53 protein-coding genes and 3 pseudogenes are annotated in these 56,305 nt (G+C 64.4%); 34 read left to right on the forward strand and 22 right to left on the reverse strand.

Annotated elements, in window-relative coordinates; genetic code table 11:
* Window positions 1-453: 453 nt before the first annotated feature.
* The 6 genes from G7026_RS12390 (at window position 454) to G7026_RS12415 (ending at window position 4,591) form a co-directional block, all read left to right on the forward strand.
* Window positions 454-1,200, forward strand: coding sequence for a substrate-binding periplasmic protein (locus G7026_RS12390; protein ID WP_181071228.1), 747 nt, complete (start codon window positions 454-456; stop codon window positions 1,198-1,200).
* Window positions 1,201-1,382: 182 nt separating this feature from the next.
* On the forward strand, window positions 1,383-2,018 hold the full coding sequence (locus G7026_RS12395) for a hypothetical protein (protein WP_181071229.1): 636 nt from the start codon (window positions 1,383-1,385) through the stop codon (window positions 2,016-2,018).
* 331 nt (window positions 2,019-2,349) lie between these two features.
* Window positions 2,350-2,769, forward strand: a complete 420-nt coding sequence (locus tag G7026_RS12400) for a BRO-N domain-containing protein (RefSeq protein ID WP_138486845.1) — start codon at window positions 2,350-2,352, stop codon at window positions 2,767-2,769.
* 156 nt (window positions 2,770-2,925) lie between these two features.
* Window positions 2,926-3,129 carry a hypothetical protein gene (locus G7026_RS12405; RefSeq protein WP_181071230.1) on the forward strand — a complete coding sequence of 68 codons (204 nt, stop codon included), beginning with the start codon at window positions 2,926-2,928 and terminating at the stop codon, window positions 3,127-3,129.
* 184 nt (window positions 3,130-3,313) lie between these two features.
* Complete coding sequence (locus G7026_RS12410) at window positions 3,314-3,736, forward strand: DUF2141 domain-containing protein (protein ID WP_181071231.1); 423 nt, start codon at window positions 3,314-3,316, stop codon at window positions 3,734-3,736.
* 159 nt (window positions 3,737-3,895) lie between these two features.
* Window positions 3,896-4,591, forward strand: a complete 696-nt coding sequence (locus G7026_RS12415; protein WP_181071232.1) for a GNAT family N-acetyltransferase — start codon at window positions 3,896-3,898, stop codon at window positions 4,589-4,591.
* Between the two features lie 43 nt (window positions 4,592-4,634).
* Here the strand turns inward: G7026_RS12415 and G7026_RS12420 are convergent, their stop codons facing one another.
* Window positions 4,635-5,378 (reverse strand): class I SAM-dependent DNA methyltransferase, encoded by a 744-nt coding sequence (locus G7026_RS12420; protein ID WP_181071233.1) that lies wholly within the window; start codon window positions 5,376-5,378, stop codon window positions 4,635-4,637.
* Between the two features lie 188 nt (window positions 5,379-5,566).
* On the opposite strand from G7026_RS12420, the gene G7026_RS12425 reads away from it, so the two are divergent.
* On the forward strand, window positions 5,567-6,034 hold the full coding sequence (locus tag G7026_RS12425) for an RNA methyltransferase (protein ID WP_181071234.1): 468 nt from the start codon (window positions 5,567-5,569) through the stop codon (window positions 6,032-6,034).
* Between the two features lie 66 nt (window positions 6,035-6,100).
* Here the strand turns inward: G7026_RS12425 and G7026_RS12430 are convergent, their stop codons facing one another.
* Together G7026_RS12430 and G7026_RS12435 are read right to left on the reverse strand one after the other, a co-directional pair.
* Window positions 6,101-6,715, reverse strand: coding sequence for a DJ-1/PfpI family protein (locus G7026_RS12430; RefSeq protein WP_181071235.1), 615 nt, complete (start codon window positions 6,713-6,715; stop codon window positions 6,101-6,103).
* 177 nt (window positions 6,716-6,892) lie between these two features.
* Window positions 6,893-7,639 (reverse strand): GntR family transcriptional regulator, encoded by a 747-nt coding sequence (locus tag G7026_RS12435; RefSeq protein ID WP_181071236.1) that lies wholly within the window; start codon window positions 7,637-7,639, stop codon window positions 6,893-6,895.
* A 206-nt stretch (window positions 7,640-7,845) separates the two neighbouring features.
* On the opposite strand from G7026_RS12435, the gene G7026_RS12440 reads away from it, so the two are divergent.
* The 3 genes from G7026_RS12440 to G7026_RS12450 all read left to right on the forward strand — a co-directional run bounded on the left by G7026_RS12440 (window position 7,846) and on the right by G7026_RS12450 (window position 12,059).
* A complete protein-coding gene (locus G7026_RS12440; protein ID WP_181071237.1) occupies window positions 7,846-8,679 on the forward strand; it encodes an amidohydrolase family protein in 834 nt (277 codons plus the stop codon).
* A gap of 31 nt (window positions 8,680-8,710) precedes the next feature.
* Window positions 8,711-10,012 (forward strand): SLC13 family permease, encoded by a 1,302-nt coding sequence (locus tag G7026_RS12445; protein WP_181071238.1) that lies wholly within the window; start codon window positions 8,711-8,713, stop codon window positions 10,010-10,012.
* 124 nt (window positions 10,013-10,136) lie between these two features.
* Window positions 10,137-12,059 carry a methyl-accepting chemotaxis protein gene (locus G7026_RS12450; protein ID WP_181071239.1) on the forward strand — a complete coding sequence of 641 codons (1,923 nt, stop codon included), beginning with the start codon at window positions 10,137-10,139 and terminating at the stop codon, window positions 12,057-12,059.
* Window positions 12,060-12,238: 179 nt separating this feature from the next.
* Here the strand turns inward: G7026_RS12450 and G7026_RS12455 are convergent, their stop codons facing one another.
* Window positions 12,239-12,568, reverse strand: a complete 330-nt coding sequence (locus G7026_RS12455; protein ID WP_375138204.1) for a winged helix-turn-helix transcriptional regulator — start codon at window positions 12,566-12,568, stop codon at window positions 12,239-12,241.
* A gap of 143 nt (window positions 12,569-12,711) precedes the next feature.
* On the opposite strand from G7026_RS12455, the gene G7026_RS12460 reads away from it, so the two are divergent.
* A complete protein-coding gene (locus tag G7026_RS12460; RefSeq protein ID WP_181071241.1) occupies window positions 12,712-13,773 on the forward strand; it encodes an SDR family oxidoreductase in 1,062 nt (353 codons plus the stop codon).
* Window positions 13,774-13,818: 45 nt separating this feature from the next.
* On the opposite strand, the gene G7026_RS12465 is transcribed toward G7026_RS12460, so the two are convergent.
* The gene (locus tag G7026_RS12465; RefSeq protein WP_181071242.1) at window positions 13,819-14,238 is read right to left on the reverse strand and encodes a transcriptional regulator; all 420 of its coding nucleotides are present in this window, start codon (window positions 14,236-14,238) and stop codon (window positions 13,819-13,821) included.
* 223 nt (window positions 14,239-14,461) lie between these two features.
* On the opposite strand from G7026_RS12465, the gene G7026_RS12470 reads away from it, so the two are divergent.
* Both G7026_RS12470 and G7026_RS12475 read left to right on the forward strand, forming a co-directional pair.
* Window positions 14,462-14,887, forward strand: coding sequence for a hypothetical protein (locus tag G7026_RS12470; protein ID WP_181071243.1), 426 nt, complete (start codon window positions 14,462-14,464; stop codon window positions 14,885-14,887).
* A 208-nt stretch (window positions 14,888-15,095) separates the two neighbouring features.
* Window positions 15,096-15,413, forward strand: a complete 318-nt coding sequence (locus G7026_RS12475) for a YceK/YidQ family lipoprotein (RefSeq protein WP_181071244.1) — start codon at window positions 15,096-15,098, stop codon at window positions 15,411-15,413.
* A gap of 127 nt (window positions 15,414-15,540) precedes the next feature.
* Here the strand turns inward: G7026_RS12475 and G7026_RS12480 are convergent, their stop codons facing one another.
* The 3 genes from G7026_RS12480 to G7026_RS12490 form a co-directional block, all read right to left on the reverse strand.
* On the reverse strand, window positions 15,541-16,314 hold the full coding sequence (locus G7026_RS12480; RefSeq protein WP_181071245.1) for a type IV pili methyl-accepting chemotaxis transducer N-terminal domain-containing protein: 774 nt from the start codon (window positions 16,312-16,314) through the stop codon (window positions 15,541-15,543).
* 199 nt (window positions 16,315-16,513) lie between these two features.
* The gene (locus G7026_RS12485; protein WP_181071246.1) at window positions 16,514-17,401 is read right to left on the reverse strand and encodes an NAD(P)/FAD-dependent oxidoreductase; all 888 of its coding nucleotides are present in this window, start codon (window positions 17,399-17,401) and stop codon (window positions 16,514-16,516) included.
* A gap of 91 nt (window positions 17,402-17,492) precedes the next feature.
* Complete coding sequence (locus G7026_RS12490; RefSeq protein ID WP_181071247.1) at window positions 17,493-17,951, reverse strand: Rrf2 family transcriptional regulator; 459 nt, start codon at window positions 17,949-17,951, stop codon at window positions 17,493-17,495.
* A 589-nt stretch (window positions 17,952-18,540) separates the two neighbouring features.
* Here G7026_RS12490 and G7026_RS12495 point away from each other — a divergent pair.
* The 3 genes and pseudogenes from G7026_RS12495 to G7026_RS12500 all read left to right on the forward strand — a co-directional run bounded on the left by G7026_RS12495 (window position 18,541) and on the right by G7026_RS12500 (window position 20,840).
* Window positions 18,541-19,632, forward strand: coding sequence for an SMP-30/gluconolactonase/LRE family protein (locus tag G7026_RS12495; RefSeq protein ID WP_181071248.1), 1,092 nt, complete (start codon window positions 18,541-18,543; stop codon window positions 19,630-19,632).
* A gap of 129 nt (window positions 19,633-19,761) precedes the next feature.
* Window positions 19,762-19,878: pseudogene (locus G7026_RS22630) on the forward strand (IS110 family transposase); the annotation flags it as partial.
* A gap of 182 nt (window positions 19,879-20,060) precedes the next feature.
* Complete coding sequence (locus G7026_RS12500; RefSeq protein WP_181071249.1) at window positions 20,061-20,840, forward strand: transporter substrate-binding domain-containing protein; 780 nt, start codon at window positions 20,061-20,063, stop codon at window positions 20,838-20,840.
* A 6-nt stretch (window positions 20,841-20,846) separates the two neighbouring features.
* On the opposite strand, the pseudogene G7026_RS22785 reads toward G7026_RS12500, so the two are convergent.
* Both G7026_RS22785 and G7026_RS12505 read right to left on the reverse strand, forming a co-directional pair.
* A pseudogene (locus G7026_RS22785) lies at window positions 20,847-20,979 on the reverse strand (CAP domain-containing protein); the annotation flags it as partial.
* Window positions 20,980-21,002: 23 nt separating this feature from the next.
* Window positions 21,003-21,419 carry a MerR family transcriptional regulator gene (locus tag G7026_RS12505; protein WP_181071250.1) on the reverse strand — a complete coding sequence of 139 codons (417 nt, stop codon included), beginning with the start codon at window positions 21,417-21,419 and terminating at the stop codon, window positions 21,003-21,005.
* A 64-nt stretch (window positions 21,420-21,483) separates the two neighbouring features.
* Here G7026_RS12505 and G7026_RS12510 point away from each other — a divergent pair, with 64 nt between their 5' ends.
* Complete coding sequence (locus tag G7026_RS12510) at window positions 21,484-22,116, forward strand: cation transporter (protein WP_181071251.1); 633 nt, start codon at window positions 21,484-21,486, stop codon at window positions 22,114-22,116.
* A 73-nt stretch (window positions 22,117-22,189) separates the two neighbouring features.
* Here G7026_RS12510 and G7026_RS12515 read toward each other — a convergent pair whose 3' ends face one another.
* Entirely contained in the window at window positions 22,190-23,026 is an 837-nt protein-coding gene (locus tag G7026_RS12515) for a CAP domain-containing protein (protein WP_181071252.1), read from the reverse strand.
* Window positions 23,027-23,439: 413 nt separating this feature from the next.
* Here G7026_RS12515 and G7026_RS12520 point away from each other — a divergent pair, with 413 nt between their 5' ends.
* Window positions 23,440-25,521 carry a TonB-dependent receptor domain-containing protein gene (locus G7026_RS12520; RefSeq protein ID WP_181071253.1) on the forward strand — a complete coding sequence of 694 codons (2,082 nt, stop codon included), beginning with the start codon at window positions 23,440-23,442 and terminating at the stop codon, window positions 25,519-25,521.
* A 158-nt stretch (window positions 25,522-25,679) separates the two neighbouring features.
* Here G7026_RS12520 and G7026_RS12525 read toward each other — a convergent pair.
* Window positions 25,680-25,802 (reverse strand): annotated as a pseudogene (locus G7026_RS12525) (ISL3 family transposase); the annotation flags it as partial.
* 563 nt (window positions 25,803-26,365) lie between these two features.
* Window positions 26,366-28,492 carry a TonB-dependent siderophore receptor gene (locus G7026_RS12530; protein WP_181071254.1) on the reverse strand — a complete coding sequence of 709 codons (2,127 nt, stop codon included), beginning with the start codon at window positions 28,490-28,492 and terminating at the stop codon, window positions 26,366-26,368.
* Window positions 28,493-28,914: 422 nt separating this feature from the next.
* On the opposite strand from G7026_RS12530, the gene G7026_RS12535 reads away from it, so the two are divergent.
* Complete coding sequence (locus G7026_RS12535; RefSeq protein ID WP_181071255.1) at window positions 28,915-30,915, forward strand: peptidase U32 family protein; 2,001 nt, start codon at window positions 28,915-28,917, stop codon at window positions 30,913-30,915.
* Between the two features lie 69 nt (window positions 30,916-30,984).
* Here the strand turns inward: G7026_RS12535 and G7026_RS12540 are convergent, their stop codons facing one another.
* From G7026_RS12540 to G7026_RS12570, 7 genes are all read right to left on the reverse strand, one after another.
* Complete coding sequence (locus G7026_RS12540) at window positions 30,985-31,146, reverse strand: hypothetical protein (protein ID WP_181071256.1); 162 nt, start codon at window positions 31,144-31,146, stop codon at window positions 30,985-30,987.
* 3 nt (window positions 31,147-31,149) lie between these two features.
* Window positions 31,150-31,305, reverse strand: coding sequence for a hypothetical protein (locus G7026_RS12545; protein ID WP_181071257.1), 156 nt, complete (start codon window positions 31,303-31,305; stop codon window positions 31,150-31,152).
* A gap of 268 nt (window positions 31,306-31,573) precedes the next feature.
* Window positions 31,574-31,786, reverse strand: a complete 213-nt coding sequence (locus G7026_RS12550) for a hypothetical protein (RefSeq protein WP_181071258.1) — start codon at window positions 31,784-31,786, stop codon at window positions 31,574-31,576.
* Window positions 31,783-32,514, reverse strand: coding sequence for a DUF6683 family protein (locus G7026_RS12555; RefSeq protein ID WP_181071259.1), 732 nt, complete (start codon window positions 32,512-32,514; stop codon window positions 31,783-31,785). Before G7026_RS12555 ends, G7026_RS12550 begins: the two co-directional genes overlap by 4 nt.
* A gap of 264 nt (window positions 32,515-32,778) precedes the next feature.
* Window positions 32,779-33,969: a sugar transporter gene (locus G7026_RS12560; protein WP_181071260.1), complete on the reverse strand. Its 1,191-nt coding sequence runs from the start codon at window positions 33,967-33,969 to the stop codon at window positions 32,779-32,781.
* A gap of 440 nt (window positions 33,970-34,409) precedes the next feature.
* Window positions 34,410-35,156 carry a DUF72 domain-containing protein gene (locus tag G7026_RS12565; protein WP_181071261.1) on the reverse strand — a complete coding sequence of 249 codons (747 nt, stop codon included), beginning with the start codon at window positions 35,154-35,156 and terminating at the stop codon, window positions 34,410-34,412.
* A gap of 5 nt (window positions 35,157-35,161) precedes the next feature.
* Window positions 35,162-35,938 carry a hypothetical protein gene (locus G7026_RS12570; protein WP_181071262.1) on the reverse strand — a complete coding sequence of 259 codons (777 nt, stop codon included), beginning with the start codon at window positions 35,936-35,938 and terminating at the stop codon, window positions 35,162-35,164.
* Window positions 35,939-36,212: 274 nt separating this feature from the next.
* On the opposite strand from G7026_RS12570, the gene G7026_RS12575 reads away from it, so the two are divergent.
* From G7026_RS12575 to G7026_RS12605, 7 genes are all read left to right on the forward strand, one after another.
* Window positions 36,213-37,553 carry an arylsulfotransferase family protein gene (locus G7026_RS12575; protein ID WP_181071263.1) on the forward strand — a complete coding sequence of 447 codons (1,341 nt, stop codon included), beginning with the start codon at window positions 36,213-36,215 and terminating at the stop codon, window positions 37,551-37,553.
* Between the two features lie 5 nt (window positions 37,554-37,558).
* Window positions 37,559-37,909 (forward strand): hypothetical protein, encoded by a 351-nt coding sequence (locus tag G7026_RS12580; protein WP_219858420.1) that lies wholly within the window; start codon window positions 37,559-37,561, stop codon window positions 37,907-37,909.
* Window positions 37,910-37,990: 81 nt separating this feature from the next.
* Window positions 37,991-38,707, forward strand: a complete 717-nt coding sequence (locus tag G7026_RS12585) for a hypothetical protein (protein ID WP_181071264.1) — start codon at window positions 37,991-37,993, stop codon at window positions 38,705-38,707.
* On the forward strand, window positions 38,704-39,858 hold the full coding sequence (locus G7026_RS12590) for a sulfotransferase family protein (protein WP_219858421.1): 1,155 nt from the start codon (window positions 38,704-38,706) through the stop codon (window positions 39,856-39,858). Before G7026_RS12585 ends, G7026_RS12590 begins: the two co-directional genes overlap by 4 nt.
* Window positions 39,859-39,881: 23 nt before the next feature.
* Entirely contained in the window at window positions 39,882-41,585 is a 1,704-nt protein-coding gene (gene cysC / locus G7026_RS12595) for an adenylyl-sulfate kinase (RefSeq protein ID WP_181071265.1), read from the forward strand.
* A gap of 143 nt (window positions 41,586-41,728) precedes the next feature.
* On the forward strand, window positions 41,729-44,158 hold the full coding sequence (locus G7026_RS12600; protein WP_181071266.1) for a helicase-related protein: 2,430 nt from the start codon (window positions 41,729-41,731) through the stop codon (window positions 44,156-44,158).
* Between the two features lie 151 nt (window positions 44,159-44,309).
* Entirely contained in the window at window positions 44,310-44,906 is a 597-nt protein-coding gene (locus G7026_RS12605) for a hypothetical protein (RefSeq protein WP_181071267.1), read from the forward strand.
* Window positions 44,907-44,949: 43 nt separating this feature from the next.
* Here G7026_RS12605 and G7026_RS12610 read toward each other — a convergent pair whose 3' ends face one another.
* Window positions 44,950-45,393, reverse strand: coding sequence for a hypothetical protein (locus G7026_RS12610; RefSeq protein WP_181071268.1), 444 nt, complete (start codon window positions 45,391-45,393; stop codon window positions 44,950-44,952).
* Window positions 45,394-45,663: 270 nt separating this feature from the next.
* On the opposite strand from G7026_RS12610, the gene G7026_RS12615 reads away from it, so the two are divergent.
* The 8 genes from G7026_RS12615 (at window position 45,664) to glpD (ending at window position 55,434) form a co-directional block, all read left to right on the forward strand.
* Window positions 45,664-46,134: a MarR family winged helix-turn-helix transcriptional regulator gene (locus G7026_RS12615; RefSeq protein WP_181071269.1), complete on the forward strand. Its 471-nt coding sequence runs from the start codon at window positions 45,664-45,666 to the stop codon at window positions 46,132-46,134.
* Window positions 46,127-47,593: an efflux transporter outer membrane subunit gene (locus G7026_RS12620; RefSeq protein WP_181071270.1), complete on the forward strand. Its 1,467-nt coding sequence runs from the start codon at window positions 46,127-46,129 to the stop codon at window positions 47,591-47,593. The genes G7026_RS12615 and G7026_RS12620 overlap by 8 nt, the downstream gene beginning before the upstream one ends.
* 9 nt (window positions 47,594-47,602) lie before the next feature.
* Window positions 47,603-48,805 (forward strand): efflux RND transporter periplasmic adaptor subunit, encoded by a 1,203-nt coding sequence (locus G7026_RS12625; RefSeq protein WP_181071271.1) that lies wholly within the window; start codon window positions 47,603-47,605, stop codon window positions 48,803-48,805.
* 14 nt (window positions 48,806-48,819) lie between these two features.
* Window positions 48,820-50,349 (forward strand): DHA2 family efflux MFS transporter permease subunit, encoded by a 1,530-nt coding sequence (locus G7026_RS12630; RefSeq protein WP_181071272.1) that lies wholly within the window; start codon window positions 48,820-48,822, stop codon window positions 50,347-50,349.
* Window positions 50,350-50,430: 81 nt separating this feature from the next.
* Entirely contained in the window at window positions 50,431-50,712 is a 282-nt protein-coding gene (locus tag G7026_RS12635; protein WP_181071273.1) for a peptidylprolyl isomerase, read from the forward strand.
* A 375-nt stretch (window positions 50,713-51,087) separates the two neighbouring features.
* Window positions 51,088-52,596, forward strand: coding sequence for a glycerol kinase GlpK (glpK, locus tag G7026_RS12640; protein ID WP_181071274.1), 1,509 nt, complete (start codon window positions 51,088-51,090; stop codon window positions 52,594-52,596).
* A gap of 354 nt (window positions 52,597-52,950) precedes the next feature.
* On the forward strand, window positions 52,951-53,709 hold the full coding sequence (locus G7026_RS12645) for a DeoR family transcriptional regulator (protein ID WP_181071275.1): 759 nt from the start codon (window positions 52,951-52,953) through the stop codon (window positions 53,707-53,709).
* Between the two features lie 195 nt (window positions 53,710-53,904).
* Window positions 53,905-55,434 carry a glycerol-3-phosphate dehydrogenase gene (glpD, locus tag G7026_RS12650; RefSeq protein ID WP_258190264.1) on the forward strand — a complete coding sequence of 510 codons (1,530 nt, stop codon included), beginning with the start codon at window positions 53,905-53,907 and terminating at the stop codon, window positions 55,432-55,434.
* An 8-nt stretch (window positions 55,435-55,442) separates the two neighbouring features.
* Here the strand turns inward: glpD and G7026_RS12655 are convergent, their stop codons facing one another.
* Complete coding sequence (locus tag G7026_RS12655) at window positions 55,443-56,303, reverse strand: CAP domain-containing protein (RefSeq protein WP_181071277.1); 861 nt, start codon at window positions 56,301-56,303, stop codon at window positions 55,443-55,445.
* Window positions 56,304-56,305: the final 2 nt, after the last annotated feature.

The raw sequence follows: 56,305 nt of genomic DNA on the forward strand, positions 1-56,305 counted from the left end.
CGGACGGCCTCTCGCTTAAACTCGGGGCTGTAGCACTGGTAAGTACGTTTGTCTGTCATGGGGACACCTTCCTCTCTGACGGTATAGTCACATTCGAGGTGTCCGTAAAATCAGGGTCAGTTCAGATTTATTTTTCCGGCTGCCAGCTCGCCGGCTAGCGTCCCCCGCCACGCCTTCATCGGCTCCACCGACAGGTTTCGCCTTGCACGGCGCAGCTGCTGTCCAGTCGCGTTTGCTGGACAATGCGCGCCCAACTGGAACCACACCTCGGACGACAAGCAGGTTCTGCTGCGGCCCCTGCTGCGCGGCCTCCATGATCGCTTCAACGAGCCAGACACGGCGTGAATAAGGTGGCGCGGAATCCATTCGGTCAGCATCAACCTCACGTTTCCACCTTGAAAGGCGAACCCATGGCGTTCGCGCAACGAAAATGAAGACCACAGGGAATAGTCCATGCTCAACAAGATCATCACCCATGCAATGCTCTCGCTGCTGCCGTTGATCGCCGTCACAGCCCAGGCGGCCGATGTCGTTCAGGTCCTGACACAGAATTATCCGCCCTTCAGCATGTCAGCCAATGACAAGAACTTCGAGCGCGAAGACGGCATTGAGGGGATCGACAAGGAAGTAGTGGTCGAGATGTTCAAGCGCGCCGAGGTGCCGTACCAGATGACGCTGCGGTTCCCTTGGAGTCGCTTGCAGGAAATGGCCGAACAGCAGTCCGGCTTTGCCGTGTATTCGCTCAGCCGCACGGCACAACGCGAGTCGCGCTACAAGTGGGTCGGGCCATTGAGTGAGATACAGTTGGTGCTACTGAAGAAGCCCGGCAACCCGATCGTGCTGCACAGTCTCGACGACGCCCGCAAGTACAGCATTGGTTCGGTCGATGGCACCAGCGTAAGCCAGTATCTGGCGAAGCGAAACTTCGACGTGAAGAACGTCTTGAGCGGCGCTCCCACCAAACTGCAGGCAGGTGAGTTTGACCTGTGGGCGACCACCAATCCGGCTGGCCAATACGAGTCCAGCAAGGCTGGTGTCGGCAGACTGGAAGTGGCCTTTTCCATAAGTAGCACGCAACTCTATCTGGCGATGAACAAGGAAACGCCGGATGAAGTCGTGCAGAAGCTGCAAAGCACGCTGGATCAGATGCGCAAGGAGGGCTTCATCGATCAGGTGACGGCCCGCTACCTGAACGACTGATCAAGGTTTGATCGTTCCCACGTTCCGCTCATCAACGCCACCTGGGCGCTCCAGCGTCCAGGTGGCGGCAGTTGCAGTGGACAGGGCCTGCCGTTAACTCTCAAGAACAGGTAACGCCCCTAGTCCGCATCACCGCCGCCAGCGGCACTCTTCATTGGCACCACTCGAGAAAAGGAATTTCCATGCCCGGCATCAGCCATGTCGCCCGTACGTTTCAGATGTTCCTGGCCGACCTGCAGACGCGCCGAGCGCAGGTACTGCCTGAGCTCTCCCAACTGCGCAACGGATTCGAGGGTTGGCTGAAGATCGAACTGTATCTCTGGCTTATCGAACGCCACGGACTGCGGGCCGGGGTTGACGTCGGGGTCGAGTACAAGGTCTGGCTCGATCAGCGGCGCGGCCAGATGGACCGGGAGACGAAGCAGTGCGACCTGTGGGCACGCGATGCCGACGCGCATGACTACTACCACTACATCGAACTGAAAGTCCCGTTCGCCAACTACAACCAGGGCAAGCTGTTCCTCAGCGCTTCGGATGACTTCTGGTACATGTCGCGACTCCTGGCGGGCGACCAGTCTGCCTCGACGGGAAGCGCCATCCTGCTGGGGGCAGGCTTCGACGAACAGCCCTGGCGGCAGGCCATCAACGAGGCGGTCGAGTACGCCGGCAACGACCCGGACCAAGTCCAGCTCGCGATCGGAACGCTCATGCTAGACACGGCGCCGCCGCTGCAATGGGCGGTGATGACCAGGGTTTACCCGACCCGCAGCGCCGTCATAGTGCCGACCTTCGAGGCAGCACCGCTTTCGGTCGACTGAAGCAACGAGGTAGCGAGGCCTGCAAAGGCTTCGCCGCTGTCGCCTGCGCACGGCTACCCCTTTGCCGCACCGCCTTGACCCCTTCCCCGTTACCTCCTACCCTCCGCGTTCGGCGCCTAAGAAACGCCTCACACAGCGGCTAGCCCGCTTCCGACATTGCGGCTTTTTTGCGCCTACGGCCCGCCCGTGCGCGCAAGAAAAACACCTCTGCGACGTCGGGAGTGGGCTAATACAAGACCCGAAAGGGGAATATGTCCGGCCCTCTGTGTGGGGTTTCTTAGCTCCCGGCACCCAGCCCTAAGAAAGCTGATTTCACACAGAGGTAAAGGACATGCCAACTCCCCATCACCCTCGCTTCGAGGGAATGCGTCTTTCCGTTCACCATGAACATGACGGCCGGCTCTGGTTCGACGGCAACGAAATCGCCCGTCTGCTGGATTATTCCGACGGCGCGCTTGCGATCCACCAGTACTGCCGGGTCGAAGGCCTGAGCTTCGGCGAAGGCGACCACCCCGAACCTCGGCTGGATCTGGAAAACGTCTATCGCCTGGCCTTCGCCAGCCGCTCGGCCTACGCGCCGCGCTTTAGCGCCTGGCTCACCCACCGCCTTTTGCCCCAGCTCTGCAATCCGAAATCGAGCTGCGTGCACCTCTTCGGCCGCCAACTGCAAATCCTGGACTGGCAGGACGACTGGTGGATACGAATGCGGGATGTCGTCGAGGCCTTCGACATAGGCCGGACGGTGAGATGACGCCTTTGGCCGCCCTTGCGGGCGGCGCAACAGGGCAAACCGGAACCTGGCGCGTTTGATAGAGATGGGCTTTTCGCAGGCTCCTGCTTGGGACCGCCCTGAACACGTCGCGCGCCCCTTCACCGAGCCGTGAACAGGCGCTGATCGGTCGCCGCCATGAACGGCTATCTTGTCAGCACGCTTAGCGGGGCCTTGCTCTTCTCGAAGTTCCACGTCCGCAAAGGCGTACTCGATGCCGATGATGTCAGCAACTTCCCCACCTCACTGCGACGCCTTATGACGCTGTGCACCATGCTGGCATTTGTCGGCATGGCCTGGATGTCTCTGGCCGTTGGCCTACTCAAGCTCACTGAAGGCTGAACACATCGTTCCCACGCTACCGTGGGAACCGCGCCTGGGACGCATCGCGCTTTTCCTCGCCTCCCCCGCCCCCCCGTGGACAACGCTTCGCTCGCTCCCTGAAGATGTCAGCCATCGACCTCCGCACGCCGGCATTGCGGACTATCCGCCCGGCGACTCGCTATCCCGAATTCGAGAGCACGATATGAAAGCACTTCCCACCCTGGGGCTCGCCCTTGCCCTCGCAGCACCCACGGTTTACGCGCAGGAGCTTAAGGTCACGCTCAGCGGACTTCAGCATGACAACGGCCAGGTGGCCGTGGCGGTGTATGCCGACCCGAAAACCTTCCGCAAGGAGAATCAGGCCTTCGCCGCGCAGAAGGCCAAGGCCGAGAAGGGAGCGGTGTCGCTGGTGTTCAGCGACGTGCCGCCCGGGCGCTATGCGGTGCTGGCCTACCATGACGAGAACGACAACGGCGAGCTGGATCGGCGCTTCGGCATGATCCCCACGGAAGGTTATGGGCTGTCGAACAATCCCAAGGTCATGGGCCCGCCCTCCTTCGAAGACAGCGCCTTCGAGGTGAAGGCCGACCAGGCCGCCGAGATCACTTTGGAGATGCGTTACTGAACGCTCTGCCTGTCACTCTCTTCCAAACAAAGCGCCCTTTACCCCAGGCGTCGGCGCCTTTGAGGAAGATCAGCCTACCGAGCCCATCTCCTCTTCCTCGCCCGATACCCTTCCCCCGTACAATGCCCGCTTTGCCGCACCGTTCCCGGAGCCCCGCCCATGTTCACCCTCGCCCACCTGAACACCCCGCCGCCGGAGTCGATGAAAAGCCAGGTGTTGCAGAGGGTGGTGGACTACCTAGGCGACATCAGCCCGGTATCGCTCACGCCGAGCAACCCGCTGTATCAGCTGTATCAGTACGTGGTGGGTCTCGAGGTGCATCGTTATCTGGACAGCATGGATGGCGCGCAGGCGGGCAAGCCGGAGCTGATCATGGCGCTGGATGCCTACGACCCGGCGCGCCTGCTCGGTTTCGCGCTGTATCTTCCCTATGTGGATGACCCCGAAGCCTGCGCGCTGGTCTATCTGGCGGTGCAGGCCAGCCATCGGCGCCAGGGCATCGGCCGGGCCATGGTCGAGGCGATGATCGCGCGTTCCCCCCATGCGGAGGTGGCGTGCGTGGCGGGTAAAGTGCCGTACTTCGAAGCGCTGGGCTTTCTGCCCCTGGCCGCGCGAGGCCCGCAGGTGGTGATGAATACCCGCAGCCAGGCCTCCGACGGCGTGGTGGCGGTGCAGGACCTGGAGCCCATCTTCCAGTCCAAGGAAGTTCGGCAGATCCACAGCTACCTGGTGCAGCAGCACGGCCGCAAGGCCATGAGCGAGGCGGAAAAACAGCGCGATCGCCTGCTCGACCAGTTGGCCCGTCAGGCCGATCACCTCATCCAGACCTACTCCGCGGGCAAGCACTTGCATTGAGCGTTCGATGGAATCGGCACGAAGGTTTCCCCCTCGCCCCAGATCAACGCTTCACGCAGGCAAAAATCGCGTTCCCGGACGCCTGGTTCCAGGGCAGGATCTTCTCGTAATCGTGCTCGAGCACCTGCACCTCGAAATGCGGCTCGAGCAGCGCCCTCAGCTCGGTGAAACTGACGGCTACCATAGGGTGTTCGTCGTGCCAGACCTGGCCTTCGCCTGCCGACGTTTTCTCGATGCGAAGCTTTAGTGACTGCCGCTCACCATGGCCGCCGTAGCTCCAGGCGGAGCTGAAGCTGAACAGGCCGTCCGGGTGTTTGGCGGTGTGCGAGACGAACGAATCGTTGTCGATCCGGTTCTTGTCGACGGCGTTGAAGCAGAAGAGCCCGCCCGGGGCCAGGGCGCGGTGCACACTGGCGATGCAGGCCTTCAGCCGCTCGATTCGGGCGCTGTAGTGGATCGAATAGAGGAAGCAGGTGATCAGGTCGAGCGGCTGATCGACCGCGAAGCCGCACATGTCCTGCACGGAAAACTGCGCTTCCGGGCAGCGGATGGCCGCCTTGTCCAGCATGGGCTGATTGATGTCGAGCCCACTGCTTTCATAGCCGGCGTCGATGAAATGCCGCACATGCGGCCCGGTTCCACAGGCCAGATCAAGGTGCCTGACTCCGGCATTGCCAAACAGCTGCTGCAGGCGCTGGACACAGCGGCTCTGGGCGCGATAGTCGATATCGGCGCACATCAGATCGTAGTAATCCGACAGGTCGGTATAGAGGGCGTTGCCGGGCATGGTGACCTGATGTTTTGGGTGCAGCGTTGGCGGGCGCGCATCATAGCTCGCTCCGACAGCAGAAAGTATTGGCCTTGCGGCAAGTGGGCTGGCCCTGTGGAGGCAACGGAGCCATGACTGACTTACGCCAGCAGGCCGGGAAGGCACCACTGGCCGTATACTGTCGGTTTCGCCGCGAGCCCTTCCCTGTGAGCAACAAACGATACGCCTGCATTGGCCTGAGCAATCCCAAATCGCCGTCCAATGTGGGATCGATCATGCGCGCCGCTGGCTGCTATGGCGCCAGCTCCGTGTTCTACACCGGCACCCGCTACGATCGCGCCAAGGACTTCGTCACCGACACCAAGAAAGTCCACCAGGACATCCCGCTGATCAACATCGACGACCTGCGCAAGATCCTGCCGCTCGGCTGCGTGCCGGTTGCGGTGGAGCTGGTCGAAGGCGCGCGCGCCCTGCCGGAATACACCCATCCTGATCGCGCCCTTTACATCTTTGGCGCCGAGGACGGCTCGCTCAGCAAAGAGATCCGCGACTGGTGCGAAGACGTCGTCTACATCCCCACCAACGGCTGCATGAACCTCGCGGCCACGGTCAACGTGGTGCTTTATGACCGTTTGGCCAAGGGCAATAACACTCGTTCGGGGCCGCAGTTTTGAGCAAACAAGCTTGCCACCCGGCCCGACGAAAGACGTCCCAGCTAGTAACCAGCCGAGACGAACAGATTAGGTACGCTCAGCAGCGATAAAAGACTCCACGTGCCCCAACGCCCGCTCGACGAATTCCTCCTTTTCCCCGACCGGCGCCACATAGTGCAGCGCGCCGGCAGCCGCCTCGCGACCCAGCAATCGCACCAGCACCCAGGTCGCCAGATAGCTCGAGGCCAGGCATCCGCCTGAGGTCGCCAGGTTGCCTTTGGCGAAGAACGGCTGCTCCAGCACGTCGACGCCCGCCTCTACCACCCAGGGCTTGGTGAGCAGGTCGGTGCAGGCCGGGATGCCTTCGAGCAGTCCCAGCTTGGCCAGCAATAGCGTGCCCGAGCACTGGGCTCCGATCAGCTGCCGCGCGGGGTCAAGCGGGGTGAGCACCCGCATGATCGAGGCGTCCTCGGCGATCTCGCGGGTCTTGCTGCCGCTGCCCACGAGCACGACCTCGCAGGCTTCGATGTCTTCCAGCGGCAGTTGGCGGTGCAGCGTCACACCGTTCATGGACGTGACGGTCTCGCTGGGCGAGGCCAGGGACACGCGCCAGTCGGATCGCTTGATGCGGTTGAGAACGCCGAAGGCAATCAGCGAATCCAGTTCGTTGAAGCCGTCGAAGGTGAGGATGGCGATGTGCATGGCGGGCTCGGCTGGCTGGAGAAACCGTCATGCTCCGCCCCCGTCCACGCGCGGAACAGGCACAGTGGCCAGCAATAAGTGCCATACAGGCCCTACCTTGTCAGGCGCCCGTCGAGCGGTCAGCGAACTTCCAGATGTCCATCCGTATCGGCGGCGCCGGAACGCAACCCGAGCGGCTCAGGAAATATCGATCTGGTAGCGAAACCCCTCGGCCGCAGCGCGGGATATGCGGTATTCCAGCGGGGATCGGTCATAGCCCAGGGCCATACGCTCGATCATCACCATCGGTGCGCCCTCTTCGACCGACAGGACTTTCGCCATGGCGCTGTCGGCAGCCCCAACGGTGAGGGTTTCCTTGGCCGAGGCGATGCACTGGCCGCACTGGGTTTCGTAGAACGGGTAAAGCAGTTCGCCGAAGCGTTCGGAGTCGATCTCCAGTAGCGCGCCGAAGCGTGAGGCGGGTAGCCAGATGTCCTCATGGAACAGCGTGCGCCCTTCGACCATCCGCAGGCGCTCCATGTGGATGACCTGCTCGCCGTGCTCCAGCTCGAGCGCCGCCGCCACTGTTCTGGAGGGCGACTGCAACGCCTTGGCAAGGATCCGGCTGGTGGGTATCTCGCGTCCACCCGTGGCATTCACCTGGCGAAAGAAGCGCGCCAGCGAGGAATCGAAGTTGGGCCTACGGACGAAGGTGCCACGGCCCTGGCTGCGTATCAGCAGCCCTTCGTTGACCAGCGTATCCACGGCCTTGCGCACGGTCCCGATGGCCACGCCGTACAGCCGGGTCAGCTCCGCTTCGGTGGGGATGGGAGCGCCGGGCGTCCATTCGCCCGCGGCGATCTTGGCCAGCATCTCTTCCCGCAGGCGTTGGTAGAGCGGCAGGCGCTCGTCGTAACCGAGTGTTATCGGGGCGTTCGTCTTCATTTATCCGTCCAATGCGCAAGCGGTCCCACTTTACCACTGGAGTGCCGATTGACAGATAGCCGCAGCTGATTATATGGTCATCTATTCATATATATGACTAGATGAAACAGTCAACGCGGTAGCGAGCCCGGCTTGCGTCCCCGTGACCTGCCGCGGCGACTGCGGCAGGTCGTCCCACTACAACAATCGACAGGGTTAATCTGTTCATGACCGGCCTTCACCCGCCCGCCATCACTGGCGTAGACACGCACGCCCACATCTTCCGCCAGGATTTGCCGATGGTCGCCAACCGTCGCTACAGCCCTCATTACGATGCGCTGGTGGAACAGTACCTCGAACATCTCGAGCGCAACGGCCTTTCCCACGGCGTGCTGATTCAGCCGAGCTTCCTGGGGATAGATAACCACTTCATGGTCGAAGCGCTACGCCGCTATCCGCAGCGGCTGCGTGCCGTCGCGGTCGTCGACGCCGACATCGGCGAGGCGCAACTGGACGAGCTGGCCGAGGCCGGCGTGGTGGGTATCCGCCTGAATCTCATCGGCCGAACGCTGACCGACTACGCCGGCCCCGCATGGACGGCCCTGTTCGAGCGACTGGGCGCGCGCGGCTGGCAGGTCGAGATTCAACGCGGCATCGACGACGTCGCGCTGGTCGTGCCGCCCCTTCTGGCGTGCGGCGTGAGCGTGGTGATCGATCATTTCGGTCTGCCGACCGGCGGCATCGATACGGGCAAGCCCAACCACCGCGCATTTCTCGAACTGCTGGGCAACGAGCGCGTATGGCTCAAGCTTTCCGCCGCCTATCGCAGCCAATCCGATCTGACCCAGGCGGCCGCTGCGCTGGCACAGGCGCGGCAGGCCGCCGGCGGTATCGAGCGCTTCCTCTGGGGCAGCGACTGGCCCAACACCCAGTTCGAACAGCAGACCCGCTACGAGGAGCAGCTGGCGTTCATCGAGGCGCTGCTGCCGGATGCGGGGGAACGAGCCCAGGTACTGATCCACAACCCGGCGAAGCTGTTCGGCTTCGACGTTTCCCGCTAAACGTTCATAACAACAAACAGGACACTTACACATGATGAGCCTGCTCGTCGTCGCGGCTATCGTCGTAGCCGTCGCCCTTGGCTACAAGACCAAGATCAACATCGGTCTGTTCGCCATCGCCTTCGCCTACCTTATCGGTGCCTTCGGCATGGGCCTCAGCCCCTCCGAAATCATCGGCATGTGGCCGCTGAAGATCTTCTTCGTGATCTTTTCCGTCTGCCTGTTCTACAGCTTCGCCACGGTCAACGGCACCCTGGAGAAACTGGCCGAACACCTGATCTATCACTGCCGCTCGGTGCCGCAACTGCTGCCCTTCGCGGTCTTCTTCACCGCGACGGTCATCTCCGCTATGGGGGCGGGTTACTACACGGTGCTGGCGTTCATGGCGCCGATCACGCTGTTGCTGTGCGAACGCACCGGCATGAGCCTGATCGCCGGCGGCATGGCGGTGAACTACGGCGCGCTGAGCGGCGCCAACTTCGTGTCGAGCCAGAGCGGGATCATCTTCCGTGGCTTGATGGTCAATGCCGGCATCCCGGAGAACGAGGCCTTCATCAACGCCCTGGGCATCTTTGTCAGCACCTTCGTGATTCCGGTGCTGGTGATTAGCGTGCTGGTGTTCATGACCGGGCATGGCAGGGCGATGAAGGCTTCGGCCTACATTGCGACCGCCCCTACGCCGCTGAACCGCGAGCAGAAGATAACCCTGTGGCTGACGCTGGCGATGATGGTCATCGTGCTGGCGGCGCCTATCGCTCACCTGCTGTTGCCGGCCAACTCCACAGTCAGCTTCATCAACTCGAAGATGGACATCGGCCTGATCGCCAGCCTGTTCTCGGTCATCGCGCTGTTGCTGAAACTGGGTGACGAGCGCAAGGCGATGGCCTCGGTACCCTGGGCCACGCTGATCATGATCTGTGGCGTCGGCATGCTCATTTCCGTGGCCATCAAGGCGGGCACGATCGACGTCCTGGCCTCCTGGATGGGCAGCAGCATTCCGCCAATCCTGGTGCCGCTGGTCTTCGGCGTGGTGGCGGCCTTCATGTCGCTGTTCTCCAGCACGCTGGGGGTGGTCACGCCTGCGCTGTTCCCGATGGTGCCACCGATCGCCTCGGCGCTGGGGCTCGACCCGCTCGTCCTGTTCGTGGCCATCGTGGTGGGGTCGCAGGCCACCTCGATCTCGCCGTTCTCATCCGGCGGCAGCTTGATCCTAGGCTCCTGTACCACGGAGCAGAGCCGCACCTCGCTGTTCCCGCAGTTGCTGTTCCGCGCCGCCCCCCTGGGCTTCGTCGCGGCCTTGATATTCAACGTGCTGCTGACCGTCCTCTACTGAGCCATCGCCATGGCCCGCGCGATCGGGCCATGGCGTTCACGGACGTGGCGCGCTTAGGAGCGTAGCCGATAGCCCAATGGCGATTCGGCACCGCGCCCCATCTTTTGCAAGGAGAAAGCATTCAATGAAGAACTGGTTTGCCGATATCAGCATGACCAAGAAGCTGGCGATCGGCTTTGGCTCCGTGCTTTTGCTTACGGTCGTCCTGGCCGCCTCCGGCTGGCTCAGCCTGGGCAGCGTGACTCACCGCAGCGCTCTGATGGAGGAGATCGCCTCGCTCAACGAATCGCTGGCCGAGCTGAGGGTTGCGCGCATGCAGTTCATGCTCGACAACGGCGATGCGAAGTCGGCCGAGGCCGTCAGCGAGGCGCTGAGCCGATTCGAGCAGCAGCATCAGGAGATCTCGCCGAACTTCTCCGACCCCGAGAACGTGGCGCTTCTGCGCAAGCAGGGCGAGCAGACCCAGCTCTACCGCGCCTCGCTGAAGAAGATGCGTGACGCCTATGCCGCCGGCAACGCGGCGCGGGCAGACATGGGCAAGCACGCAACCCTCGCCAGCGAACCGATCGCCGCCATGAACAAGGCGGTGGAGCAGATGCCGGTCGACGCCGATAACCGCTATGCGGGCCTGAAGGCGATTTCCGACCTGCGCATGAACTGGCAGCTGGTGCGCTACGAGATGCGCGGCTACAACACGAACCCTACGCCCGAGGTCGCGGCCAAGGTCGCACAACAGATCGAACTGACCCGGCAATCCGCCGCGCGCCTGCAGACCTTGCTGGGCAGTGGCTTCTCCGCCCAGGTGGCGGTCACCGAGCAGGCGCTCGACGGCTATCTGGCGGCGCTCGAAGCCGTCGTCGCCCAGACCGAAGCGATCGCAGCGGCACGCCAGGACATGGCGAGCCAGACGAACGAGATCAAGCGTCTCGCCGATAGCCTTACCGATGCGCAGAGTGCAAGTCGCGCCCGGGAAACTGCCCAGTCCCGCGCAGCCCAGGCCACGGTTACCGCACTGGCCCTGCTCATCGGATTGCTGGCTGCCTGGCTGATCACGGGGCAGATCACCCGTCCGTTGGCGGAGACACTCGCGGTGGTCAGGAACATCGCAGCGGGTGACCTGACCGACCAACGCCAGATCGAGCGCAAGGATGAAATCGGTGCGCTGCAGCGGGGTGTGGTGGGCATGGCGGGCACCTTGCGTCAGCTCATCGGCGGCATCCGCGACAGCGTTACCCAGATGGCCAGCGCCGCGGAACAGCTGTCGGCCGTCACCGAGCAGACGAGCGCCGGCATGAACGGGCAGAAGATCGAGACCGATCAGGTCGCAACGGCGATGCATGAGATGTCGGCCACGGTGCATGAAGTGGCCCGCAACGCCGAAGAGGCTTCGCAGGCAGCCAGTGCAGCGGACCGCGAAGCGCGCGCGGGTGATGCGGTGGTGTCCGAGGCGATGACCCAGATCGAACGGCTGTCGCAGGAAATGCTCCGCTCTGCCGAGGCCATGGGACGCCTGGAGTCCGAAAGCAACCGAATCGGCAGCGTGATGGACGTGATCAAGGCGGTGGCCCAACAGACCAACCTGCTGGCGCTCAATGCGGCGATCGAGGCCGCGCGTGCCGGTGAAGCGGGACGTGGCTTCGCGGTCGTGGCCGACGAAGTACGCAGCCTGGCGCAGCGGACGCAGAAATCCACCGAGGAGATCGAGCAACTGGTCGCCGGCTTGCAGCAGGAAACCCAGCAGGTCTCCGCCGCGATGCAGAGCAGCCACAACCTGACCGAAAGCAGCGTCGAGCTCACGCGCAGGGCCAGCCTGGCGCTCAACGACATCACCGCGAAGGTCTCGAACATCCAGGCGATGAACCAGCAGATCGCCGCCGCTGCCGAGGAACAGGGCGCCGTCGCCGAGGAGATCAGCCGCAGCGTGGTCAACGTGCGCGACATCTCCGAGCAGACCGCCACGGCCAGCGACGAGACCGCCGCGTCGAGTATCGAACTGGCGCGCCTTGGCAACGAGTTGCAAGGCATGGTGAGCCGTTTCCGCGTGTAGCCATCCAGTCCCTGGCCGCATTGCCGACCAACCGGCTCGTAGATGCGGTCGGGGACGCCTAGTCTTGACCGCGAACGGCACCGCACCGTGCCGATCGATCAAGGCCGCTCCCAAGGCTGAGGCGACCTGTTGCGCGCCAACGCCTCCACCGGCTCCGGCTTCGCGCGAGGCTGAGCCATCTATTGGCGCCGACGCGACGTGGGACGCGGTTGCAGCTGGTCCAGCGCGGCCGAGTTGTTCCTTGCCCAGTCGTAGATCAGCTCGATGGGCTGAACCATCAGTTTGCCAAGCGGCGTAAGTGCGTAGCTCACCGCCGGCGGTACCGAATCGAGCGTGTGCCGTTCGATCAGCCCGCTCTCCTCCAGTTCTCTGAGCGTCTGGATCAGCATCTTCTTGGAAATGCCCGGCAGGCTTCGATGCAGCACGCCGCTGCGGGCCCTGCCGTCGTGCCGCGCATGAAGCGCGTGAAGGACCATGCTGGTCCATTTGGTCGAGAAGATCTCGAGCACTCGCCTCGGCGCGCAGTCCTCACGCCATTGTTCTTCGTCAGAGCCCGGTTGCATGGGGGATGGTTACCATTTGGTGCCGACTTGGATCGGTATTTTCGGGTGGGTAAGGTACGCGTCTGTTTCGCTTTAGTGGGGTTCTGAACATGACAAATCAAGCATTGGTCGTCGGGTCGAGCGGCATCGTCGGTACAGCCGTGTCTCGCCTACTGGCGCAAGAAGGCTGGGCGGTTGCCGGGCTGGCGCGGCGCCCGAACGCCGAAGCGGGCGTCACGCCGATCAGCGCAGACCTGCTGGATCCCTCGGCGCTGCGGTCGAAGCTGAGCGCTGTCGAGCCCACCCATGTTTTCCTGACGACCTGGGCACGGCAGGACAGCGAGGCGGAAAACATTCGCGTCAACGCGCAGATGGTGCGCAACGTGCTCGAAGCCGTCCGCCCCTCTGGCTCGGTTCGCCACGTGGCGCTGGTGACGGGCCTGAAACACTACCTCGGGCCGTTCGAAGCCTACGGCAAGGGCTCGCTGCCGCAGACACCGTTTCGTGAAGAACAGGGACGGCTGGACGTCGAAAACTTCTACTACGCCCAGGAAGACGAACTCTTCGCCGCCGCACAACGAGACGGCTTTACCTGGAGCGTCCACCGGCCCCACACCGTTACCGGGATCGCTGTCGGCAACGCGATGAACATGGCGACCACGCTGGCCGTCTATGCCTCGATATGCCGCTTCACCGGCCGGCCATTCGCCTTTCCGGGGTCGGACGTCCAGTGGAACAGCCTGACCGATATGACCGATGCGGGTCAGCTTGCCAAGCATCTGCGCTGGGCCGCTACCACGCCCGCCGCGGCCAATCAGGCCTTCAACGTCGTCAATGGCGATGTGTTTCGCTGGAAATGGATGTGGACGCGCCTCGCCGAGTGGTTCGGCATCGATGCGGCGCCGTTCGAGGGCCATCCCGCTCCGCTGGAGCAGCAGATGGCAGGCGATGCGCCGGTGTGGGCGGAGATGGCGAAGCGGTTCGACCTGGCTGAAGCAGACATCGGCAAGCTCATTTCGCCGTGGCATACCGATGCCGACCTGGGCCGACCGATCGAGGTCGTGACCGACATGTCGAAAAGCCGGAAGCTCGGCTTTCTTGATTACCAAGCGAGCGACGAGGCCTTCTTCCAGGTCTTCTCGAAGCTGCGCGAGGGCAGACTCATCCCCTGACGAGACAGCGCAAGGGCTGGATATCCAGCCCTTGCGCCCCTTGAGTCAACCGTCGTTCTTGCCGGCCGAACCGTGTACCTGGCCCGCCTTAGCGAACGCCTTGATCACGTCCCGGACGACCTTGCGCTGTTCGGCAGGCAGCGCCAGGAAGGCTTCGACGGCTTCGCGTTCCGGATAGAACGCCGGATCCTCCCACCTCCCCCGCTGCTCGCGTATCGCCGATACGGCCTGTTCGCCGTAACGCAGCGCCTGGGGTTCCACCTTCAGCCATTGGGCGATCACTTGCAGCTTGTCCTGGGAGGGAATCGACTTGCCCCCCAGCCAGCGTGAAACGGCCTGGAAGGTGACCGACCTCCCCCAATAGCGGGAGTTGAACTCCCGTTCCAGGACGGCAGGACGATCGGGGTAGCCGGCGGCGAGCATGGCGCTGCGCAGGCGCTGGGCAAATTCGGTTTTTTCGTTCATGGACGCGGACGTTAAATTCCGCTTCCATGCTTGATTGAACATTGTGTTGCATTAAAAATGAAATTCATGATTTCATCAATGATGATGACGGCGCCTCGGTGAAGGTGGTGACGGTCAGGAAGACCGGCCCGCCGTTATGTCGAGAGACGCTACTGGGTCGATGGAGCGCTGGTGGGCCATTCGCAGGCGAGCCAGAAATGCCGAACCACGGAGAGATAAAGCCATGTCTGCCCTTCGCCACCTGACGTTCGACGGTCACCTCATTCCCGTGCTGCATCGCCCGGATGGCGTGGTGCTGATCGAGGGTCCGGCCGTGGCGCAGGCGCTCGGCTATCCGGATGATCTCGGGGCGCTGCATGACCATTGCAGTATCGAGGGCATCGTCTTCGGCAACCAGCCACGGCCGACGATCTGGATCGACGTACGCAACGCCCATCATCTGGCCTTTCAGAGCGGGTCGCCCAAGGCCGAGCGCCTCATGCACTGGATCAGCCATTGGATGCTTCCGCACTTCAGCAGCAATCAGCCCGTGCCCTATCCCCGGCGCTCGGCGTCGGGGAGGAACGGTTGCCTGTCCTGCGCTGACGCGGCGCCCGGCCTGCCCGGGGGAAAATGCGCCTGCTCGGCGAGGCTGATCAGAGGGTGCTGAGCACACGATCGGGCTAGCCGGATCTGTCCAAGCACCCGCTTGCGAAGCCGGCATCGGCGGCGCCTTCGTGTCGCTGTACCGGACAAGCGCATCCCTGCACAGGGCTTCTGCAAGGGCAACGGTGAACGACCGCCATCTTTGGCAAACCTGGATCTGCGGCTCGGCTCATCAGAGGCTATGATCGATGCATCGTCAAAGAGAGATGCCTATGAAACGGTACATCGCGGGTCTTCTGATCACCGCCCTGTCAGGGTGTGGAACCGTCAGAACGCTGAACGATGAAGAGGGCGCAGCGGACGACTTGGCGAGATGGAAATCCAACTGCGCCAGTATTCCGCGGACCTATAGCGGTGCCGCTTATCAGTTCTGCAGCCTGAACGGCCCGACTCGAATGGCACAAGACTGGGAAGTCCAGCAGGCAGCGTTCGACATGGCGCTTTCGGCCCTTGCCGACACCGTTCTCATCCCGTACACCCTCTATCAACAGGCGCAATACGGGCCGATACCGATCAGGCGCAAGGAGTAGCCTCTATGGCGGGCACTTGAGGCAGCGCACCCAAGGCGCAAGTGCGATGTGCCGCTATCGGCCCTCGGCTCACCATCGTGGATGCGCCTAGCTGCCAACGGAGGCAGCAGACGCATCGGCCAGCCGATCAGAGCTTGTATTCGCGCAGGCCGGCGTAGAGACGGGTCATTTCGTTGAGCTGGCGGAACATCGATTCGGCATTGACCGCGACGATGGTGGGCACGAACTCTTCGGAGGCGAAGGCACGACTCGCGAACTGCCAGCGGGCTTCGGTCTTGCGCAGGGCTTCGGCGATTTCGGCGTTGGGTGCGCCGCCTGCCTTCAACTCCGCCATGATGGCGCCGAACTCCTTGACCGAGGCTTCGAAGTTGGCATCCAGACCGGGCGCCTCGACGCCCCAGGCGCGGGCCATGTAGAACATCGCGGTGCGCTGGGTCAGCACCCGGTTCCAACCGCTTCGGTTGATCGCATGGGAGGCCGCGTCGCCGTTATGCTGCTCGAACAGGTCGGTGACCGTCTGGCACTGTTTGACCAGCTCTTCGGCTTTCGCCAGCACGGCAGGTGCCTGGGCCTTGTCCGGGGTAGCGGACGCCAGGGCGCGGTAGTCGGCCCAGAGCCGGTCGACTTCGACCAGTGCCGCGCGAATCGCGTCGTTCGGCGCGGCGGCCTTGAGCTGGGCGTGGTGGTCCTCGAACAGCGCCAGGCTGTTGGTACGCTGCTCGGTGGCCTCGTCGACTCTTACGCCGGAGCCGATCATCAGGTAATCCTTAGCCACGATTTGGCCCAGGGTGCGCTGTAGACCGGCCATGTTCATGACCTCCAACGGGGTGAGTTCGGCCCAGCAGGTCGCACTCAACAGGCTGCAGCCCAACAACAGTGCACGGAAGGTCTTCTTGATCAACGGTGGGTCCTCTCAGGTACGAATGGCTTGGCGCAGGGATTGCCTTCCAAGCCGTCAGGCCACGCATTGCACTGCACGTAGCTTTCTGAAAGCTTGCAAATTCGACCTTCGTCGTAGGCAAGCTTCCAAAATGTGAACAGCTGCAAAAATACGAGCGACTGATTTCCATCGCCGAGGCCGCACCTGTGAAAACGGCCGCTCAGTACCCGAACATCAGCGCGCGATGAGCCGCCACGCCAGCCATCGCACCGTCTCCCACGGCCAGCGGCACGGAACCGGCGGCGCGTGCAGCGTCGCCACAGGCGAACAAGCCCGGCACCGATGTCGCCTTCATGGGATCCGTCTTGATGAACAGGCCCAGCGGCCCTTCTTCGGTCTCGCAGTTCAGTTGGCTCACCAGGTCCGGAAGGCGCATCCCCGGCGCGAGAAACAGACCTGCGAAGCTCAGCGTGCGGTTGTCCTCAAGCAGCACCTCGAGCGGATCGCCTTCCAGGCGAGTCACCGGGGTGCGCTCGAGGGCGACGCCCCGTGCACCGAGCTGCGCCAGCTGCTCCTCGTCGGGCTCGAACGCCTCGTTCAAGAGCAGGGTCGTGGTCCCCCAGTCCGGCAGCATGAGGGCCTGGTGCATCGACAGGGGCGAAGTCGCCAGCACACCAATGCGGCCCCGCTGAAGTTCGTAACCATGGCAATAAGGGCAATGAAACACGCTGGAGCCCCACAGCTCTGTCACGCCGGGGATGTCTGGTAGTACATCCACGATTCCCGTCGCCAGAATCAGCACACGCGCACTGTATTGCTTGCCACTTCTGTCGGTGATGTAAAAGCCGTCCGCCTCACGTTCGGCTTTCACCGCCTCGGCCGAGACCCAATCCACCGAGCCATACTCCATGAGCTGGGCACGGCCTTCAGCCGCGATCTCGGCGGGTGGTACGCCATCCTGGGTTAGGAAGCCATGGGAGGCCGCGGCGAAGCGGTTACGGCGCTGGCCCGCATCGATCACTAGCACCTTTCGGCGGGCTCGGGCCAATGGCAGCCCAGCCGACAAACCTGCGTAACTGCCTCCGATGATGATCACGTCATAAGCCATGAAGCCGCCCTCCTGTTAGTGTATCTTTTGAAGTTACACTAATAAGCGAGCCCTGTGAAAGCGTGTTACGGATGTTTATCGAATGAGGGTTCTAGTGCGAGGCGATGCCGGACGGCATTCGTTGGCAGCTGCTGTACAACGCGTTGAACTGCTTCGACAAGTCGGCGAGTGTCGATGCGCCGAGCCTGCGCAGCAGCAACGCCTCGGCTTCTTGCAACGCGTCGGCGAGCACGCCATTGACCACCTGTTCGACCAGGCAATCGGGGTTATCCCGATCCGCCCCGATGGCAAATATCCTCGGCCCTCCGACGGCGTGGAAGATGTCCAGCAAGGTGACCTGATTCAGGTCGGCCGAAAGGGTCCAGCCGCCGTTGTAGCCCTTGTCCGCACGGACGTAGCCCGCCTTGCGCAAGCCCGCCATGGTCCGCCGTACCACGGCGGCGTTGGTGCCCAGCATTTGTCCGATCTGCTCCGAGGTCACGGGCCGCTCATCGCGCGCCATATGCAACAGGACGTGGAGCATTCGGGAGAGTCGGCTGTCGGTTCTCATCGGTTTGCTGGCTGGCGAAGGAAGCCTCGCACCTTACAACGCAATCTCGACGATGACCACGCGCTCGCCTCGCACTGGTCTTCATTAACGCGCGTGCATATCCGACCTTGCCCGGCATGCGGCCCCGCTCCTAATCAAGCCGGTTTCACCGCCAGCAAGGCGAAGCCACACAGAATGCCGGCCAAGGCGATTGCCCAGCCGATGCGATGGGCGCGGTTCTTTTGCTGCTGGCGGACGGGATCCACAGGTTTCTTCTTTCTCACGATCTTCTCTCTCAGCCTTAACGAGGCCTTGGGTCGCGAATCGTACCGTGGGCAAGGCGCTGGGTGTCCAGCGCTTGCTGTGCTCGTAGGGAACCGATCAGCAAAAACATCCGTGAGAACGAATCCTGGCCCTCGGCACGTCATCGTATGACCTTAAGAAACCTCACGTTCCCCGAATCGCTCCCGCCAGCCTGAAATCCCTTCAGCGCGCTCTATAAGGCAGGTTGAGCACGAAACGTGCTGAAGCGAACTTTTTGCAAGTCATCATACCTCTACTACGCTTGCTCTCACCGCGCGTATGCGGTTCATAAGAATAAGGACCCACCATGACGTCAGAACAACAACCCTCCCACGACTCGCGTCGCCGTTTCCTCAAGCAGTCTCTGAACTACTCGGCCGCCCTTCTGGCCAGCAGCACCCTCCTTCCCCGCGTCGCCCAGTCCGCCGAACTGCTTAGCCGACGTTATCCGGACCCTTCGGTCGAGGTGTTGGACGAGAGCTTCATGCAACTGCGGTTGTTCAACGCCAGCGTCGAGAAACTGGCCGACGGCTTGCGCTGGGCCGAAGGTCCGGTGTGGGTGGGTGACGGACGCTATCTGCTGCTCAGCGACATTCCCAGTAACCGCATCGTGCGCTGGGACGAAATCAGCCAGACGCTGGGCGTCTACCGGGAGCAGTCCAATTTCTCCAACGGGTTGACTCGGGATCGGCAGGGCCGCCTGATTGCTTGCGAAGGTTCGACCACCCACGAACTAGGCCGCCGCATCACGCGCACCGAGCACAACGGGCGAATCACGGTGCTGGCCGACAACTTCGAGGGCAAACGCTTCAACTCGCCGAACGACGTCGTGGTCAAGCGTGACGGCTCGATTTGGTTCACTGACCCGCCCTTCCAGGCCGGCAACGATTACGAAGGCTTCAAGATCAAGACCGAGCTACCCGATGCGGTGTATCGCATCGATGGAGAAACCCTTTCGGTCACGCGGGTGATCGAGGGTATCGCCGGCCCTAACGGCCTGTGCTTCTCGCCTGACGAGAAGCGGTTGTACGTGGTTGAAGGCCGCGCCAGACCCAACCGGCTGATCTGGGCCTACCCGGTCAACGACGACGGCACGCTCGGTGAGCGCACCCAGCACGTCGAAGCCACCAGCCACGGCGCGCTCGATGGCATCAAGTGCGATGAGGGCGGAAATCTCTGGTGCGGCTGGGGCAGCTCCGGCTCGCCGGAGGCCAACCCCGACGGGCTCGATGGCGTGCGGGTGTTCAATCCGCAAGGCAAGGCGATCGGCCATATCCACTTGCCGGAGCGCTGCGCCAACCTGTGCTTCGGCGGAGCCCAGGGCAACCGGCTGTTCATGGCAAGCAGCCACGCAATCTACTCGCTGTTCGTCAACGCCCGCGGGGCTACGTTCGTCTAGCCGAGCAGCGCGACGATCCGGCACTGCTTGACCGACGACTCGGCACCGTTTCGTAGGGTGGATCACGCTTCACCGATCCACCATGTCGACGGGACGGTGGATGGAAAGAGCGCCATCCACCCCACGCAACTGCGACAACGCGGGAAGTGCGCCAAGGTTGCCCTGGTGGCTTGCATGCATGTGCACTTGATCAGGCTGAACGCGATGCTGCGCGACAATACTCCGTTGAGGACTCAAACCAGTTAACAAGACAGTTGCTCCCACAGGCCGCGCTGTTTGCTCCGGCACCTTCGCAAGCCCGTTCATTCCAGCGCATCCGTGCGCCTTGTGAGGCGTGGCGGCGTCCGGTACGTTCTGCCGGCGGCTCGCTCGCAGCCCAAGAACAACAACCACGGCACGCCATGGCGTTGCCCTGCCAAGGAATACCGATGAAATCTCTGATCTCGGCCGGCCTGTTGCTGGCCAGCGGGGCGGCCTTCGCTGCCCCTTCTGCCTCGCTGCTCGACGAAGCCCAGCAACGCGGGACGCTGAGCGTCTGCACCACCGGCGACTACAAGCCCTACACCTTCCTGCGCGAGGACGGCGACTACGAAGGCATCGACATCGCGCTGGCCGAGTCGCTGGCCAGGAGCCTGGGCGTGGAGGTGCAGTGGGTACCGACCACCTGGAAGACACTGATGCCGGACTTCCTCGCCGGCAAATGCGACATGGCCGTCGGCGGCGTTTCCATTTCCCTGGAGCGACAGAAGAGGGCCTTCTTCAGCGACCCGATCACGGTCGACGGCAAGATTCCCTTCGTCCGCTGCGATGACGTGGACAAGTACCAGACCATCGCCCAGCTCAACCAACCCTCGGTACGACTGATCGAGCCGCCGGGCGGCACCAACGAGGCGTTCGTCCACCGCGAGCTGCCCAAGGCCCAGCTGGAGCTGTATCACGACAACACGGTGATCTTCCGTCACGTCGCCGAGAACAAGGCGGACGTGATGATCACCGACGCCTCCGAGGCGCTGTACCAGCAGCGCAACTACCCGACCCTGTGCGCGGTGAACCCGGACAAGCCGCTGCAGTACAGCGAGAAGGCCTTCCTGCTGCCACGCGACGACAGTGCCTTCAAGGCCTACGTCGACCAGTGGCTACACCTGAGCAAGGCCACCGGCGAGTACCAGCGCATCGCCGACACCTGGCTGGCCAAGCCGGCGCAGTGAGGCGACTCAGGGCCCGCCGAACAGCGTCGACCAGTAGATGCCCGCATCCCTGTGCGGATCGATTGCGTAGGCAGCGCCGAATTCGCTGAAGCGCGCGCTCATCGGATCGGCGCGGTGGCCCTGGGCTGGTCAGCCAGCCCGCTGCGCCGACTGCGCCCGACGTCAGGTCCGGCAGTCGCCAACGACGGCTCCGCCACTCAGTGCCTCGACGATACGGCACTGCTTGACCGACGACTCGGTGCAGCCGACCAGCCGTTCCAGCTCGACCTCAAGCCGTTGCAGGTCGGCGATGCGCTGGCGCACCTCGACCAGATGCTGCGCCACCAGGCGGTCGACGTCGGCGCAGGGCTGGCCGGGTTGGTCGGCCAACTCCACCAGCGTGCGGATCTCATCGAGGGAAAAGCCGAGCTCGCGCCCGCGCTTGATGAAACGCAGCCGCTCCGCTTCGCGTTCGCCGAAGGTGCGGTAGCCGGATTCGGTGCGCATGGCGGGCGTGAGCAGGCCGATGCGCTCGTAATAGCGGATGGTTTCCACGTTCACGCCGGTGGTCTTGCTCAGCTTTCCGATCGTCAATGTCATCGCTTGACCCTGTAGTCGCTACAGGGTTTAGCGTAGCCGCATCTTGTTCATCGGGACATGCATCATGGCAGGAAACTGTTGCAGTCATTGCTGTGCGAGCGCAGCCGCCACCGGCCGCTACCGGCGCCTTCTCTGGATCGCGCTGGCCATCAACCTGGCGATGTTTCTTGTCGAGATCGGTGCCGGACTGCGCGCCGACTCGGTATCGCTGCTGGCCGATTCGCTGGATTTCTTCGGTGACGCCGCCAACTACGGCGTCAGCCTCTGGGTGCTCGGACTGGCTGTGGCCGTAAGGGCCCGAGCAGCGCTGCTCAAGGCGCTCACGATGGCGGCGTTCGGCACGTTCATCCTGGTCATGGCGATATCCAATTTCGTCGACGGCAGCGTGCCGCATGCGCCGACGATGGGCGTGATCGGGATGGTGGCACTGCTCGCCAACCTGCTCGTCGCCGGACTGCTCTATTCGTTCCGTGAGGGCGACAGCAACATGCGCAGCGTCTGGCTGTGCAGCCGCAACGACGCACTTGGCAATCTTGCGGTGATGCTGGCGGCATTGGGCGTGCTCGGCACCGGTAGCGGCTGGCCGGATCTGATCGTGGCGACGTTCATGGGGGTGCTGGCGATCAGCGCGGCGATTCAGGTGGCTCGACAGGCGTTGCAGGAGCTACGCCCCGGCGATGCGGTGTCGGACCGCTGAGCGGACCCGATGACCGTGGTGCCTGCACCAGCGGCTGGCGGTCGATACGAATGGATAAAAACGCACGGCGAGTTCACGGCCCGCCGAACAGCGCCGTCCAGTAGATGCCTGCGTCGCTCTGCGGGTCGACCGCGTAGGCGACGCCCAGATCGCTGAAGTGCGGGTTCATCAGGGTGGCGCAGTGGCTCGGGATGGTCAGCCAGGCCTCTAGCACCTTCTGCGGGGTGTCCTGCGCCGCGGCGATGGTTTCGCCCACCTGCTGTCCCGAATAACCAGCCAGTTCCGCCCGGTCGCCGGGGGTTCGTCCGTCTTCGCCGAGATGGCCGAAGAAGTTGCCGTTGGCCATGGCCCGGCTGTGGGTTTCGGCGACGCCGCCGAGCACGGGCTCCCAGGCCAGTGGCCCCGCCGCGGCAAACGCCTGGGCGCCGCACCGGCGCGGCTCGGCGCGTGCAACGTTGATCAGCGCGAGCAGCTTTTTCCCCTCCGCCTGCCAGTCGCCCAGGCCACCGCTGAGCATCGGCCGCGCCAGCACGATGCGCCAGTCGCGCCCTTCCCGGCTCACGCCGATGTCGACGAACTGCGGATCGAGCAGCACCTGGCAGAAGCTCTCGCGTAGCGCAGCCATCGCCGCCTCGGCATCGCGTGGGCCCGACAGGCTGATGGCGCGCACATTGACCAAGGGATAGCCGGAACGGGTCAGCGACTGCTGCAGGTCGCCGGCACCCTGCACCGACAGCCTCAATCGCGAGTCGGCTGTCAGGGCGGGCAGCGCCACGCTCGCGTCATCGGCGCAACGCTGCACCTCACCGCGATAGGCATTGATCGACTGGATCAGCTGCGTCGGCTCGTCGGCCCGCGAGCCGAACGGCAGCAGTGCAGCGAGAAGCAGAACGAACGACAGAGCGCGCATGAAATCCTCCACCTGGCAATGGCGACCGGCGTGCAGGCTGCGTCCGGTCGGTCTGCTGGATGCTGCGCGAGGACGCTGCGCTTGTCACCTTCTCGACGAGCATCGACGTTCATTCGCCTGCACAGCCCCGCCCAGCCCGGCCACCACTCGTCATCGATGTCACCACGTTACGGCGCGAGACGAAGCGAACAACCCTGCGCGACGGCCAACGCTTCTACGCCGACGACCGAAAATCGCGCCGGTCAATTCGCGCCATCTGCCGGACCTCTGAGGCCATAGCGAGCACCGTCGCCTGTGTCAGGCGAATGTGTATGTTTTGTAAATGATCTTTACACTCTAATGAGAATTCTTAGCATTCGCACTTGCCCAGCGGCCCGAGCCGCAATGACGAAGTAATCAAGGGAGTGCGGTAAATGGTGATCTTCAATCGAAACCAGCTGGCTGGCGCAATCGCCATCGCGACATGGATGAGCGCGCCGGCTCATGCGCAGCAACCGCTCGAGCTGCAGCCCACGACAGTGGTGACCGCCGCTGGTTACGAACAGAACATCGCCGATGCACCGGCGAGCATTTCGGTGATCAGCCGTGAACAGTTGGAGAAGCAGTCTTTTACGAGCGTCGTCGACGCGATGCGCAATATCCCCGGCGTTTTCGTCACCGGGGGCGGCAACCAGCAGGACATCACCATTCGGGGCATGGGCAGCGAATACACCCTGGTGATGGTCGACGGACGCCCCATCTCGGCGGGCCGCCAGACGCAAACCAACGGCACCTCCGGCGGCAAGCAGCAATTGGCGCTGCCGCCGCTGGCCATGATCGAACGAATCGAGGTCATCCGTGGCCCGATGTCTTCGCTCTACGGCTCCGAAGCCATGGGCGGCGTCATCAACATCATCACCCGCCGCTCGGCTGACGAATGGGCCGGTACCGTCCGCGCCGAGCGGATGTTTTCGCAGAACGACTACAACGAAGACGAGTACCACACCGAACTGTTTGCCGGCGGCGCCCTGATTCCCGGACTCGTCGGGCTGCAACTCAACGGTGCCTACACCAATACCTATGAAAGCGATTACGTCGGTGGCGAGGCGTTCAACTCAGGCGAAAGCAAGCCGGAAACGAGAGATCGGAATGCGGGCGCCGAACTTTTCCTGACACCGACCGAGCGCGACCGGATCACCCTGGGATACCGGGATACCACCCAGACAGCCCGACACACGGCGGGCAAAAGCGCCCCCGTGACCACCACGACGCCCCTGGGACAGACCACCAGCACTCGCTTCGAGAAGAAGGTCTGGACGCTGTCGCACGACGGCAACTACGGCGACCTGCTGATCAACAGCTACCTACAGCGTGACGTGTCCGAACGCGTGCAGGATCTGTCGATGGAGGAAACCGTCAACCTGTTCAACACCCAGGGGACCTTCTTCTGGGGTCAGCATACGGTCACCTTCGGCGCCCAGTACAAGGACGAAGAGTTCGTCAACGGGCAGAACGTGCTCTTCAACGACGGCATCCCAGGGGGCGTGCACAAGGCCGACCGCTGGCTGGCCGCGCTGTACAGCGAAGTGGAATGGGGCCTCACCGACGCGTTTTCGCTGACCACCGGCCTGCGCTACAACGACGATGAATTCTTCGGCGGCCACCTGTCGCCACGGGTGTATGGCGTCTACCGGATGTCGCCGTCCTTGACCTTCAAAGGCGGCGTTTCCACAGGCTACAAGCAACCGACACTGACCCAATCCACCGAGGGCTTCGGCGGCCGCACCGGCGGCGGCGGCTCGCCAAACGTGGGCAGCAACGGCCAGGCCCTGCCCCGCGCCTTGACCATCGGTAACGCCGATCTCGATCCGGAAACCAGCACCAGTTACGAGGTCGGTTTCGTATACGACGAGCCTTCGATCGGATTGGGGACCAGCGTGATGCTGTTCCATACCGTCTACAAGGACAAAATCGCCGAAGACCGCTTCTGCACCAGCCCCAATGCGGCCAACAACAATGATGTCGCCAACTACGCGTGTAACTTCGGCGGCAACAACTTCTACTTCCTGAGCACGACCAGGAACATCGACGAGGCGGTGATCCAGGGCGTCGAGCTGACCCTCGACTACGAACTTATGAGCAACCTGACCTGGATGAGCAGCTACACCTTCACCGACTCCGAACAGAAAACCGGTGAGTTCAAGGGTGAACCGCTCAACCGGCAGCCCCGCCACATGTTCAACACCAACCTGGACTGGAGGCTCAGCGACAAGCTCAACCTGTGGACCCAGTACAACTACCGCAGCCGCACTTCGGACTATCTGGAAAGAACCAGCATGGGAGAAGGCACACCCGGCTATGGCTTCTTCGATGTGGGCGCAGTGTACGCATTGACCAAGAACGTCGACCTCACCGCCGGCCTCTACAACGTCGCCAACAAGGAAGTCTCTAACGAAGACTATCAAGTGGTGCTCGACGGACGTCGGGTGGTCGTGGGCATGACCGTCGACTTCTAACGAGAAGCGCAACGTGGATGCGGCGTGACATGACACGCCGCACCCGCATCCTGCGTATCTGCGACACCGCGCGACATTGCCCTCCGCTCCCGCTTCCCTACGTGGAAATGCCCGCCCGAACGCTCCGGCGTCCCTTCGTTAAAGAAAGATTCATCGCGCTTCCTAGAGAAGGCGGCCTTGATTGTCAGAAAGAGATACACCGAGTCCCGGAAGTCATAGGCCATGCGTCTGATCGTCTTGGTGGGGTTGTTCGCGCCCGCCAAGACAGAGGTGTGCCTGGGGAGGGCACACTGGTGAGAATTGTGTGAACCGATCACGCGGCGTAGCCGCGCGGGTTTCACCCGCCCTACAGGTTTTACCCCGGGTAAAGGCACTGCGAACGTAGGGCGGGTGCAACCCGCCATGCCTGTTGAGCGGCCACGCCCTGTCGGACATAACCGCAAAAACAGACCCACCGGTAGGCAGGGTTTCGGAACGGCACTACGTCTCGCCGACGTTCGTTGGTTTATTGATCCGCTACAGGTGCCGGAGCGGCAGCACTGCCGATGCGACGCAAGCACGACAGGCAGAATCAGCTCCATTATGGAGACAGCCACACTGCCCCGTCGCCACGACGCGATGATCCGGCAGCTATCACGGTTGAGGAGCGGTTCGCTGCAGCTGAAGCCGCGCGGAGACAGAGGCGCTATCGAACGAAGATCCGCAATACGGTCGCACGACCACGCCAAGACGGGTCTGGCCGGTCACTCTTTTGCATGATCGGCCAGAAGCCACATGGAACGGACCATCACACCGCTGTCCCGCCTCGCGGAAGCGGGTAGCGGTTTCTGGACCAGAGAGGCGATTACCAGCTGTAGCTCAGCTTGGCCGTGATCTCGCGGCCGGGATTGTAGTAGTCCGCGGTGCCGGAGCCGACCACGTGCTGCTCATCCAGCAGGTTGCTGACGTTGATGGCGAGATCGGTCCCCTTGAGGATCTGGTAGTTGAAGGCGGCATCGAAGAGCGTGGTGGCATCGCTCTTGGCGCTGTTGACGGCGTCGAAGTAATAGGCGCCGATGTAGCGGGCACCCAGGCCGACGCTCATGTCCGTGCCCGGCAGGCTGTAGTAGGTCCACAAGGACGCCGAATGCTTGGGTGCAGCATCGAACTCGTTACCCTTGATCGAGGTTCCACCGAACACCGTGCCGCGAAGGACTTCCGTCTCCATGTAGGAATAGCCACCGACCAGGCTCAGGTTGTCGGTCAGCTCGGCCTTGGCTTCCAGATCGAGGCCACGGACCCGAGACTCGCCAATGGTTTCACGCACGATGGCGCCAGTGGGCTGCACCACGGCAATGGTGACGTCTTCCTGGGTCAGGTCATACACGGCGGCTGAAAACAGCGCGTTCATGCCGACAGGCGAATACTTCACGCCAAGCTCGTACTGCTTGCCACGCTCCGGGGTGACGCCGATCTGCGGCGGTGCGACGGACTCGACCATGCTGACGTAGGTGGAAATCTCGTCGGTGACCATGTAGGTCAGGGCACCGCGCAGGGAGGTTTCCGAGAAGCTGTCCGAGTCGCGGGTCGCCGTGATGTCGGTACTGGAAAGGTCCATGGAATCGTTGCGCACGCCGGCGGTGACGATGAAGCGCTCGTAGAAGGACAGGTTCTGCTGCAGGAACAGGGACTTGGTGGTGTAGTCCTGTTTGTTGCGGCTGTAGACGTTCAGGCTGGCCGGCGCACCGCTGTACACCGGATTGGCTAGGTCGATCGGGCTCGCGTTCCCGTAGATGGAGGTGTCTTCGGTCGAGGCATCGCGGTACTCCACGCCCACCAGTGTGCTGCTGTCGATGTTCTCGAAGCGGGCGTCGTATTGCAGCATCAGGTTGCCGATCAGCTCCTCGGCGTCGGTGTCGGTGCCGAAGTAGTCGCGGCCTACCGTGGTGCCCGCCCGCGCGGGGGCGTCGTTGATGTAGACATAGCCGAAGTCGTCGGTCAGCTCGCTGTAACGCAGGTTGCCACGCAATACGAAGCCGTTGTCGAAATCGTGGGTGACGAGCCCGGTGATACCGGTGCGCTCGACATCGTGGAAGTTGAAGCCGGGCTCGCCGAAGAAATCATTGCGGTCGTATTCCCTGTCCAGCGGGTAACCGCCGCTGTTCGGCGTGCTGTCGCGCTTGAGGTAGTCCAGGAGCACGGTGGCGGAGGTAAAGGCCGTCGGCGCCCAGGTCAGGCCGCCCATCACGAACCTGTCGTCGTCCCGGGAGTGGTCGTACTCGCGGTCGCTGTTCTGGATCTTGCCGGTGAAGCGATAGGCCAGCGTCCGGTCTTCGTTCAACGAATCCCCGACGTCGATGCCGGTCTCGACATGATCGAAGGAGCCGTAGGTCACGTACCCCTGGCCGAACCGCTCGAAACGCGGCTTCTTGCTCACGAAGTTCACGGAGCCGCCAGGGTCCGCCGGACCGAACAGCGTGGAGTTGGCGCCCCGCAGCACCTCGACCCGTTCATAGGCGAAGGGCTCTTCGCGCACACCGCGCATCGAGCCCAGGGTCAGGCCATCACGGTAAGTGGTGGCCTGAAACCCGCGGATCTTGAAGTAGTCGTTGCGATCGTCGGTGCCGTAGTAGTCGGTGATGACGCCCGGCGTGTACTGCAGAATCTCTTCCGTGGTGCTGGCGCTGCGCTGGCCGATTTCCTTCTCGGTGACCACGGAAACCGAAGCGGGTGTGTTGAGGATGCTGGTGGGGACCTTGCCGCCGACCCAAAGCTCCTGAGCAACCACCGTGCTTGCGTCATCGCCTGCGGATGCCTGGGCGTTGACGATGAGAGGCGCAAGGCGAAATGGCTCCTCGCCCTCTGCGGGGCTCGACTCCTGCGCGCTTGCGCTCAGGGGAGCCGCAACCAACGGCGCGCAGCACAAGAAAGCGGTGGTGGTACGTCGCCAAGGTGTCCATGCCTTATCCAGCCCGGCTTTGTTGCCAGTCATATTTACGATCCTCGATGTGGGGGAGTCGGCCGCGCGCCTTATGTTTTTTGTTACGAAAAGTCAGGCTTTCTCGCGGACGAGCGATAATAATCAATCGATAATGAGATTCGTAATCATTTTTATCATTAATTATAAAAGCTCGGAGAGTGTCACGCCCGGGGCTTTGCCAGGCGCTACGGCATTCCCCCGATAGGTTTGGATTGAACCGAGAGCGGTCTGTGGACACGTAGCGCCAGGAAGGCCGGTTCCAGCCGGGCGCGCAGGAAGACGAAAACAGCGACCACCGGGCAAGAGCGTGTAACGCTCGTTGGGCCTTGCTCAGCCAAGGGCATGCTCCGCGGGCCCACATGCCCAGTGGACAATCCCAAAACGGCCGCAAGCCATTACAATGCGCGACTTCGATTCACACCCGGTCCGCGCTCATGTCCCTACCCCAGCACCATCTCGAACTGCTCTCCCCTGCGCGGGATGCGTCTATCGCGCGTGAGGCCATCCTGCATGGCGCCGATGCGGTGTACATCGGTGGGCCGAGTTTCGGCGCGCGACACAACGCCGAGAACAGCGTGGCGGACATTGCCGAGCTGGTGAAATTCGCCCACCTGTTCCATGCGCGGGTGTTCGTCACCCTCAACACCATCCTGCATGACGACGAGCTGGAAGCAGCGCGCGCGCTGATCTGGCAGCTGTACGAGATTGGTGTCGATGCGCTGATCGTGCAGGACATGGGCGTGATGGAAATGGACCTCCCGCCGATCGAGCTGCACGCCAGCACCCAGACCGATATCCGCACCCTAGAGCGCGCCAAGTTCCTGTCCAAGGCCGGCTTTTCGCAGCTGGTGCTGGCGCGCGAGCTGAACCTGCAAGAGATCCGCGCGATTGCCGATGAGGTGGATTCGGCCATCGAGTTCTTCATCCACGGCGCGCTGTGCGTGGCGTTTTCCGGTCAGTGCAATATCTCCCATGCGCAGACCGGGCGCAGCGCCAACCGCGGCGACTGCTCCCAGGCGTGCCGCCTGCCCTACACACTGAAAGACGACCAGGGCCGTGTGGTGGCCTTCGACAAGCACCTGCTGTCGATGAAGGACAACAACCAGAGCGCCAACCTGCGCGCGCTGGTCGATGCCGGCGTGCGCTCGTTCAAGATCGAGGGCCGCTACAAGGATGTGAGCTACGTGAAGAACATCACCGCTTACTACCGCCAGCGCCTCGACGAGATCCTCGAAGACCGCACCGACCTGGCCCGCGCCTCCAGCGGCCGCACCGAGCATTTCTTCGTGCCGGACCCGGATAAGACCTTCCACCGCGGCAGCACCGACTACTTCGTTACCGACCGCAAGATCGATATCGGCGCCTTCGATTCGCCAACCTTCACCGGCCTCGCCGTGGGTGAAGTGCTCAAGGTCGGCCAGCACGACCTGACCGTCCAGACACGCGAGCCGCTGTCCAACGGCGACGGCCTGAACGTGCTGGTCAAGCGCGAGGTGGTGGGTTTTCGCGCCAGCGTGGTCGAGCAGCTGAAGCAGTTCGAAGAGGATGCCCAAGCGTTCTGGCAATACCGCGTCGAGCCCAACGAAATGCCCGTCGCGCTGCGCCAGCTACGGCCGAACCACCCGCTGAACCGCAACCTGGACCACAACTGGCAGCAGGCGCTGCTGAAGACTTCCGCCGAGCGCCGCATCGGCGTCCGCTGGTTGGCCCGGCTGCGGGCGGACGACCTGGAGCTCCACGTCACCAGCGAAGAAGGCGCCTATGCCACGGCTTCGCTGGCCGGTCCGTTCGGCGAAGCGAAGAAGCCGGAGCAGGTGCCCGGTCAGATCGCCGATTTGCTGAGCCAGCTGGGCACCACGATCTACCACGCCGAAGAGGTCGAGGTGGACGCGCCCCAGGCGTTCTTCATCCCCAACTCTCAACTCAAGGCCCTGCGCCGCGAAGCCATCGAGGCGCTCACCGAAGCCCGTGAAGCGATCCGCCCGCTGGGCCGCCGCAAGGCGGTGAGCGTACCGCCGCCGGTCTACCCGGAATCGCATCTCTCCTTTCTCGCCAACGTCTACAACGCGAAAGCCCGCGCCTTCTACCAACGCTACGGCGTTGAGCTGATCGACGCGGCCTACGAGGCCCACGAGGAAACCGGCGAAGTACCGGTGATGATCACCAAGCACTGCCTGCGCTTCTCCTTCAACCTGTGCCCGAAACAGGCCAAGGGCGTCACCGGCGTGCGCACCAAGGTCGCGCCGATGCAGCTGGTGCACGGCGACGAAGTGCTGACCCTGAAGTTCGACTGCAAACCGTGCGAGATGCACGTGATCGGCAAGATCAAGGGCAACATCCTCAACCTGCCGCAGCCGGGCAGCGCCGCCGGCGTGGTCGGGCACATCACCCCGGACGACCTGCTCAAGACCATCCGCCATAAGCCGCACGTCTGAGGCCTTCATCGCCCCCATGAAAAAGCCCAGCATTCGCTGGGCTTTTTCATGGGCTGGGTTGGGCGGGGTTCAACCCAGCGGACTTTCGTCGATGCTCTTTTGCCGCTCTACCTGCTCGCGCCCGGCTTCGTCGATGTTCTCGGGTGCGTTTTCCACGTTGGGGCCTTCACCGTACTCGTCGTAGTCGGTGGGGGTCTGGCCGTCTACTAGGGGGTCGTCTTTATCGATCATGGCTCAGTTCCTCTGGTCGCGCGGCTGGTCGGTTACGCCTTCGCCGGATTCGTCGAAATCCGGATCTTCTCCGGGCTCGGCTTCTCCGGCGTCGGTCATGGTGATGTCGGGTTCGTCTTCGGTCGGGGACTGACCGTGCAGCTGCAAGTCATCGCTCATAGGCGCTCCTCCAGGCGTGGCAGTTATGAATTTGGAGGCTGGGGGTTGGCCGACGTTCAGCACGTCGGACAGCCGGCGCATAGGGTTTCGCCGGACGCGGCTGCTACGCTTGAGAAAATCCCGACGGGACGCTCACCCTGCTTCCACTCACCGAATCCCGCGCGCCACGTCGCCACACCTGGCGGCGACGGACCGCCCACGAAAGCAGCAGGCGGTAACGGCGCGGGTCAGGACGCTTGGCCAGCGCCATGCGGTCCCTTCCAGCGAGTCAGCACGTCCAGATCACCTGCTGGTCGGCCGCGGCGGCATCGCCGGTACCGATCGCTTCGACATGCCGAGCCCGGACCGCGACGACGGCATCGGCCTCGGAAAACGCCATTGCCGTATCGGATCTTGGCATGCAGGCACAGGCCACCGCCGTGTCCGGCGCGAGCGACGCGACGACAAGCATCAACGCGGCGGCCAGCCTGCGTTTGCTCACCGAAAGCCTTCTTCCGCCAGTGTCATGCGCTGAACGTCCAGCCCGGATGACTCGCGCACCAGAGCGGCCACCCGCTGGCGCAGCTGTTCGCGCTGTTCCTTGGTCTGCAGCCCGGGCGAGCCCTGGGCGATGGCGAAGGTCACGCTGCGCAGCAACAGGGGGTCGCTGGTGGCCTGCAGGGCATCGCTGTTGAGTTCGGTCAACGTCCGATTCTGCAGCAGGCTGGCATGCAGCTGGCGGCGCACGGCCTCGAATTGCGCGGGGCTCGGCTCGGGCGCGTCATGGACGATCATCCAGGCGACGATCAGCTCGGTGGCGGCGGTCGCCGCCAGATCGTCGGGGCTGTAGCCATATTCGCCGACCATCTCGCGAAACGTCGCCACCGCATCATGGCGGGAGGCGAAGCCTTCGAGCACCTGAGCCAGCAGCGGGTCACTGTGGCGGAATGCCTGCAGCTGGACGCTCTCGGCCCAGTGGGCGACCGCTGGGTTGCGTTGAAAGCGCAGCGTCGTGTCGTGCGGTGCGGCGGCATGCAGTGTGGCCGGCTCCACGGCGCCCTCCTGGCTCAACAACCGCTGGCGGTCGGTGATGATTCGCATCGCATGGTCGGTATAGGCCGAAGGGGCGAGGACCATCGGTACCTGCGCCCAGGCCATCGATGTGGCGCAGAGCAGACCGGCGGCAACGAAGTGCAAAGCGCGTGACGAGCAGACAGCGAAGGCGTTCATGCGTGGCTCCCATGGATGAATCAGGGATACCGGACCAGTCCGGCGTCGGCCTGCCGACAGCACCAGATCAACGCCGTAAGCCGACAGGCCGGCCTAGATGCGCCGTCTCGCAAAAACGAGGCCGGGCACTGCGATCAGCGGCGCCCGGCCTGTGGAATCAGCAGACATAAGACTTATGTAGCCCAGCGTGCGGCCTTTACAACGCCCGCGTCGACAAAGCCGACAGAACGCATGCCGCCAGGGCATCGATCTCTGATGCCAGCGCTACGGCACGGTCGGCCGCAGCGGGCGCGCGAAGCGGTAGGTGGTCAGGCAGCAGAGCATCAATCCGGCGAAGGCCAGCAGGCCGCCGACGATGCCCACGTTCGGCAGGCCGAGGTGGGTGCTCACCAGGCTGCCCAGCAAGGCACCGCCGCCGATACCGATGTTGAAGATGCCGGAGAACAGCGCCATCGCCACGTCGGTCGCGTCGGAGGCCAACGACAGCACCTTGGACTGCAGCGCTAGACCGAAGCACATGCTGGCGATGCCCCAGACAACCGCCAGCACGCCCAATGAGGACGAATCCGTCGCCGCCGGCAGCAACAGCAGCAGGCACAGCGACAGCACGGCGATGGCCACGATCACGAAGCCCTTCGGATAGCGGCCGCTGTAGCGGCTGAACAGGAACGAGCCGAGGATTCCCGCGCCGCCGAACAGCAACAGCAGAACGGTGGTCATGTCACCGCTGATCCCGGCGACGAGCTGGGCGAAGGGTTCGATGTAGGTATAGGCCGTGAAATGAGCGGTGATCACCAGCGCCGTCAGCACGTAGACGGCCACCAGCGCCGGACGCTTGAACAGCACCGGCAGGCTGCGCAGCGAACCGGAATTCTGGCTCGGCAGCAACGGCAGCGCCTTCATCAGGCAGAGCATGGTGACCCCGGCGATGACCGCGATCGCCAGGAAGGTGGTTCGCCAGCCCAGCAGCTCGCCCACGACCCGGCCCAGCGGGATGCCGAGCACCATGGCCAGTGCGCTACCGGTCGCCAGCAGACCGAGCGCCTGAGCCTGCTTGCCTTCGGGCGCGACCCGAACGGCCAGCGATGCGGTGATCGACCAGAACACCGCATGGGCCAGCGCGATGCCGACGCGGCTGACCATCAGCATGGCGAAACTCGACGCCAGGCTGGAAACGACATGGCTGGCGATGAACACCAGGAACACGAAGGTGAGCAGCTTGCGCCGCTCGATGTTGCGGGTGAGCAGCATCATCGGCAGCGACATCAGCGCCACCACCCAGGCGTAGATCGTCAGCATCAGCCCGACGTGGGCCGTGGGCATCTCGAAGCTGCGGCCGATGTCCGACAGCAGCGCCACCGGCACGAATTCGGTGGTATTGAAAATGAAGGCGCCAAGGGCCAGTGCGATCACACTGATCCAGCGTCCGGCGGTGGTGTCCGCAACTGTGGTCATCGAGCGAGTCTGAAGGTAGAGCCTGTTCCAATGGCGAGGCCGCGCTCCCGTGAGACACGGGACGCCGAAAGGAACAGCGAAGAAGAAACCCATCCGTTTCCATGCGCGGCAGACACCGCGTCCGGCCGTTGGCGGGCTGGAGACGGCGAATACGATGGAGATGGGAGAGCGACCTGAGCGGCGCGGATTCTACGCCTCCACCCAGACCCTTCACAATCGCGTCCCGGACGCCTGGGCGAACCGACGACGAGTGGTGTGGGCGGCCTTCAGCACAGTGGAGCGCCGGACTTGCTCGAACCAGAACGGGTGCCGTTACGCTCGCGATCGGAATGCCGTCTGGACTCAAAGCTCGCGGTCAAGCCCGCTAGCGTTTCAAAGTGCCGCAACCGCGACCAGGGACCAGCTCCCCACACGGACCTTACAACTCCAAGGGCGAACGCTCACCCTGCCCCACCGGACAAGTCCTGCATGAGCAGCGCATCGGCCACCGCCGCGCCGCTGGCGGTGTTGTCGAAGATGCACCAGACCTGCGCGCCCGCCTCGCGCTCGGCCAGCAGTTGCCTGGCCAACGGCCGCAACCGCTCGGAGCCGTATGCCGAGTAGTACAGGCGTGGCGAGCCATGCAAACGGTAATAGCGCAGCTGTGGCCAGCCCGCAGGCTGCAACGGCTCGCCGAGGGGCGACGGATCGGCCGCGACCCGACCGATGCGCAGGTCGTGCAGCAAGGGTTCGGCCTGCAGCCAGCTGGCATGGCGCGGTTCCAGCGCGACGTCGCCCTCGAAGCGGGTCCGCAGGGCAGCGAAAAATCGCTCGGCCACCGGCGCGTCATAGGTCAGCGAAGGCGGCAGCTGCACCAGCAGGCAGCCGAGCCGGTCACCCAGCGCCGTGCACTGCTCGAGAAAGGCCTCGAGCATGGCGTCGCAGTCTCCCAGGCGCTGCTCGTGGGTGATCTGCTTGGGCACCTTGACCGAGAAGCGGAACCCCGGCGGCACGCTTTGCGCCCACCTGGCGTAGGTGGCCGGCCGATGCGGCCGGTAGAAGGAGGTGTTGATTTCGCAGGCCGGCAGGCGCCCGGCGTAACGCTCGAGGTGCGTGCCTTCGGCGGGGAAAGCCGGCCACTGCTCGCGAGGCAGGCTCCAGCCGGCACAACCGAGCCACAGCGGGGAGTCCTGGGCCGACGCCGCCATGTCCGTCACTCGCGCCGGGGCCGTTCCTGCCCGGTCGCCAGCTTGTCGCCGACATCGGTGACCGCCGCGTTGATCGCCGACACCGGCACCGCCATCACCGTGCCCCGGGCGTAGAGCGCGCAGAACAGCGTCGAGCACTGGATCAGTCGATACTCGGACACCGCACCAACCATGTCCGCCACCTGAACCGCCGGCGCACGGCTGAACTCGCCCTGCAGGTCCCGCGCCGCCTGGTCGGCACCGATTTTCACGAAGGGCACGACGTTCAGCAGGATGATCAGCGCCACCATCAGCAACAGCGCGAACAACGCATAACCCGGCAGGAACAGATAGAGCGCACTTCGCACCAGCTCGCGCCACCAGCTCGTGGGCGCATCGCCGGCCTGGGCACGCCGCGACCGCTCCAGCGCCGGGCGATAGCGGCGGATGAGGTAGTTGAAGGTCCCGAACAGCAGCACCGCCAGCACGAACAGCGCCAGCACCAGGCCAATGTTGGCCGCCAGCAGCGCGGTCAGCCCGGTTAACCCGGCCGTCGCCGCCTGCGCCCAGGCCATCACTGCGGTCATGAGGGTCGCGGCGGTATCCAGCGGGAACATCGAAGGCTCGAGATCGAAATACCCCAGGTAGCCCTCGTGGTACGCCTTGCCGTGCAGGTAGAGAAAAGGCGTCGCCACCGCCAGCAACAGGGGAATCAATACCGCCACGCCGAGGGCGCGGCGGGGCCGAGCCAGCGGAGGTTGGCTCTGCGGCGGTAACGTGGCGTGGGTCGAGTCATCGGTCATGTACGGCACCTTGCAATAACAGGATGCGCGCCCGCGATCGCAGGCGCGCCTGTGAGGCAGACAAACCGCGACGCCGTATGTTCAGCGTCTCGTGGGCGCTGGCGCACCACAGCGTTTCCTGGTCGGGCAGCATCTTGTTACCGATTGCCGTTCGCAGGCCGCCCCCTAAGCGAACGCGACGGCATTACGGCAGTCCCAAGGCAGGTTCGGGCTGAGCGCCAGCCCTCACGCCGCGCATGCGCGGCGCTGTCTTGCACCCACTGCAGGAGGTCGGATGGATCGATCGGATCGAATCGGATTTACCCTTTTCTTCGCGGCCATCGTATTCATCGCCTTCGTGGCCGGTGCGTTCGTGGTGCTCGCCAAGACCTTCCCCTACACCTATTTCAACGACGCCTACAAAGCCGGGCATGCGCTGCTCAGCCAGCTGTCAGCCACCGACCTGCATACCGAGACCCACCTGTGGCGCGAGGCGCGACGCGACGACCGCGGCGTGACCCTCAACGAGCCGGGCCAGACCTACGAGGGCGTGACGCTCTACACCTCAGGTGACGGCAGCTACGCCCAGCTGATCGACATGCAGGGCGAGGTGGTGCACCGCTGGGAGCTGCCCTACGACCATATCTGGGACAAGAGCCCCAGTGGCCGGGCGCCGCGCGACGCCGATCGCATCTACTGGGACAAGGCGCGATTGATGCCCAATGGCGACCTGCTGGTGGTAATCACCGCCGACAACGACACACCCTGGGGCTACGGGCTGATCCGCATCGACCGCGACTCGAAGCTGCTCTGGGCCTACCACGGGCCGACCCACCACGACCTGCACCTGACGCCCGACGGCCGGGTCGTGACCCTCACCCACGACCTCAGCGAGGACGACATTCCCGGTCTGCAGGGGCTGGAGCGGCCGTGGCTGGACGACTTCCTGGTGGTGCTCGACGGCCAGACCGGCGAGGAGCTGAGCAAGGTATCGCTGGCCCGGGCCTTCCTCGACTCGCCGTACGCCGAGCCGGTCTACCAGACGCCGGCCTACGCGGGTTCCGACCCGCTGCACGCCAACAGCGTGCAGTACCTGGACGAGACCCTCACCGCTGCCTTCGCTCCGGCACAGGGGCGCCCGGGCCAGGTGCTGATTTCCTTTCGCAACATCGGCACCGTGGCCCTGGTCGATCCCGAAACCGGCGAGATGACTTGGGCGACCCGCGGCCCGTGGATCGTGCAGCACGATGCCCGGGCGCTGCCCAACGGCAACTTCACGCTGTTCGACAACGCCGCCAATTATCAGGTCGGCAACGCCGCGCGGGTGCTGGAAGTGAACCCTGGCACCCATGCCATTGTCTGGAGCTACGCGGGAAACGATGAACAGCCGTTCGACAGCTATGTGCGTAGCTCGGCCCAGACCCTGCCCAACGGCAACCGCCTGATCAATGAATCCGATGGCGGTCGGCTCTTCGAAGTGACGCCCGCAGGCGAGATCGCCTGGGAGTTCATCAACCCGATCCGCGGTGGAGACCGGGACCGATACATTCCGATCGTCTCGTCAGGACAACGCTTCTCTGTTGGAGAATTCGACAAGGACTTCCGCGCCGTTATCGACAATCCTCAACAAAGGTGAATGTCATGACCGCTGACACCAAGCGATTCCCCAAGGCCCTGCTCGCCGGGCTCCTTCTCACCACCCTACCCCTCGCTGCCCACGCCTACGTCGGCCCCGGTGCCGGATTGGGATTGCTCGCCGCGCTCTGGGGGCTGCTCGCCGCCGTCGGTGTGGCGGTGATCTACATCGTGATGTGGCCGATCCGTCGCATGCGTCGGCGGCGCAAGGCCGAACAGGTCGCAACCGCCAGTTCCACGTCGCCGGTTACCGAAACACCGGTGGTCCAGGCACGCCAGGCCGAGCCGAGCGAAGCCCCTGTGCACGCAACGCCCGTCGAGGAGAAAACCACCGGCACCCACGGCACCCGCCTCTGATGCCCGGTGCCGGCATGTCGGTCCTTGACCGTCACGCCGGCTGAACCCTCTGTCGATCACGGCCCGAAACCCGAGGGACCTATGGGACTACTGAACCTTCCCGCGCCATTGTTCGCCGCCATCGACGACGCCATGGCCACGGCCCTGCCCGATACCGCACGGTTGCTCCTCTGGGCAGCGATCGGTGGGGCCGGCACGCTGCTGCTGTATCGGGTGATATCCCCCCAGGCTTCGATTGGCCGCGCCAAGCGCGAGGCACGCGAAGCACGCCAGCGGCTGAACAACTTCGATGGCGAGATGAGCGAAGCCGGCCCGCTGATCCGCGCCCAGTTTGGCGCCGCGTTCCGCCATCTGGGGCTCGTCACCCTGCCGACCCTGATCTCGATGCTGCCGCTGCTGGCATTGCTCAGCTGGCTGGACCAAGCCTATAGCCACGACTATCCGCAACCCGACGAGGCACCGGCGATGAACGTCGCGCCGGAGCCGTTCTATGCCGAGTGGTTCGGCGACGGCGAGATTCCCATCGTGCGGATCAACCTGCCCGACAGCGACTGGCTGGACATCGAGCTCACCGCGCCGATCACCGTGATCGAACAGCGCCACTGGTGGAACTGGCTGCTCGGCAACCCGCTCGGCTACCTGCCGGACGACAACGCCGTGCAGCGCGTCGAGATCGGTCTGCCCGAGCGTTCCTACCTGCCGTTCGGCCCCTCCTGGATGCGCACATGGCTGGCGCTGTTGCTGCCCGGCATGATGCTCGCCTCCTTGCTCACCTACCGTTGGGCACGCATCGAATGACCGAGCAGAACCCCAAGAACGAAACAGCCGATCCGGCGTTCGACGTACCGACCTGGATGCACCTGCTCAGTGGCTGGATCCATCGCTACCCGCAGACCTGGATCCGTTTCGGCAATCTGGAAAGCCGCCTGCTCGAAGACACCCTGGTCGACATCCGCATCGATCGGCCGATCTATGTCGCAGGCCTCGCCCGCTCTGGCACCACCATCCTGCTCGAACAGCTGGCCAGCCATCCCAGCGTGGCCAGCCACCGCTATGCGGACTTCCCGCCGGTGTTCACGCCCTACTGGTGGAATCGCTGGCTGTCGCTGGTGCCGCAAAAGAAGGAAGCGGCCAAGGAGCGCGCCCACAAGGACGGTATCGCCATCACCTCGCAAAGCCCCGAGGCCTTCGAGGAGATGATCTGGATGGGCTTTTTCCCCGACGCCCACGACCCGGCCCGCAGCTCGGTGCTCGGGCGCGACGAAAGCCATCCGCTGTTCGAGCGCTTCTACGATGATCACCTGCGCAAGCTGCTGGCCATCCGCAAGCGCCAGCGCTACCTGGCCAAGGGCAACTACAACCTCGCCCGGCTGGGTTACCTGCACAAGCTCTACCCCCAGGCGCGTTTCATCCTGGCGATACGCGATCCGGTCTGGCACATCGCTTCGCTGATCAAGCAGCAGGCGCTCTTCGCCACCGGCGAAACACAGGAACCCCGGGCGCTGGAACACATGCGCCGGGTCGGCCACTACGAGTTCGGCCTGGACCGACGGCCGATGAACCTCGGCAACCCGGCCAGCACCGAGCGAATCCAGCAGCTCTGGCGCGACGGCCAGGAAGTCGAAGGCTGGGCCCACTACTGGGCCGACGTCTACCGCCACCTGGCCGACACCCTCGAGGCGGATCCCGCACTGCGCGAGGCGTGTCAGGTGGTGCGCTACGAAGACCTGTGCGGGGCGCCGCGCGACACCCTCGAACGGGTGCTGGCCCACAGCGAGCTGGCCTTTCCCGCCGAAACGATCGAACAGGCCGCGGCAGGACTGCATGCGCCGACCTACTACCAGCCGACATTCACCGCCGAGGAACGGGCGACGATCCAGACCATCACCGGCCCGGTCGCGGCGCGATTCGGCTACGGCCAGACCGACAGGGTGCAACAGGTCGGCTGACAGCACTGCGCGGGGGAATCCCAATGGCTCGCTCCAACCCGTCACGCCTTGAAGTTGCCAGCGTCCCGCAGCCCTGTCCCGGCCCGTTCCGCCTGCTGGTGCATGGCAGCGAGAATGCGGGCGTCGCGCAGCTCATCGAACGGTTACGGGGCGATCTGAGCGACGCCCGGCAACGCTTCCTGCTGAGCGATGCCGCGCAGCCGGGCCATTGGTTCGCGCAGCTGGCCGATGCCCTGCCGACGGTGCCGGTGGTGGTGGTCGATGCACGCACGGGCATCGATGCCGAGGCGCACCGCCTGGGCCTGGTCGCCTCGCTGCTCGGGGTGCGTCAACTGGTGCTGGTGGTCAACCGGATGCAGGGCATGGACTGGCGCGAGGACGCGTTCGCCCGTCTGGTACGGCGATACCGCAATTATTGCGAGCAGATCGGCATCGCCCGGCTGGTGGCCGTGCCGGTGGATGCCGGGAGCGGCGACAACCTCCACCAGCGCTCCGCCCACCTGCCCTGGTACCGCGGCAAACCCCTGCTCGAACAATTCGAAGGCTGCGCGCCGGCAGCCACCGAGCAGCCGTTGCGCCTGCGCGCGCTGCCCTGCGACGCCGACCATGCGCTGCCCCATTGCGCGCGGCTGCTGGCCGGCACGCCGCATCCGGGCGACGAGGTGGTGGTGCTGCCGGGCGCCGAGCCGTCGCGGCTGGCCCAGCTCCAATACATCGGCTCGCCGGCCGGACCCTTGCTGCGCTTCGCCCTGGAACCCGCGCTGTCGGTATCCCCTGGCGACCTGATCGCGACGCCCCAGGCCCGCCCGGAAGTGTCCGACCAGTTCGCCGCGCACCTGTTGTGGCTGGACGAGCAACCGCTTTACCCGGGGCGACGCTACCTGCTACGCCTGGGCGAGACGCTGGTCGGCGCGCGGGTCACCGAGATCAAGCATCGGCTGCAGCCGGACAGCCTCGAACGGCATGCGGCCAAGCGCCTGAACCGCAACGACCTGGCCTTCTGCAATCTGGCATTGGACCGTGCCCTGCCCTTCGACCCGAGCGCGGAGCGGCCGGCCACCGGCACCTTCCAGCTGCTCGACCACACCAGCCAGACGACCATCGCCTGCGGCATGGTCGCCTTCGGCCTGCGGCGCGCCGCCAACATCCACCGCCACGCGATGAAGATCGACAAGGCCAGCCGCGCCGCCACCAATGCCCAGCAGCCGTGCGTGCTGTGGTTCACCGGGCTCTCCGGCTCGGGCAAGTCGACGGTCGCCGACCTGGTGGAGCAGCGCCTGCAAACCCTGGGCAAGCGCACCATGTTGCTGGACGGCGACAACGTGCGCCACGGCCTGAACCGCGACCTGGGCTTCACCGACGAGGACCGGGTCGAGAACATCCGCCGCGTCGGCGAGGTCGCCAGGCTGATGGTCGAGGCCGGGCTGATCACCCTGGTCAGCTTCATCTCGCCGTTTCGCAGCGAGCGGCAGATGGTGCGCGAGCTGCTGGAGGCCGACGAGTTCGTCGAGATCTTCGTCGACGCGTCGCTGCAAACCTGCGAAACGCGCGATCCCAAGGGTCTCTACAAGAAGGCGCGCGCCGGCCAGTTGCCCAACTTCACCGGTATCGGCAGCCCCTACGAGGCACCGCAGTCGCCCGACCTGCGCCTGCCCGCCGACGAAGAAGATGCCGAGGCGCTCGCCGAGCGGGTGATCGACCATCTGCGCCAGCGCGCGATGATCTAGGTCTTTGCGCCGGGCCGTCGCCCGTCTGTCCTCCCGTCGCCATCGGCACTGATAGGATGGCGCCATCGCAATGTCCAACCTTTTAGCCAACCACTGCCTTCCAGCGGCTGGCTTGCCCGCCACGATCAGAAGAGGCGTCGATCATGCGCAAGGTCGAAGTCAAGCAACGCTCATCCCTCAAGCAGGAGCGGCTCAAACGTTTCCTCGACTGGGCCAGCGAGCGATATCCCGAATTCAATCCGAAGAAGAACCACCAGGAAAAATGGTTCACCGTCTACGTCGGCTACCAGCCACCGGCCATAGGCCGCGCCGCCAAGGCGTTCTGGCTCGGCCTGGAGCCGGAGACGGTGGACGCCGTCCTGCAGGAGCCGGCCGGATTGTTCGGCCGGCTACTGAATCGCGATGTCAACGATTTCCAGTGCCCGGTCGATCTGTTCGGCAGCGAGAAGCCCTTCAGCCTAGGCTCTGTTCAGGGCCTGCTGGAGCCCGACTGGGCCTTTCGTATCCCCGATAGCGCCACACCCGAGGCCTTCGACGAGAACGCCCGGCTGGCCGTCCAGGGCGTGGTCCGCGAACGCCTGCGCATGCTCGAAGCGCCGTTCGCACGGATGACCGAGCAAGAGCGCGCCCAGGTGCTGGAGCGAATACCCACCGCGTTCCCCCGGCTCGAGGAGTTCGCGTCCAGGGCCTTCGACATCCTCAACGAGATCCGGCATGAGCTGCGCTACGTGGTGCAGTTGCGCCAGGGCGACCTCTCGCTCGAGGTGCAGCGGCGCATCCCCGGCGGCCAGGACCACCTGCTCAGCGACCAGGAAGTCCAGGCCTGGAAGGCCCGCGACGAGGACGAACTGCGCGCCAAGTTCGACCTGATGCTCAGTGAAGCCCAGGGCTTCGACCTGCAACTGCTCGAACACAAGCGGCTGACCGAGCTTTTCTGGCTGGAGCCGCACAAGCTGCGCAAGGCGCTTCGCCGGGAACGCCAGCAGCATGAGGAAAAGATGGCGTTTGCCGTCCTGCTGGAGAACAACCCGCGCTTCGTCCACTACCACAAGCTCTACCCGGCGCGCCGGCTGACCCGCAAATGGACCGCGCTGCTGGGCCCGACCAACAGCGGCAAGACCTACCGCGCCATCGAGGCGATGACCTCGGTGAAGCACGCCATCTACCTGTCTCCCCTGCGGCTGATGGCGCTGGAGAACCAGGAGCGCATCGAGTCGATGGGCGTGCCTTGCTCGTTGGTCACCGGCGAGGAGGAAATCATCCGCGAAGGCGCCACCCACTTCTGCTGCACGGTGGAGGAGTTCGCCCGCTTCCGTCATCAGCACTGGGACGTGGTGGTGGTCGACGAAGTGCAATTGCTGGCCGACTCGCAACGTGGCTGGGCCTGGGTCGATGCGCTGGTGAGCGCCTACACGCCGGAGCTGATGATGACCGGCCCGGCGCTGATCGAGCCGTCGCTCAAGACGCTTTGCGAGCTGTGCGAAGACCGCCTGGTGATCCAGCGCACCAAACGCCTCTCCCCGGTCGACGTGGCCCGCCACTCCACCACGCTCAAGCACCTGGAGGAAGGCTCGATGCTGGTGGCCTTCAGCCGCAAGACCGTGCTCGAACTCAAGGGCCTGCTGGAAATGACCGGTAAGAGCGTCGCGGTGGTCTACGGCGCCCTCTCGCCTGAGGTGCGCCGGGAGCAGGCGCGTCGCTTCCGAGAAGGCGAAGCGCAGATCATGGTCGCCACCGACGCGGTGGGCATGGGGCTGAACCTGCCGGCCCACACGCTGTGCTTCTACACCGACGAGAAGTACGACGGCATCGAGAATCGTCAGCTCAGGGTGCAGGAGGTCAAGCAGATCGGCGGGCGTGCCGGGCGCTTCGGCCACCACGACAACGGCACCATCACCGCCCTCGACCCGGGCGTGCTCAAGAACATCAAGCGGCTGTTCAACAGCCCGGACCTGCCGGTGGATCTGTCGCAGTTCCAGGTGCGCCCGTCCATCGACCACCTGACCGCCATCGCCGAGCTGATGAACGAGCCCAGCCTGATGCGTGCCTGGCTGACCTTCAACCGCAACATCAACTACGGCGCGGCCTTCGTTTCGGTGCTGCCGGACGAGCTGGCGCAGTGGATCGAGCTGATCGACGACCCAGCCATCGACATGTGGTTGCGCTGGGTATTCGCCTGCACGCCGATCCGCGGCGGCCTGGAAAGCCCCGCCAGCGGCTTCGCCCAGCAGTGGCTCAAGCGTGTCGCCGCGGGCCAGGCGGTGGACCTGCCGCGGCTGATCATCAACGCCGACCTGGCCACGCTGGAGAGCTCGCTGCACGTCATCGAGACCTACCTGCATTTGGCCCGCGCCTTGCCAGAACGCTTTCCTCAGGTGGAAAAAGGCGAACAACACCGGCGCCTGCTCAACGATGCGATTACCCAGGAGCTGTCCCGCGAACGGCGACCGCGAAGATCCGATCAACGACGCCTGTCGGGCGAAAGCAAGGCCTGTAAACGCTGCGGCGGCCCCATGCCTCTGCTCGACCGCAAGTTCCGCCTGTGTCAGGCCTGCTGGCGCGAGCAGCGGTGACCGGGGCGTTCATCTTCCCCAACAATTGAGGTTGAACCATCACGCCCCGTCTTGCGCCCAATAGTCAGGAGCGCGTGAACCGAGGCGCCGGCCACCGGCGTTCACGCCATCGAACGCAGCGGATGGCTGCCCCCTGACCCAGAGGTGAGAGATGACCCAGATTCTGATTGCCGCATTCGACCGCTACGAACAAGCCGAAAAGGTCAAAGCCGAGCTGACGTCCCAGGGCGTGGCCGGCGAGGACATCCAGATTTCCGCATCGAGCAACCCGGACATGGTGAAGAGCAGCCAGGTCGAGGTCACTCACGATGTCACCAAGCGCGAAGACTCGCTCAGCGAGCGGGTCACCAATTTCTTCCATTCGGTCTTCGGTGACGACTCGGACAAACACGCAGGAGGCTATTCCGACGCCATGCACCGCGGCTCGACCATCGTCACGGTGAGCGTCGCCGACGAGTCGCGCGTCTCGCTGGTCGAAGAGGTGATGAACCGCAACGGCGCCATCGACATCGACGAACAGAGCGATCGCGGAACGGACGGCGATAGCCGGCCGGCCACCGCGAGCACCGCAGCCCTGACCACGGGCTACCCGGACGCCACCTCGGTCAGCGTAGGGACGAGCGAAGTCGAGAACACGCGCGTCTCGGATATCGCCTCGGACGATGCGAACATCCCCGGGCGCTCGGAGAACGAGCGCGCGTCCGGCCGCGACAACACCGCCGGACGGGTGCGCGTGGTGCCGCGATAACGAGCTACAGGCAAAGAAAAAGGGGGCCTAGGCCCCTTTTTTCTTATTTGGCGTTGGCGAAGTATTCGCGAGCACGCTGCTGTTCGGCTGCCGTCGGACGGTAGCTGACCCACTCGTCCTCGGCGCGCTTCTTGTAGCGCACCACGCCTTCTTCGGCATCGAACTCATAGAACGGGTAGACCTCGCGCAGGTTGTAGAACAGCGCCGGTGCGAAGAACAGGATGTCGGCGACCAGGTAGCCGTTGTTGAACTTCAGCGGAACCAGGCCGTACATCGGCTCGCCGTCGGCGCGGGTGGCCTTGAAGCGGTATTGCCCGAAGCTGGTCGTCTTGTAGGTTTTTTCCACCGGGGCAGCCAGAACGAGCGGCGCATCCTGGTTGATGGCAACCGCCAGCTGCGGGTCAGCCGAACGCAGGCTGGTGGTGGCGGTACAGGCGCTGAGGAAGACGGCGCCGAGGGTCACGGCGAAGAACTGCTTGGCTTTCATGATCATTCCGTTTGATTTCGGGGAAGCGATGGACGACTCGTCCAGCTGTAGCCAGCTCAGCAGGTCCATTGCGGGCGCGGACTATACCGATATGGCCTATCAAGGCAAATAGCCATCATCGACATTCGATAACGCGTTCTCGCCTTTTCACCTTTTCATCGAACGCCTCCTTACCTCATTCGCCTCGATAAATATTTCTAAATGTTACTAGGCAACTACCTGCCTAGGCAGTAATGTGTCACCCATTATTTGCCTAGGCAGTTATCCTCCATGCCGCATTTCGACCGCAACAACTACCCCGTCGAACAATCGCTCGGCCATCTCATCGCGCTGATCAACCAGCTCAAGGACCGCATCCTCGAGCGGCACCTGAGCGACCACGAACTCACCGCCGCCCAGTTCAAGGTGGTGTTGCTGATGAACCGGCGCTTCGCCTCCACGCCTGCCGAACTCTGCCGCGCCCTGAGCCTGGACAGCGGCGCCATGACCCGCATGCTCGACCGTCTGGAAACCAAGGGCCTTCTGCGCCGCGAGCGCTCCAGTACCGATCGGCGCCAGGTGCAGCTGGTGCTCACCGATCGCGGCCAGGCCCTGGGCGAGCGGGTCCCGGAAATCGCAGCCGATTCCATGAACGAGCTCACCGAGTGCCTGAGCGCCGCCGAGGTCAGCGAATTCCAGCGGATTCTGACGAAGATGCTCAGCGCCGCCGACGCGCTGCCGCAACCCCGAGGAGATGCCTGACGTGAACTGCCTTTCCCGCCCACTGAGCCTGCTGACGGCCGCCCTGCTGCTGACCGGCTGCGCATCCTTCGAAGGACTGCACAGCGAGGGCAAACTGATCGATCCCGCCTCGCTCGAGGCCGAGCGCAGCCTGGGCGCTTCCCTCTCCCCGGCCGCCTGGCCGCGCCAGGACTGGTGGAACCGGCTCGGCGACGCCCAGCTCGATGCCCTGATCCAGGAAGCGCTGCAGTCCAGCCCTGACCTGCAGGTCGCCGACGCCCGCGCCCGCCAGGCCAGCGCGGCGGTACTGGCGGCGGACGCTGCGCGCCAGCCGCGGCTCGATGCCAACGGCGGCATTACCCGCTCGCGGCTGTCGCGTGTCGACGATCCGCTGGGCCAGGGCGAGCGCTACAGCACCCTGCGCAGCCTGTCGCTGGATGCGGGCTATACGTTCGATCTCTGGGGCGGCCAGCGCGCCGCCTGGGAAGCGGCCGTCGGCCAGGCCCAGGCCAGCGAAGTGGACCGTCAGGACGCTCGTCTGAGCCTGGCTTCGCAGGTCGCCCGGGCCTACAACGCGCTGGGCCTGGCGTACGCCACCCAGGACATCGCCGAGCAGGATCTCAAGCGCAACCGGGACATCCTGCAGATGTCCCAGGGCCGGGTCGATGCCGGGCTCGACAGCGAGTACCAGTTGCAGCAGACCCAGAGCCTGGAAGCGGCGGCCGAAGCGGCCCTGACCGATGCCAGGCAACAGGTCGAAAGCGCACGCATCCGTCTGGCCGTGCTGCTGGGCAAAGGCCCCGATCGCGGCGACTCGCTACCGCGCCCCCGGCTGATCGCCCCCACGGCGGTAACCCTGCCTGCGGAGCTGCCAGCCGAACTGCTCGGACGTCGTCCGGATCTGGTCGCGGCACGCTGGCGGGTGGAAGCGGCGAACAAGCAGATCGCCGCGAGCAAGGCCAACTTCTATCCCAACCTCAACCTGAGCGCCGCCGCGGGCAGCAAGTCGCTGTTGGGCGATGCGCTGTTCGGCTCGGCGAGCCGCTTCTTCAGCATCGGCCCGGCGCTGTCGCTGCCGATCTTCGATGGCGGCCGACTGCGCGCCGACCTGGCCGGTCGGGATGCCGACTACGACCTGGCGGTGGCGCAGTACAACCAGACCCTGGTGGGCGCGCTGGGCGATATCGGCGAACGCATCAGTCGGCTGCGCTCGCTCGAGCAGCAGATCGCTCAGCAGCAACGTGCCCGCGACATCGCCGAGCATTCCTATGAACTGGCGCTGGAGCGCTATTCGGACGGCATCGGCAGTTACCTGGACGCGCTGAGCGTTCAACAGCAGCTGCTGCAGGCCGACCGCCAGCTGGCGAGCCTCAATGCCGAGCGCGTCGACGGCTCCGTGCTGCTGATGCAGGCGCTCGGAGGCGGCTTCGAGCCGTCCATGCCGCTACCCGCCTCTGCCAATACCCCTGTTCAACGCTGAGTACCGACCATGTCCGAAGCTCCCACAAACACTGCAAACGCGCAGCCAGAAGCGACCAAGGCGTCCGGCAAGCGCAAGCTCTACCTGCTGATTCTGGCCGTCGTGGTCGCGCTCGGCGTTGCCAGCGCGTACCTCTATCACACACTCCATGGCCGCTTTTACGAAGAGACCGACGACGCCTATGTGAACGGCAATCTGGTGCAGATCACGCCACAGATCACCGGCACCGTCATCCGCATCGCGGTGGACGATGGCGATTACGTCGAGGCCGGCCAGCCGCTGGTTTGGCTCGACCCGTCCGACACCGAAGTCGCCCTGCAAAGCGCCGAGGCCAACCTGGCGCGCACGGTGCGCCAGGTACGCGGCCTGTTCAGCAACGTCGATGGCTACAAGGCGCAGGTCGCTTCGCGCAAGGTCGAAGTGCAACGTGCCAAGGCCGACTTCGAGCGGCGCAGCAAGCTGGCCAAGAGCGGCGCGATTTCCCGCGAGGAACTGGCCCACGCCCAGGACGCCCTGACCAGCGCGCAGAACGCCCTGACTACCGCCCAGCAACAGCTCGACACCAACCTCGCATTGGTCGACGACACCATCATCGCCTCGCACCCGGACGTGAAAGCTGCGGCGGCCCAACTGCGCCAGGCCTTTCTCAACCATGCGCGCAGCACCCTGGTCGCGCCCGTCAGTGGCTACGTGGCGCAGCGCGCCGTGCAGGTCGGTGGCCGCGTTCAGCCGGGCGCGGCACTGATGGCGGTCGTGCCCCTGGAACAGATCTGGATCGACGCCAACTTCAAGGAAACCCAGCTCAGCAGCATGCGCATCGGCCAGCCGGTGGAAATCACGGCCGACCTGCATGGCGACGACGTGCAGTATCGCGGCACCGTCGAGAGTCTGGGCGTGGGCACCGGCAGCGCGTTCTCTTTGCTGCCGGCGCAGAACGCCACCGGTAACTGGATCAAGATCGTCCAGCGCCTGCCCGTGCGCATCCGCCTGGAGCCGGACAACCTGCAGACGCATCCGCTGCGCATCGGCCTCTCCACCGCCGTGACCGTCGACCTGCACGACCAGGACGGGCCGCAGCTGTCGCAACGCCCGCCGCAACAGCCGCGCTTCTCCACCGCCGTCTACGACGACCAGATGGGTGAAGCCAACGCGCTGATCGAACGCACCATTCACGCCAACGGCCCTGCAGCCGCCGACCTGGCCAAGGGCTGAGCCCCGGAGCATCCATGAGCGATAACACCTTTCGCCCGGCGAGCATGCTGCTCGCCGTGGTCGGCCTGTCGCTGGCGACCTTCATGCAGGTGCTCGATACCACCATCGCCAACGTCGCGCTGCCCACCATCTCGGGCAACCTGGGGGTGAGTTCGGAACAGGGCACCTGGGTGATCACCTCCTTCGCGGTGTGCAACGCCATCGCCCTGCCCCTGACCGGTTGGATGGCCCGGCGATTCGGAGAGGTGAAGCTGTTCCTCGCGGCTGTGGTGCTGTTCGTGGTGACCTCCTTCCTCTGCGGCATCGCCCGTTCGATGCCTGAACTGGTGCTGTTCCGCGCCTTGCAGGGGTTCTTCGCCGGCCCGCTCTACCCGATGGCGCAGACGCTGCTGCTGGCCATCTTCCCCACCGCCAAACGCGGCATGGCGCTCGCGTTGCTGGCGATGGTCACGGTGGTGGCGCCGATCATCGGCCCCATCGCCGGGGGCTGGATCACCGACAGCTACAGCTGGCCCTGGATCTTCTTCATCAACGTACCGATCGGCATTTTCGCGACCCTGGTGGTCTGGGCGCAGCTGCGCAACAAGCCCGAGCGCATCGTCCACCAGCCGATCGACTACATCGGCCTCGCGCTGCTGGTGCTCGGCGTCGGCCTGTTACAGGTGGTGCTGGACAAGGGCAACGACCTGGACTGGTTCGAGTCGAACTTCATCCTGATCAGCACCGCGGTCTCGGTGGTGGCGCTGGTAGCGCTGGTGATCTGGGAGCTCACCGACAAGCATCCGATCATCAATCTGCGGCTGTTCCAGCACCGCAACTTCACCTTCGGCACGCTGGCGCTGGTGCTCGGCTATTCCGGGTTCTTCGGCATCAACCTGCTGCTGCCGCAGTGGCTGCAGACGCAGCTGGGCTACACGCCAGTCTGGGCGGGCCTCGCGGCGGCGCCGATCGGCATCCTGCCGGTGTTCCTCTCGCCGCTGGTGGGCAAGTACGCGCACAAGTTCGATCTCAGGCTGCTGGCCGGCGGCTCGTTCCTGGTGATCGGCGCCTCCTGTTTCGTCCGCGCCACCTTCAACACCGAGGTGGACTACCGCCACATCGCCGAAATCCAGGTCTTCATGGGGCTTGGCATCGCGCTGTTCTTCATGCCGACCACCAGCATCCTGCTCTCCAGCCTGCCGCCAAAGGACATCGCCGAAGGCTCTAGCCTCGCGACCTTCCTGCGGGTACTGGGCGGCAGCTTCGCCTCGTCCTTGACCACCTGGCTGTGGCACCGCCGGGAGATCTACCACCACGCCCAGCTGACCGAGCACGTGACGGCCTACAGCCCGGCCACCCAGCAGTATCTCGACCAGCTCGGCGGACCCTCGCAGCAGGCCTACGCGCACATCGACCGGGTGGTCGAAGCCCAGGCCTACATGATGTCGACGGTGGATTACTTCACGCTGATGGGCTGGATGTTTCTCGGGCTGTTCCTGATCATCTGGCTGGCCAAACCACCGTTCACCGCCAAGGGCAGTGGCGAAGCGGCCGGAGGGCACTGAGGCCGGGAAGCGGCGGCGCGGCGTTTGACTCGCGCGGCGATTGGGGTAGGCTCGGCACCTTATTCAATGAGGAGTCACCCCATGGCCCGCGCCACTGCCCGTCACATCCTGGTCCCCACTGAAGCCAAGTGCAGCGAACTCAAAGCCGCCATCGAAGGCGGTGCCGACTTCGCTCAGGTCGCCAAGGACAATTCCACCTGCCCCTCGAGCCGCGACGGCGGCAACCTCGGCACCTTCGGCCCCGGCCAGATGGTCAAGGAATTCGACACCGTAGTCTTCAGCGCCCCGGTCAACGTCGTACAGGGCCCGGTCAAGACCCAGTTCGGCTACCACCTGCTGGAAGTCACCAGCCGCGAAGACTGATTCGCTTCGCTTGCCCGCCTTGCGGGCAAGCCCCTCCCCGCGTCGACCCTCCCCGCCTCCGGACCGCCCGGCCCAGGCAAGACGAACGCCACTTGCCACTGTGAGTCAGCCTGCAGGCTCGTTTTTCGTTCCGAACAACGTCGAACCTTTTCGACGGTCGAACGTGTAGCGACAAGGTTGCGCACGACCAGACCTGCCTGGTAGGGGTGGCGATTGCCGCTATCCTTCTTGCCATGATCATGGCGCTCGCCCACGGCACCGGTCACCTCTCCCAGGGCTCCGCTGCTGCGCAGCGCCTGTATCAGGCAGCCGAAGCCTCACCGCAACGTGTCAGCGCCCTCGAAGTCCGCTTAAGTCCGCTAAGGAAGAGTCGTCATGAGCAGCCAAGACAAGCACTACGTCGTCGCCCTCGACCAGGGCACCACCAGCTCGCGCGCCGTCGTGCTGGACCGCAACGCCAATGTCGTCACCGTCGCCCAGCGCGAATTCGCGCAGATCTATCCGCAGCCCAGCTGGGTCGAGCACGATCCGATGGAAATCTGGGCCACCCAGAGCGGCGTATTCGTCGAAGCGCTGGCCCAGGCCGGGATCAGCAACGAGCAGGTCGCCGCCATCGGCATCACCAACCAGCGCGAAACCGCCATCGTCTGGGACAAGCTCAGCGGTCGGCCGATCTACAACGCCATCGTCTGGCAAAGCCGGCAGAGCACGCCGATCTGCGACCAGCTCAAGCGCGACGGCATGGAAGAGCACATCCGCAAGACCACCGGATTGGTCATCGACCCCTATTTCTCGGGCACCAAGATCAAGTGGATCCTCGACCACGTCGAGGGTAGCCGCGAGCGGGCACGGCGCGGCGACCTGCTGTTCGGCACTGTCGACTCCTGGCTGATCTGGAAGATGACCCAGGGCAAGGCCCACGTCACCGATTACACCAACGCGTCGCGCACCCTGCTGTTCGACATCCACACCCTCGACTGGGACCCGGTGATGCTCGAGGCGCTGGATATCCCGCGCGAGATGCTGCCCGAGGTGCGCTCCTCGTCGGAGATATACGGCCACGCCTACATCGGCTCGGGCCAGAGCACCGGCATCCCCATCGCAGGGATCGCCGGGGATCAGCAGGCCGCGCTGTTCGGCCAGATGTGCGTTGAACCCGGCCAGGCGAAGAACACCTATGGCACCGGCTGCTTCCTGTTGATGAACACCGGGACCAAGGCCGTGCGGTCGGAACACGGCCTGCTGACCACCATCGCCTGCGGCCCGAAGGGCGAGGTCAACTATGCGCTGGAAGGCGCGATCTTCAACGGCGGCTCCACCGTGCAGTGGCTGCGCGACGAGCTGAAGGTGATCAACGATTCGCTCGATTCCGAGTACTTCGCCACCAAGGTGCCGGACAGCAACGGCGTCTATCTGGTGCCGGCCTTCACCGGCCTCGGCGCACCCTATTGGGATCCGCGCGCACGCGGCGCCCTGTTCGGCCTGACCCGAGGGGTGAAGGTCGATCACCTGATCCGCGCTACGCTTGAATCGATCGCCTACCAGACCCGTGACGTGCTCGACGCCATGCAGCAGGACGCCGGCGAACGCCTGCGCTCGCTGCGCGTCGACGGCGGCGCAGTGGCCAACAACTTCCTCATGCAGTTCCAGGCCGACCTGCTGGGCACCCCGGTGGAACGCCCCGAAATGAAGGAAACCACCGCCCTCGGCGCCGCCTATCTGGCCGGGCTGGCAACTGGTTTCTGGAGCAGCCTCGACGAACTGCGCAGCCGGAGCAGCATCGAGCGGATGTTCCAACCCGCCCTCGACAGTGAGCAGCGCGAAGCCCTCTACAAAGGCTGGTTGAAAGCCGTGGACCGTACGCGCAACTGGGCCGACGACTGACCCCCGCCTGATCTATCGTGGGAGCGGTCGGGGACACCTAGTCTTGACTGCGAATAGCGCGCGGCTTCATCGCGGTCGAGCCCCCTCCCACAAGAGCATCGCGACACCGACTGATCGCAGCTCCGTAACTCGCATCGCTCATCGCGCCCTCTACGGGGCAAGACGTGAGAGCGTCGATCCGTGGGAGCGGTCTTGACCGCGAATAGGCGCGCCGAACCCGTTGCGGTCGAGACCGCTCCCACAAAAGTGTCGGTGGCACGACTTGGAGCCCACCTCATCCCTGGAACCGACACGGCTTTAATCGAGCGCCGGAGTGCGGCATCCTTCCGGTCATATCGACAACAAGGAAGCCTTATGAGCCTGGCCCCCCGACAGCAGAACATCCTGGAGCTGGTACGCGAGCGCGGTTATGTGAGCATCGATGAGCTCGCTCAGCACTTCGCCGTGACGCCCCAGACCATTCGCCGGGACATCAACCAGTTGGGCGAAGCCGGGTTGCTGCGCCGCTACCACGGCGGTGCGGCCCATGATTCCAGCGTACAAAACACGGCCTACACCATGCGCGCGCGCCAGATGCGCGACGAGAAACGGCGTATCGCCGAGGCGGTCGCCGCTCAGGTGCCGGACCAGGCGTCGCTATTCATCAACATCGGCACCACCACCGAAGCCATCGCCCACGCCCTGCTCAACCACAGGGGCCTCAAGGTCATCACCAACAACCTGCACGTCGCCAACATCCTCAGCACCAAGCAGGATTTCGATGTGCTCATCGCTGGCGGCAACGTGCGCAGCGACGGCGGCGTGGTCGGCCAGGCGACCGCCGACTTCATGGGCCAATTCAAGGTGGACTTCGCACTGATCGGCATCAGCGGCATCGACGAGGACGGTACCCTGCTCGACTTCGACTACCAAGAAGTGCGCGTCTCCCAGGCCATCATCGACAACGCCCGTCGAATCTTCCTGGCCGCCGACTCCAGCAAGTTCGGGCGCAGCGCCATGACCCGGCTCGGTTCGCTGGAGCAGATCGATTGCCTGTTCACCGAAGCCCGTCCGCCCGAGCCCTTCGTCCAGCTCCTGGCCCGGAACAAGGTCAAGCTCGAGATCTCCGACTGAGTCCTCCCTCCCACGGCGCGTTGTCCAAACGCGCCGCATGCCGCCCTCTCCATTAACACTTTCTTGGTCAGCCAACTTTTTGTTCGATTATTTTCTTTTACCTATAAAACGAACATATTTTGGCTGGATAGGCAATTCTCATTGCGCTAGGATGTTCGTATTCGAAAGAAAATGTTCGTAATCGAGGAGGTCCGCATGACCGACACATCCCGCCCCGCTCCCGAATCCTTCGATCTGGCCATCATCGGCGGCGGCATCAACGGCGTGGGGATCGCGGCCGATGCGGCCGGACGCGGTCTGTCGGTCTTTCTCTGCGAGCGCGACGACTTCGCCAGCCATACCTCATCAGCCAGCAGCAAGCTGATCCACGGGGGCCTGCGCTACCTGGAGCACTACGAGTTCCGCCTGGTGCGCGAGGCGCTGGCCGAGCGCGAGGTGCTGCTCGCCAAGGCGCCGCACATCGTCAAGCCGCTGCGTTTCGTGCTGCCGCACCGCCCCCACCTGCGCCCCGCCTGGATGATCCGCGCCGGACTGTTCCTCTATGACAACCTCGGCAAGCGCAAGAAGCTTCCCGGGTCGCGAGGGCTGCGCTTCGATACCCAGAGCCCGCTCAACCCGACGATCACCCGCGGTTTCGAATATTCCGACTGCTGGGTCGACGATGCCCGGCTGGTGGTGCTCAACGCCATGAGCGCGCGTGAAAACGGTGCGCGTCTGCACACGCGTACGGAGTGCCTGGGCGCGCGCCGCGTCGAGGGTGTCTGGGAAGTCGATCTGCGCAAGCCCGATGGGCAGCGTTTCTCAATTCGCGCCAAGGCACTGGTCAACGCCGCCGGGCCCTGGGTGGCCCGCTTCATCGGCGAGAACCTGCAGCAACGCTCGCCCTACGGCATCCGTCTGATCCAAGGCAGCCACGTGATCGTGCCGCGGCTCTATGAGGGCGACCAGGCGTTCATCATGCAGAACGAAGACCGCCGCATCGTCTTCGCCATCCCGTATCTGGGCCGCTACACCCTGATCGGCACCACCGACCGCGAATACCAGGGCGACCCGGCGCAGGTGAAGATCACCGACGAGGAGATCGCCTACGTGCTCGGTGTGACCAACACGCACTTTCGCAAGCAGCTCACCCCGGCGGATGTGCTGCACACTTTCTCCGGGGTTCGACCGCTGTGCGACGACGAGTCCGACAACCCCTCCGCCGTCACCCGCGACTACACCCTGGCGCTGGCCGCCGAAGTCGACCAGGCGCCGCTGCTGTCGGTCTTCGGCGGCAAGCTGACCACCTACCGCAAACTCGCCGAATCGGCGATGGCACAGCTCAAGCCGTTCTTCCCGCAGCTGGGCGACAGCTGGACGGCGGCCGCACCGCTGCCCGGCGGCGAAGGTATGTTCACGGCGCGGCAATTGGCCGAGGAGTTGATCGCCAAGGTCGAAGGGCTCGAACCGAAACTGGCGCAACGCTGGGCCACCACCTACGGCAGCCGGGCCTGGGCGATGCTCGGCGAGGCGCGCGCGCTCGACGCCCTGGGCGAACACTTGGGCCAAGGGCTCTATGCACGCGAAGTGGATTACCTGCGCGCCGAGGAATGGGCCCTGGAGGTGGACGACATACTCTGGCGGCGCACCAAGCTGGGGCTGGCGTTCGCAGAAGAGGACCGCCGGCGTCTGCAGCAGTACCTGGCCGCAGGCGGCAACCCGCCGGCGCGGAGCGACGCCGCCTGACACATGAGTCAGCGCGGCTTGCCGAACACCTGGGTCCAGTAGATCCCCGCGTCGCTGCGCGGGTCGATCGCAAAGGCCGCGCCCAGTTCGGTGAAATCCGGATTCATGATGTTGGCGCAGTGCCCCGGGCTCGCCAGCCAGCCGGCCATCGCCTGCTTCACGCTGCCCTGCCCGGCAGCGATGTTTTCGCCGATGCGCCCCCAACGATAGCCTTGTGCGCTGGCACGGGTGCCGACATTGCCGCCATCGAGGTCCTGGTGGCCGAAATAGTTCTGCTTCGCCATGTCCTCGCTGTGGCCCCGGGCGGTCGTGGCCAGCACAGCGTTCCAAGTGAGCTCAGGCGCGGCGTCGAACGTGCGCTTACCGCAGCGGCGTGACGCGGCCCTGGCCCCGTTGACCTGCGCCAGCAGCTCGCGACCGGCGGCCTGCCAGTCGCCCAGATCGGAGGAAAGCTGCGGGCGCGCCAAGACCACTTGCCAGGTGTCGCCACGGCGCGACACACCCACCTCTGCGAAGCGCGCATCGGTCAGGGCGCTGCAGTAACGCGAGCCGATCGCCATCATGGCCGCCTCGGCGTTCTTCGGGCCGGAAACCGCGATCGCCTGAAGGCTGGCGGCGCGGTATCCGGCACGCTGCAGATCGGCCTGGGTCTGCGCGCCGGAACTGACCTGCAACCCGGCCAGACGCTCGTCGGGCGCCAGCGGGCCGGCCGCCTCGACCGAGGCGCCATTGCAGGTCTGCGCGGAGCTGCGGTAGTCGTTGATCAGGCTCACGAGCACATCGGCGTCGTCGGCGTGGACGCCGGCTGATCCGATCAGGAGGCCTACGCCCAATAGACAGGCGACAGGATGGAAAATTGAGGTCGGCACAG

Origin of the sequence: Stutzerimonas azotifigens (assembly GCF_013522725.1) — a bacterium.
Taxonomy (GTDB): domain Bacteria; phylum Pseudomonadota; class Gammaproteobacteria; order Pseudomonadales; family Pseudomonadaceae; genus Stutzerimonas; species Stutzerimonas azotifigens_A.

Coding starts and splice junctions, on each gene's coding strand:
- G7026_RS12540 (WP_181071256.1), bottom strand. CDS start 31,146: ATGATCGATAAAGACGACCCCCTAGTAGACGGCCAGACCCCCACCGAC.
- G7026_RS12535 (WP_181071255.1), top strand. CDS start 28,915: ATGTCCCTACCCCAGCACCATCTCGAACTGCTCTCCCCTGCGCGGGAT.
- G7026_RS12470 (WP_181071243.1), top strand. CDS start 14,462: ATGTCTGCCCTTCGCCACCTGACGTTCGACGGTCACCTCATTCCCGTG.
- glpD (WP_258190264.1), top strand. CDS start 53,905: ATGACCGACACATCCCGCCCCGCTCCCGAATCCTTCGATCTGGCCATC.
- G7026_RS12530 (WP_181071254.1), bottom strand. CDS start 28,492: ATGACTGGCAACAAAGCCGGGCTGGATAAGGCATGGACACCTTGGCGA.
- G7026_RS12445 (WP_181071238.1), top strand. CDS start 8,711: ATGATGAGCCTGCTCGTCGTCGCGGCTATCGTCGTAGCCGTCGCCCTT.
- G7026_RS12410 (WP_181071231.1), top strand. CDS start 3,314: ATGAAAGCACTTCCCACCCTGGGGCTCGCCCTTGCCCTCGCAGCACCC.
- G7026_RS12415 (WP_181071232.1), top strand. CDS start 3,896: ATGTTCACCCTCGCCCACCTGAACACCCCGCCGCCGGAGTCGATGAAA.
- G7026_RS12420 (WP_181071233.1), bottom strand. CDS start 5,378: ATGCCCGGCAACGCCCTCTATACCGACCTGTCGGATTACTACGATCTG.
- G7026_RS12555 (WP_181071259.1), bottom strand. CDS start 32,514: ATGAACGCCTTCGCTGTCTGCTCGTCACGCGCTTTGCACTTCGTTGCC.
- G7026_RS12630 (WP_181071272.1), top strand. CDS start 48,820: ATGAGCGATAACACCTTTCGCCCGGCGAGCATGCTGCTCGCCGTGGTC.
- cysC (WP_181071265.1), top strand. CDS start 39,882: ATGGCTCGCTCCAACCCGTCACGCCTTGAAGTTGCCAGCGTCCCGCAG.
- G7026_RS12405 (WP_181071230.1), top strand. CDS start 2,926: ATGAACGGCTATCTTGTCAGCACGCTTAGCGGGGCCTTGCTCTTCTCG.
- G7026_RS12400 (WP_138486845.1), top strand. CDS start 2,350: ATGCCAACTCCCCATCACCCTCGCTTCGAGGGAATGCGTCTTTCCGTT.
- G7026_RS12450 (WP_181071239.1), top strand. CDS start 10,137: ATGAAGAACTGGTTTGCCGATATCAGCATGACCAAGAAGCTGGCGATC.
- G7026_RS12520 (WP_181071253.1), top strand. CDS start 23,440: ATGGTGATCTTCAATCGAAACCAGCTGGCTGGCGCAATCGCCATCGCG.
- glpK (WP_181071274.1), top strand. CDS start 51,088: ATGAGCAGCCAAGACAAGCACTACGTCGTCGCCCTCGACCAGGGCACC.
- G7026_RS12460 (WP_181071241.1), top strand. CDS start 12,712: ATGACAAATCAAGCATTGGTCGTCGGGTCGAGCGGCATCGTCGGTACA.
- G7026_RS12430 (WP_181071235.1), bottom strand. CDS start 6,715: ATGCACATCGCCATCCTCACCTTCGACGGCTTCAACGAACTGGATTCG.
- G7026_RS12635 (WP_181071273.1), top strand. CDS start 50,431: ATGGCCCGCGCCACTGCCCGTCACATCCTGGTCCCCACTGAAGCCAAG.
- G7026_RS12580 (WP_219858420.1), top strand. CDS start 37,559: ATGACCGCTGACACCAAGCGATTCCCCAAGGCCCTGCTCGCCGGGCTC.
- G7026_RS12605 (WP_181071267.1), top strand. CDS start 44,310: ATGACCCAGATTCTGATTGCCGCATTCGACCGCTACGAACAAGCCGAA.
- G7026_RS12615 (WP_181071269.1), top strand. CDS start 45,664: ATGCCGCATTTCGACCGCAACAACTACCCCGTCGAACAATCGCTCGGC.
- G7026_RS12500 (WP_181071249.1), top strand. CDS start 20,061: ATGAAATCTCTGATCTCGGCCGGCCTGTTGCTGGCCAGCGGGGCGGCC.
- G7026_RS12590 (WP_219858421.1), top strand. CDS start 38,704: ATGACCGAGCAGAACCCCAAGAACGAAACAGCCGATCCGGCGTTCGAC.
- G7026_RS12645 (WP_181071275.1), top strand. CDS start 52,951: ATGAGCCTGGCCCCCCGACAGCAGAACATCCTGGAGCTGGTACGCGAG.
- G7026_RS12575 (WP_181071263.1), top strand. CDS start 36,213: ATGGATCGATCGGATCGAATCGGATTTACCCTTTTCTTCGCGGCCATC.
- G7026_RS12610 (WP_181071268.1), bottom strand. CDS start 45,393: ATGAAAGCCAAGCAGTTCTTCGCCGTGACCCTCGGCGCCGTCTTCCTC.
- G7026_RS12625 (WP_181071271.1), top strand. CDS start 47,603: ATGTCCGAAGCTCCCACAAACACTGCAAACGCGCAGCCAGAAGCGACC.
- G7026_RS12440 (WP_181071237.1), top strand. CDS start 7,846: ATGACCGGCCTTCACCCGCCCGCCATCACTGGCGTAGACACGCACGCC.
- G7026_RS12620 (WP_181071270.1), top strand. CDS start 46,127: ATGCCTGACGTGAACTGCCTTTCCCGCCCACTGAGCCTGCTGACGGCC.
- G7026_RS12505 (WP_181071250.1), bottom strand. CDS start 21,419: ATGACATTGACGATCGGAAAGCTGAGCAAGACCACCGGCGTGAACGTG.
- G7026_RS12515 (WP_181071252.1), bottom strand. CDS start 23,026: ATGCGCGCTCTGTCGTTCGTTCTGCTTCTCGCTGCACTGCTGCCGTTC.
- G7026_RS12395 (WP_181071229.1), top strand. CDS start 1,383: ATGCCCGGCATCAGCCATGTCGCCCGTACGTTTCAGATGTTCCTGGCC.
- G7026_RS12465 (WP_181071242.1), bottom strand. CDS start 14,238: ATGAACGAAAAAACCGAATTTGCCCAGCGCCTGCGCAGCGCCATGCTC.
- G7026_RS12570 (WP_181071262.1), bottom strand. CDS start 35,938: ATGACCGATGACTCGACCCACGCCACGTTACCGCCGCAGAGCCAACCT.
- G7026_RS12485 (WP_181071246.1), bottom strand. CDS start 17,401: ATGGCTTATGACGTGATCATCATCGGAGGCAGTTACGCAGGTTTGTCG.
- G7026_RS12435 (WP_181071236.1), bottom strand. CDS start 7,639: ATGAAGACGAACGCCCCGATAACACTCGGTTACGACGAGCGCCTGCCG.
- G7026_RS12585 (WP_181071264.1), top strand. CDS start 37,991: ATGGGACTACTGAACCTTCCCGCGCCATTGTTCGCCGCCATCGACGAC.
- G7026_RS12490 (WP_181071247.1), bottom strand. CDS start 17,951: ATGAGAACCGACAGCCGACTCTCCCGAATGCTCCACGTCCTGTTGCAT.
- G7026_RS12565 (WP_181071261.1), bottom strand. CDS start 35,156: ATGGCGGCGTCGGCCCAGGACTCCCCGCTGTGGCTCGGTTGTGCCGGC.
- G7026_RS12560 (WP_181071260.1), bottom strand. CDS start 33,969: ATGACCACAGTTGCGGACACCACCGCCGGACGCTGGATCAGTGTGATC.
- G7026_RS12475 (WP_181071244.1), top strand. CDS start 15,096: ATGAAACGGTACATCGCGGGTCTTCTGATCACCGCCCTGTCAGGGTGT.
- G7026_RS12495 (WP_181071248.1), top strand. CDS start 18,541: ATGACGTCAGAACAACAACCCTCCCACGACTCGCGTCGCCGTTTCCTC.
- G7026_RS12545 (WP_181071257.1), bottom strand. CDS start 31,305: ATGAGCGATGACTTGCAGCTGCACGGTCAGTCCCCGACCGAAGACGAA.
- G7026_RS12510 (WP_181071251.1), top strand. CDS start 21,484: ATGGCAGGAAACTGTTGCAGTCATTGCTGTGCGAGCGCAGCCGCCACC.
- G7026_RS12600 (WP_181071266.1), top strand. CDS start 41,729: ATGCGCAAGGTCGAAGTCAAGCAACGCTCATCCCTCAAGCAGGAGCGG.
- G7026_RS12390 (WP_181071228.1), top strand. CDS start 454: ATGCTCAACAAGATCATCACCCATGCAATGCTCTCGCTGCTGCCGTTG.